Below are 57,671 nucleotides of genomic sequence, written 5' to 3'. Positions count from 1 at the left end.
CAACGGCTTTACGGACGGCAGATTCCAGCCGGATACGCTGATCACCCGTCAGCAGCTGGCGGCCATCCTGTACCGCTACGATACCTATCGCGGTCATACGCCGCAGGGCAGCGCAGCACTCGATGGCTACACAGACGCGGCTTCTGTCGAGTCGTGGGCTGCTGAAGCAATGAGCTGGGCGAACGGCAACGGTCTGGTAACCGGCGTTACCCCGACTACGCTCGTGCCGAACGGCACCGCAACCCGTGCTCAGGTAGCGGTTATCCTCAGCCGCTACACCGACCAGTAATCCCATCCAATCCATACCACCCAGCGGATATGGTATGAACAACCGCCCTGCAAGGGCAGACAATACCGACAGCGCCTGAAAACGCACACAAGCGACACCAATCGAAATATGGTGTCGCTTGTTTTTTCGCTTCTCACACGGAATACGCTCACGCGAGAACGAATCGAACAGCCGCGGCAGAAATTCCATGCTCATATGTCAGCTTCTCCGGCGTGATATACTCTGCCAACCGAATCGCAAGTATTTTCAGGCTCGCGGCTCATTATATCGTACATCATGTTCTATATTTGCATAATACTGTGCAAATTCGACTCATTTTGATTTACAACGTCGTTGCAGGGTGATATACTGAAATTACCATATAAGATGCGCCGGATTATGTTTTAAGGAGAATGCTATAATGACCATGAATGACCCGCTGCTCCGCACGGACAGCTATGCAAAAATCTTCCTGTATAACACCCATGAAACCGTCGCCTGTGTGCCGCGCCACACCATCCGCATGCGCGATAAAGTGCGCCCGGACAAGCTGCGCGAAGCCGTCGAACAGGCACTGCTGCGCTTTCCGCACATGATGCTGACCGCCGAGCCGACCGAGACCGCGTTCCGCTACCGCCGAAACGTGCAGCCCGCCGTAGTGCTGCCGTTCGATGGCGTATCCACCCGCTACACCATCGGCTCCAAGGATACGAACGGATACTTATTTCTCGTCGGCTACCACGACAAGACCATCTACATGGAGTATCAGCACTCTATCTCGGATGGACGCGGATTCGAGGAGTTTATCCGCTGTGTACTGTTCCAGTACCTGAAAAACTGCGGTTTCCCGGTTGAAAATGACGGCTCTGTGCGCGGCATGGATACCCGCTGGTCTCCTGAGGAGAGCGCAAACGGCTACGAGCAGCTGGCAGACCGTGAATTTTCGCCAGATGGCATCTGGAAAAAGCCGGAGGCTGTTCATGCCCCCGAGGTACAGTGGGGCGCTGACGGCTCCGAAGTCGTCACCGAGGTGACGTTCCCGTTTTCTCAGCTGCACGATTACGCAAAGTCCATCGGCGTCAGTCCGCTGTCTGTACTGGCTCCGCTGATGATGAAAGCGTTTGATGATAAGTTTGGCGGAACGGACAAGCCGGTTATCGCGGAGATTCCGGTCGATCTGCGTCCGCTGCTGCCGACGCTTACCACGCGGTATTTTATTTGCTTTATCGATCTGCCGTATTTTCCGGAATACCGCGATCTGCCGAATGACGAGGTGTTCCGGCGCACGAAGGCGTTTTTGAAGGATCAGATGCAGCGCGAACAGCTGCTCTATCGCGCGAAAGCCGCCGCAGACCGCTGTGAATCGCTGCATGAGGCAGACATTCCGCTCGCGGAGAAAATGCAGGCGGCGCAAAAGGTCACGACTGATTTTGTGCTCGAGGACAGCTTTCTCATTACCAATGTCGGCCGGTTCGCCCTGCCGGAAAGCTGCCGTCCGTATGTACTCGATTACGGCGCAATCCTGCCGTGCGCCGTGCAGCCGTTTGCGCTGCTGATCTCGTCGTATGGAGATAAAATGAAACTGTCCGTCGCGCAGCGCGATCACGATATGCAGGTTGTCGAGGATTTGTGCGCCGGTCTGCGGCAGCTTGGCATCCAGCCGGAGACACTCAGCTATCCGTTTGTAGTAACACGGTATAACGGACTTGAGTGCGGGATGTAAGTTCAAAACTGTAATTTCAAAAGCAAAACGCTCAGCTATCGTTTGATAGCTGAGCGTTTTGCTTTATCCAAGCCGCGCGACTGTATACCCGACATACAGACCGGCACCGGTCACAAGTGCATTCTCGTCCACATCGAAGCCGCCGTTATGGTTGGTGATCATCGTGTGCGGAAAATCCGGATTGCCGGTGCCGAGATACGCATACGCGCCCGGCTTATACAGCTCAAACTCGGCAAAATTGTCGCCGCTGAGCGACAGCTCACGGTTGGTGACAACGTGTCCTTCTCCGAGCAGCTCGTCCACGACCCGAGCAGCTTCCTCGCACACCTGCGGGTCATTGACGAGCGCAGCGGCAAAGTCCGTCCACTCGATTTCCGCCGTGCCGCCGTACAGCGCAGCGATGCTCTGCGCGGTCTCACTGACCTGTGCGCGAACGCGGTCGCGGCTCTCCTGCGAAATGGTGCGCGTTGTGCCCTCCATTTCAGCAAATGCTGCCACGGCGTTGTAGGTCGTGCCCGCGTTCAGCTTGCCGATGCCGATGATGACCGGCTCGGTCGGTGAAGTGCGGCGCGTAACCAGTCCCTGCACTGCCACAACAATCTGGCTGGCGATGTACAGCGCATCTACGCCCATATGCGGCGTGGAAACGTGCGTGGACCTGCCGTGCACGCGAATGCGGAAATGATCGACTGCGGCGTTGTTGATGCCCGGTTTGAGTCCTACCGTGCCTGCCTCCAAATCATACGCGGTATGCAGACCAAACACGCGCTCGGCACCATCCAGCACACCGGCTGCGACAAACGGCTTTGCACCTTTTCCGATTTCCTCTCCCGGCTGAAACACAAGACGAACCTTTCCGCTGAACGCGTCTCTGTTCTCCGACAGGATTTTCGCGGCACCCAGAAGGCAGGCAGCGTGCGCATCATGGCCGCAGGCGTGCATGACGCCTGCATTCTCTGAGCGATAGACGCACTCGTGCGTCTCCTCAATGGGCAGCGCGTCGATATCCGCACGCAGAACCAGCACTTTTCCGTTGTCCTTTGCACCCTTCAGCGTGCCGAGCACGCCGGTCTCGCCCACGCGCGTGTGCGGAATGCCGAACTTGTCCAGTTCCTCCTCAATGCGCTGTGCCGTGCGGAATTCCTGCAGGCTCAGCTCCGGGTGCCGGTGAAATTCCCGACGGATGGATACGATGTAGTCCTTCGTTTCCGCTGCGGCTTTCTTTACATCCATGACGGCTTTTCCTCCTGTTTATCGGTGTTTCGGTTTGATCTTATCACGCAGACCTTCCAGACGGTTGAGTGCATCGAGCAGCGTCTCGTCCTTCTTGGCAAAATGCAGGCGAATCAGGTTGTTGACCGGCTCACGGAAGAAGCTCGATCCGGGAACCGCGCCTACGCCGACATAATGCGCCAGATCCTCGCAGAACGCAAGATCGCTCTCGTAGCCGAACTCGGCAATGTCGAGCAGAACATAGTACGCGCCCTGCGGGTCGGTATGGGCGATTTTGAGATCGTCCAGACCCTTGAGGAACAGATCCTTTTTGTGCGTGTACTTGGCCTGCAAATCGTCATAGTAGTCCTGCCCCATCTTCAGGCCGGTGACAACGGCCTCCTGCAGCGGTGCTGCCGCGCCGACCGTCAGGAAGTCATGCACCTTTTTCGCACGGTCGATAATCTCCGGCGGGGCAATGATATAACCCAGTCGCCAGCCGGTAACCGAGTACGTTTTGGAGAGCGACGAGCACGACAGCGTGCGCTCCCACATGCCCGGCAGGGTGGCAAAATAGGTGTGCTTGTTCGGCGCGAAGACGATGTGCTCATACACCTCGTCCGTGATAACGTAGGTGTCGTACTTCTCCGCGAGAGACGCGATAATCTCCAGCTCCTCGCGGGTGAACACCTTGCCGCACGGATTGGACGGGTTGCACAGGATGATGGCCTTCGGGTGCTGACGGAATACATCCTCGAGCACGTTTGCGTCAAAGTGGAAATCCGGCGGCACAAGCGGCACATAGATAGGCTCTGCACCGGACAGGATGGTGTCCGCACCGTAGTTCTCGTAGAACGGGGAGAAAATGATAACCTTGTCGCCCGGATTGGTGACCGTCATCATCGCAGCCATCATCGCCTCCGTGCTGCCGCAGGTGGTGACGATTTCGGTGTTCGGATCGATCCTGCGGCCCATGAAATACGTCTGCTTGGCGGCCAGCGCTTCGCGGAAGTTCTGCGAACCCCATGTGATCGAATACTGGTGATAGTCTTCGTAGGCCACCTGCGCCAGACGGTCGAGCAGCTCTTTCGGCGGCTCGAAGTCCGGGAAGCCCTGCGACAGATTTACCGCATCATACTGCATGGAAACGCGCGTCATACGGCGGATGACCGAATCGGTAAAGCCGGCGGTGCGCTCAGATAAGCTCTGCATGGTTATTTTCCTCCCATAATGTAAGATTTCTGATCGTTAAGCGTGTGCTTCGGGTCGAGAGCGGTCTTGATCGTGTTCATCACGGCAAGATTCTCCTGCGCGGTCTCCCGCAGGAAATACGGCCGCTTGGCAATGCCGATGCCGTGCTCTCCCGAGGCTACGCCGCCGTAAAAATACGCCTTAGCGTAAGCCTGCTCCATGTTTTCGTGCAGCTCGCGCTCCCATGTCTGCTGGTCGCGGCCGTCGCGCACCACGCACAGATGCACGTTGCCGTCACCCGCATGACCGAACGCGATCATACGCATACCCGAGGATGCTTCCAGCTCGTTGATATAGCGAACGAAATCCGCCGTGTGGCTGATCGGCACCACAATGTCCACCGGCTCCTGCTCGGACACGGCCTCGACCGCCATGACGAGCGCACCGCGCACCTTCCAAATGTCGGCGGCCTGCTCCGCACTGCGCAGCACGATGCAGTCGATGGCACCGTTGTCGAGTGCAAGGCGGCGCACGCGCTCAATATTCGCATTGACCTCGCTCTCGTGGCCGTCAAACGTCAGCAGAATGTACGAACCGGCATCCGGACGCGGATATTGCACGCCGGAAAAGCTCTCACCGAGGGCTACGACCTTGCGTTCCATGAACTCGACTGCGGTCGGGTTGGCGTTCGCCTGCAGGATGGTCAGCACGCTGCGGATACCCGTGCCGAGGTCAGCAAACGGCACGAGCACGCTCACCGAGGTCTCCGGCTTGGGAAGAAGGCGCAGCAGGCACTTGGTAATAACCGCCAGCGTACCCTCCGAGCCGATGAGCAGATGCTTGAGCGACAGACCGCTCGCGTCCTTCACCTGCTTGCCGCCGACATGCAGCACCGTGCCGTCCGCAAGGACGACCTCCAGCCCGCGCACATAATCGCGCGTTACGCCGTACTTGACTGCACGCATACCGCCCGCATTGGTGCTGATGTTGCCGCCGATGCTCGAGGCCTTTTCGCCCGGATCGGGCGGATAGAACAGGCCGCGCTCCTCGACATACGCCTGCAGATCCTTGAGCAGCATACCCGGCTCGACGGTGACCGTCATGGTGTCGCGGTCAAGCTCGAGCACACGGTTCATGTGGGACACATCCAGAATGATACCACCGAACAGCGGAATTGTCGAGCCTACCAGATTGGTGCCCGCGCCGCGCGGCGTGACCGGGATACCGTTTTCGTTGGCGTACCGGAGCACGCCGCTGACCTCCTCGGTCGAGCGCGCGAACACGAGTGCATCCGCTGTGCCGGTGCGGCGGCCGAGCGCATCGCTCAGGTATTCCGCCGGAATATTTTCCTCGAAAAGCAGGCGTTCGCTGTCCGGAATGATCTCCTGCAGCGCCTGTTTGTTGATCTGCATTACTGTTTCCTCCCTGCCGAAAATACCGCCGGTTGTTTCCGGCGGCATTAGGAATAATTATGAATTACTTGTCTGCCAGCAGATCCTGATCCCAGCCTGCCTTGATGAAGTAGCCGCCGAACTGGTCGTTGAATACCTTCTCGGTCTCATCGGACTGGAACGCTGCTACGACCTTCTTGTAGGTCTCCAGCTTGTCCGCATCCTCGAGGTCAGCGGAACGTGCTGCGATCAGGTTCCAGTACTCCTCGATGTCCAGCTGATCATCCTTGTAGATGGCGTCCTCGGTCTTAAGGCCGAAATCCAGTGCGTAGTTGCCGTTTACGACAGCTGCGGTAACGTCAGCCAGCGTGGACGGGATAACGTTTGCCTTCAGCTCCTCGATGGTGATCTTGTTGTTGTAGGTCTCGATGTCGTCGATGGTCGGGTTGAACTCTGCGCTGTCCTTCAGCTTGATCAGACCGGCAGCCTCCAGCACCTTGAGCGCGCGGCCGCCGTTGGTTACATCGTCCGGAATGGCTACGGTGTCGCCGTCCTTGAGCTCATCAACCGACTTAACCTTGTCGGAGTACAGGTTCAGCGGAATGATAAAGGTGTTGCCGATGTTCTCGATCTCATAGCCGTAGTTGTCGATCTCGCTCTGCAGGTAAATGCGGTGCTGGAATGCGTTCAGGTCAATCTCGCCGTTCGCAAGTGCGTTGTTCGGGGTAACGTAGTCCGAGAACTGTACGAACTCGAGGTCGATACCCTCGTCAGCCAGCTTTTCCTTAGCCGGGGTCCACAGATCCTCATAAATGCTGCCGACTACGCCGAGCTTTACGGTTACGGCATCACCAGAATTGCTGTCGGATGCCTGTGCGTCATCGGAAGCTGCGCTGCTTGAGCCGCCGCAGGCGGTCAGGGACAGAGCGAAGGTTGCTGCGGACAGGGACAGTGCGATGATTCTTTTGAGCTTCATTGGGATTACCTCCGTTTATGATGTGAATTTTTTAATTGACTGATGTTAGAGAGTGAGCGACAGCTGATAATTCTCGCTCATGGTCTTGCAGGATGCGTTGAACTTCTCCTGCTCCTCCGGGGTGAGGTGCAGCTCAATGATCTCTGCGATGCCGTCGCGACCCACGATAGCGGGCACGCTGGCGTACACATCGTGCTGACCGTATTTGCCGTCCAACAGAACAGAAACTGAAAGAACGCGGTTCTCGTTGTAGAAAATGGCGCGAACGACTTCTGCGGCAGAAGCGCCGATGCCGAACTCGGTGCACTGCTTGCCGCGCAGGATGGTCCAGCCGCCTTCACGGCCTGCGTCAGCAAGCGCATCCATGTCGAGTTTGCCGAAGGTGTCCGGATACTCCTCGCGCCACTGGGAAAGCGGCTTGCCCGCGATGGTGACAGCCGACCATGCGACCATCTGGCTTTCGCCGTGCTCACCGAGCGCGTAAGCGGTGATGGATTTCTGGTCAATGCCGATCTCCTGCGCGATCGCGCGGCGCAGTCTTGCGGAATCCAGCGTAGTGCTGGTGGAGAAGATGCGCTCCGGCGCCCAGTTCAGCGTGTGCTGGATGTAATGCGTGATAACGTCCGCCGGATTGGAGATATTGACGATAATGCCGTCAAAACCGGATTCTTTGATGGATTTTGTTACATCTTTCAGGATGGCGATGGTCTGACCCAGTGTATCCATACGGGTCTGATTGCCGGTCGGCAGCGGGCCCGCCGAGATGATCATGATCTGCGCGTCCTTTGCATCGCTGTAATCACCGGCGATGACTTTGGTGCGGACCGGCAGATAGTTGGTCGCATCGGTCAGGTCGAGCGCCTGTGCAACTGCCTTTGCGTGGTCGGAGTCGATGTAGACGATCTCGTCTGCCAGACTCTGCGAAATCAGTGCGTAGCCGACATGGGAGCCGACATGTCCTGCACCGACGATAACAACTTTACGATTGGAAATACTCATGTCAGACACTCCTTAATGCGTGTTCTTCTTGACGACCTTGCCGCCAACGAACTCCATAATGCAAACGATGATGACGAGGACCAGCACAGTGACGTTGGTAACGTCCAGCATGTTGCGGTCGTGGCCGTAACGGATGGCGAAGTCGCCCAGACCGCCGGCACCGACGACACCGGCCATTGCGGTCAGGTTCAGCAGGCTGATGGCTGTGATGGTTGTGCCGCGTGCGATGGCGGCAACGCTTTCCTTCAGGTAAACGCGGAAGATAATCTCCAGCGGTGTGGAACCCATCGAGAGTGCCGCTTCGATCAGACCGCCGTCCAGCTCGGCAAGGGCGCTTTCCACCTGACGGGTGAAGAACGGCACCGCACCGAATACCAACGGAACGATTGCACCCCGAACATAGATTGCCGTACCCATAATTGCACGGGAAACCGGCATTACCCACGTCAGCAGGATGATGAACGGGATGGAACGGAACAGGCTGACCAGCTTGTCCAGGATCTGATAGACGATTTTGTTTTCCAGAATGCCGCCCTGCTTGGTGACCGTGATCAGCACGCCCAGTGTCAGACCGAGCACGAACGAGATCGCACCCGACCAGACCACCATGAGCAGCGTGTCGCCGATGGCTGCATAGAAGTCCGGCAGCTTTGCCATCACATTCGGAATGATGTTATTCAGAAACTCTTGCATCCTTGATGACCTCCACTCCTACGTTTTTCTCACTGAGATAGGCGATTGCCTGTGTGATTTGATCGCGGCCGCCGCTGATGATGGCTACCGTGCCGCCAATCGGTGCATTCTGCACGATGGCGATATCCGAAAAGATGATGTTGAGCACAATGTCGAATTTGCGCGATACCGTCGAGATGAGCGGCTCGGATACGTTGCGCTGAATATAGCTCAGGCGCACGATCAGTTCACCCGGATTCAGCTTGACGACCGGCGAATCCTCCGCGATGAGTTCTTCGATCTTGCGGAGATTGGAGGTCGTGTGGATGAAGTTCTTGGTGATGTTCTCTCTCGGGTTGGCAAAAATGTTGAACACCTCGCCGGACTCGACCACCTTGCCGTGCTCCATGACGGCTACGCGGTGGCAGATCTCCTTGACGACCGCCATTTCATGGGTGATGATAACGACCGTGATGCCGAGGGTTTCGTTCAGGTGCTTGAGCAACTGCAGAATCGCCTTGGTGGTCTGCGGATCGAGTGCCGAGGTAGCCTCATCGCAGAGCAGCACATTCGGGTCGTTTGCCAGTGCGCGAGCGATTGCTACACGCTGTTTCTGACCGCCGGACAGCTGCTTGGGATACGCCTCCGCCTTATCACCGATGCCGACCAGATCAAGCAACCGCTGTACTTTTTCCTCGATCTGCTGCTTGGAAAGGCCGCTGCCGCGCAGCGGATACGCTACGTTGCCGGCTACGGTGCGCGAGGGCATCAGGTTGAAGTGCTGGAAGATCATGCCGATCTTCTTGCGGGCCTGCCGCAGCTCCTTTGCCGAGAGCGACAGCATGTCCTGACCATCTACGATCACCTTGCCGGAGGTCGGTCGCTCGAGCAGATTGATGCAGCGCACCAACGTCGATTTACCCGCACCGGAAAAGCCGATCATACCGAAAATTTCGCCCTTGTCAATCGTCAGCGAAACATCCTGCACCGCATGAACGGTTCGCTTGCCGCTCACAAACTCCTTCGAGATATGTGACAATTTTATCAAGAAAATTCCTCCTTATTCCTCTTAAATGCGCAAAAAAAGCGGGAAGCTCGCAGCTCCCCGCTTCAGAAAATGCAATGAATCCGCAAGAACGCGCAGCGTCAAGCAAGACGATTCAAAGTAATTTCGTATTCTGTCGGTCAGGCAGCATCTGAGCATAATACAGCATGTTCATACACATTCGACCCGACATTCGTGCGTTTACGATGAACATTTTGCTCGCTCCTTTCCGATTCCTTACTGGATTTGTTGGTTATAGAATAGCACAGTCAATCCCCAGTGTCAACCTCGGAATTGTGGGAATTTCGTTTTCTGGCGGTTTTGCCAGTTTTGTATGAATTCATCCAGCAAAATCTATGGGATTTGACTGATATTTTCAGCAGTTTGCTGTAATTCAAGGTGGTCTTCTTGGCAGGCATATTGGGTGATGTACTTTTTATCGGACTTTAACTGTTATATACTGTATATAACAATTCAATAGAAGGTGATCGCTATGGATAAAAAATTCTATGCACACACCCGTCCGATCAATGAAAACGGCGTTGAACGTACAGAATATCAGCTTCTCTCCGATCACGAGCGCGGTGTCGGCACGCTCTGCGGGCAGTTTGCCGAAGCATTCGGTGCACAAACCGAAGGTCACGAGGCCGGTGTTCACCACGATGACGGCAAAGCAACTGCCGCATTTCAGCATCGTCTTCTGGATAATGGTCCAAAGGTCGATCATGCAACCGCCGGTGCACGAAACATCATGTTGTCAAACAATCTGCTCTTAGCCGCTTGTGTCATGGGGCATCACAGCGGTTTGCCGGATTTAGGCAGCACAAATGACCCGGAAGGCACGCCCACCTTCACCGGCAGAATAAAAAAGTGGGGCACTCCCGCTATTCCGCCGCTTGACCCGGATTATCCCATTCCGCCGGTACGCCTGCCGCAGCGTCCGGTCACCAAGCCGTCGCTTTCCGAGTCATTCCGCACGCGCATGCTGTACTCCTGTCTGGTGGATGCGGATTATCTGGACACCGAGCAGTTCATGCAGGGCGATATGCCGCGCGGCACCGGAAATTCACTCGAAACGCTGCTCACCCGCTTACAGGCCAGGCTAAATGAATGGGACAACCCGACTTCCGAGCTGAACAAGCTGCGTCAGCAGATCTTGCGGGCGGGCGTTTCCGCCGCAGCCAATCCCAAGGGCATTTACACGCTTACGGTTCCGACCGGCGGCGGCAAAACGACCAGTTCTCTCGCATTTGCGCTGCATCATGCCGTTGAGCACGGTATGAAACGTGTGATTTATGTTGTACCGTACACCTCCATCATCGAGCAGAATGCCGATGTTTTCCGCGGTATTTTAGGCGATGAAAACGTACTCGAGCATCACTCCGGTGTACAGTTCGAGAACGATGAGGAAAACGGCAATCCCGATCCCAAGGCACTGGCCGCCGAAAACTGGGACAGCCCGCTCGTTATCACAACCGCCGTTCAGTTTTTCGAGTCGATGTACGCTAACCGTTCCTCACAGTGCCGCAAGCTGCACAATCTGGCGAACAGCGTGATTATTTTCGATGAAGCGCAAATGCTTCCGCTGTGCCACCTGATGCCGTGTGTCGCGGCCATCGGCGCTCTGGTAGAGCAGTTCGGCGCAACTGCCGTGCTGTGTACGGCTACCCAGCCGGTACTCGGCGATTTGATTCAGCGATTCGCACCGTCGCATGCGGTTTCCGAGATTTGCCCGGAGATTCCGTTCTATTTCGACAAATTCCGCCGTGTAACGTTCCGGCAAGTCGGCGTCCTCGAGGATGACGCACTCGCCGAATTACTGTGCGCATATAAGCAGGTCCTCTGCATCGTCAATTCCCGCAAAGCGGCGCAGTCCATTTTCTTGAAATTGCCGGAGGAAGGCAGTTTCCATCTGTCCACACTGATGGTGCCGAAGCATCGCCGTTCGGTGCTCGAGGAAATCCGACGCCGACTGAATGACGGTTTGCCCTGCCGTGTCGTATCGACTTCTCTTGTTGAAGCCGGTGTTGACATAGATTTCCCCGCCGTTTACCGCGAACTGGCGGGTCTGGATTCCATTCTGCAGGCCGCCGGACGCTGCAACCGTGAGGGCAAGCGTGCCGCAGAGGACAGCATCGTTACCATTTTTCGCCGCACAGAGAAGGCTCCGCCGCTGTTTGGACAAGCCATCGGTGCGACAAATACTGCGCTGGATAACAATGCCGATCCCGCTTCTCCGCAGACAATGCAGAGCTATTTCAGCGAACTGCGCAAGCTGAACGGTTCCGCGATTGACAAAATCGGCGTGATCGACGCGTTTGAACGCGGACGCGGCGGCTCTCTGTATCCGTTCCGCACAATTGCCGAGAATTTTCGCATGATCGACAACGACACACGCACAGTTTATATTCCGTGGAAGGACGGTTCTGAACTCATCGAGCGGCTTTGCGATGGTGCGTGCTCTAAAAAGCTGTATCGGCAGCTTGGGCAGTACGCCGTGCAGGTGTATGATGCGCATTTTCAGGCACTGTATGACGCCGGTGCGCTTCAAACCGCCGATGAAACCAATGCTCTGGACGACCGCAGTGCTATTCTGTGCAATCTGTCGCTGTATGATGAGAAAACCGGTCTGTCGCTCAAGGCAGACAGCGGTCAGGCGTTTTTCGGGTAATTTTTCGCGTAAAAAGGAAAACGGGAGAATGTGGTAACATTCTCCCGGTCTTCCTATAATAACACTCCTCTTATTTCAATCCACACTGTTTCCAGCGACAACGTCACTATAACATATTATACGTATCGTGTAAACATAAACCGATTCCTTATCAGAAAATAGATTTATAATTACAAGTGCTCTTAAAGTTTATATTGCTTTCATATAGCATAAGTGATATACTACAAATATAGACCGGAATCATCTTCCTGTCTATCCAACAAATCACACCGAAGCCCTGTCACATATTCCACTCTCTGTTGATGCAAGGAAATATTTGGCAAGGCTTCGTAAAGGAGGGAAATATACCAATGTCAATTCAAGTTGAAGTAAGCGGTCCATACGCTCTATTCAGCAGACCCGAAATGAAGACCGAACGCGTCAGCTATGACTGCATGACACCCTCGGCGGCACGCGGGTTGCTGGAAAGTATTTACTGGCACCCCGGTCTTCGCTGGATCATCGACCGCATTCATGTCTGTGCGCCGATCCACTTCACCAACATCCGCCGAAACGAGGTAAAGGACACCATCAACGCGCGTTCGGTCAAGGCGTGGATTGCAAAACCCAAGGGTGAGCTGTACCTTGCTGCATCGGAAAGCATTCAGCAGCGTGCTGCCATGGTGCTGCGCGATGTCCACTATGTCATCGAAGCGCACTTTGAAATGACCGACAAGGCTGCGCCGACTGACAATCCCGGCAAGTTTCAGGACATTATGAAACGCCGTCTGCGCCGCGGACAGTGCTACAGCATGCCCTACTTCGGCACACGGGAATTTTCGGTAAAGTTTGAGCTTTGTGAACAACTTCCGCCTTGTCCGGAGAAGCTGCTCGGTGAGCACGATCTCGGCTGGATGCTGCTCGACATGGATTACAGCGATCCCGCCAATATCACACCGATGTTCTTCCGCGCCAAGCTGATAGACGGTGTCATGGAGGTTCCCCCGATTCACAGTGCGGAGGTGGTCAAATGATTTTGCAGGCGCTGACGCAATATTATGATGCCCTCAATGCCCGCGGTGAAATTGATGCGCCCGGTTGGGGCAGACCGAAAATCAGTTATGCACTCCAGCTGCGGGAAAACGGTGACCTTGCCCAGGTTATTCCGCTGCTGCACGAAGCAGAGGCAGGCAAAAAGAAAGTGCTCCGTCCGCGCGAGGATATTCGTCTGCCGGCGGCAGTCAAGCGTTCTTCCGGTGTCACGTCCAACTTTATGTGGGATAATTCGGCATATCTGCTTGGCGTAGACGCAAAAGGCAAACCGGAGCGCAGTCTGCAATGCTTTCACGCCGCCGCCGAGCTGCACCGCAAGCTGTTAGACAATGTGGACTCTCCTGCCGCACACGCAATTCTCTCCTTCTTTGATATATGGCAGCCTGCCGAAGCTGCACAGCACCCTGCTCTTGTCGATGATTACGACAAAATCATTGCCGGTGCCAATCTGGTATTTTATGTGAACGGACAGTATCCGGCAGATGATCCGGTCATCTGCGCTGCATGGCAGGCACATTACGACGGTGACTCCGATGCGCCCAAACAGCAATGTCTTGTCACCGGCGAACTGGATGAGATTGCCGCCGTTCATCCCGCCATCAAGGGTGTACGTGATGCGCAGTCCAGCGGCGCCGCACTTGTGTCGTTCAACGCCCCCGCCTTCTGTTCCTACGGTCACGAGCAGAACTATAATGCACCTGTTGGTAAGCACGCTGCATTTGCTTATACGACGGCGCTCAATCACCTGCTGGCTGACCGCGAGCATACGCAGTACATCGGTGACACCACCGTCGTTTGCTGGGCGGAGACTGCAGAACCGCAGTATACTGATTTTTTCAGCTGCCTTATGGGCAATAACACGCAAAGCTGGTCGGATAATGACTTATCCGCTGCGCTCCAACACCTTGCAGACAGCGAACCGTGTCAGGAATTAAATCTTGATCCTGAACGTGCGTTCTACATTCTCGGTCTGGCACCGAATGCCGCGCGTCTGAGTGTGCGATTCTTCTATAAAAACACGTTTGGTGAATTGATGAAGAACGTCAACGCGCACTATGAACGTCTGAAAATCAAGCGTCCGGCAAAGGCGCCTGCCGGCTTTTTGCCGCTGTGGCAGCTGCTTGCCGAAACCGTCAACCAGAGTGCCCGCGACAAAAAGCCGAGTCCGGTTATGGCCGGTGCGACTGCCCGCGCCGTCTGGAACAATGACCGCTATCCGGCTGCACTGCTGAACGGTGTTATGCTCCGTATCCGCGCAGATTCTGAGATAAACTGGCGGCGTGCCGCAATTATCAAGGCATATTACCTAAAAAACAAGGACAAGGATTGTCCCGAGGAGGTTTTAACTGTGAGCCTGAATGAATCCAGCACCAATATCCCTTATGCGCTCGGACGGCTGTTCTCGGTGTATGAAGCCGTACAGCAGGCGGCAAATCCGGGCATCAACGCTACTATCAAGGATAAATACTTCAACTCCGCTTCGTCTATCCCCGCGACTATCTTCCCTATTCTTGACAAGCTCTGTCAGAAACATCTGCGTAAGCTGCGAATCGATCAGCAAATTTATTTTAATAAGCAAATCGGCCAGATCATGGATATTCTGCACGAAGAGTATCCCGCTCGGCTGAACCTGCCGCAGCAAGGCTCGTTTGACCTCGGTTACTACCATCAGACACAGAAGCGTTACACTAAAAAGGAGGACAAGTAAATGGAACCCATCAAAAACCGCTATGAATTTGTAATCTTTTTCGACGTGGAAAACGGCAATCCGAACGGCGATCCGGATGCGGGCAACATGCCGCGTATCGACCCGGAAACCGGCTACGGTCTGGTGACCGATGTATGCCTCAAGCGCAAAATCCGCAACTATGTGGAAATGGCCAAGGAAGGCGAATCCGGCTACCGCATTTACGTTAAGGACGGTGTACCTCTCAACCGCAGCGATGCAGAAGCCTGCGCTTATGTCGGTATAGCGCCGGACAAGCTCAAGGATGCAAAGAAGAAGGACGACCAGCTGGACAGCAAGCTGCGCGACTTTATGTGCCAGAATTTCTACGATATTCGCACATTCGGTGCAGTTATGACCACCTTTGTCAAGGGTGCACTCAACTGCGGACAGGTGCGCGGTCCGGTGCAGCTTGGCTTTGCCCGCAGTGTGGATCCTATTGTTCCGCAGGAAGTCACGATCACCCGTGTTGCCATCACCACCGAGGCTGACGCGGAGAAAAAGGGCACCGAAATGGGCCGCAAGTACATCGTGCCTTACGGTCTGTACCGTGCGGAAGGCTATGTTTCCGCTAACCTCGCCCGCAAGACGACCGGATTCTCTGAGGATGACCTTGAACTGCTGTGGACAGCAATCATCAACATGTTCGAGAACGACCATTCGGCTGCTCGCGGCAAGATGGCTGTACGCCAGCTGATTGTGTTCAAGCATGATTCCGAGCTTGGCAACGCACCCTCGCACAAGCTGTTTGATCTGGTTCATGCCGAGCACAACGAAGGCGTGATTGCGCCGCGTGCGTACACGGACTTCACCATCACGGTTGACGAAGCCAACCTGCCGGACGGCGTGACCTGCAAGGTGCTGGGGTAATCTACGCCGAGGAGGACTTCCTCCAACTCTCCGGTCTGCAGCACTTCGCATTCTGCCGTCGGCAATGGGCGCTCATCCATGTGGAGCACCAGTGGGCAGAGAATTACCGCACGGTGGACGGCTCGATTCTGCACGAGAAAGCGCACGGCGGCGGCACGGAAAGCCGCGGCGACCTGCTGATTGTTCGTGCCATGCGTATCCATTCTGCGGTACTCGGTGTGTCCGGTGAATGCGATGTGGTAGAATTTCATCACTCGGAAAACGGCGTTGCCCTGCAGGGACGAGACGGACTGTGGTCGCCGTTTCCAATCGAATACAAGCGCGGCAAACCCAAGCCGCACGACGCGGACGAGCTGCAGCTGTGCGGTCAGGCGATGTGTCTTGAGGAAATGCTGTGCTGTCAGATTTCCGACGGTGCGCTGTTCTACGGTGAACCGCGCCGACGGACGCCTGTCGAATTTACAGACGAACTGCGGCAGCGTGTACGCGACAGCCTTGCCGAAATGCACGACTATCTGCGGCGCGGCTGCACGCCTAAGGTGAAACCGCAGAAAGGCTGCTCGGCCTGCTCGCTCAAGGAATTGTGTTTGCCCGAGCTGATGAAGGCGAAACCTGTCTCCGGCTACCTGAAAGGAGCGATGGAGGAATGAAAAAGCTGCTTAACACGCTGTTTGTCACCTCAGAGGACGCATATTTAACGCTCGATGGCGAAAATGTTGTCGTCAACCGCGAGAAGCAGGTAACGGCTCGGTTTCCGCTCCATGCCCTCGCCGGAATTATCAGCTTCAGCTATGCAGGCGCGTCTCCGGCACTCATGGGCGCATGTGCAAAGCGAGATGTAAGCTTGTCGTTCTGCACACCGCGCGGGCGGTTTCTGGCGCGAACCTGCGGCGTGAGCAACGGTAATGTATTGCTTCGACGCACACAATACCGTACGGCGGATGACCCACCACAAGCCTGCCGTATTGCCCGCATGATGGTGTTCGGCAAGATTTACAACGCGCGGTGGAGCATTGAACGCACCTGCCGCGACCACGCCATGCGCGTGGACACAGAAGCGCTCAAAGCCGCCTCCGCCAAGCTGAAAGCGCTGCTGCCGCAGGTGCAGGCAGAGACTGATTCAGGCTCTCTGCGCGGACTGGAGGGCGCAGGTGCGGCCATCTATTTCGATGTATTCGACCGATTGATTCTCAACCACAAAGACGTGTTTTCGTTCACCGGACGCTCGCGCCGTCCACCGCTCGACCCATGCAACGCGCTGCTGTCGTTCGCCTATTCCCTGTTGGCGAACGACTGCGCCGCTGCGCTGGAAGCCGTCGGACTGGACAGCTATGTCGGTTTTCTGCACACCGACCGTCCGGGCCGGCAGTCTCTTGCCGCCGATTTGATGGAAGAACTTCGGCCGTGCTTTGCAGACCGTTTTGTGCTTTCGGCTGTCAATCTCGGCAGGTTTTCCGCGAAGGATTTTGAAGTGCAGGAGAACGGTGCGGTTTATCTCTCAGAGAACGCCCGCAAAATCTTTTTACAGGGCTGGCAGGAGAAAAAGCGCGAGGAAATTCGTCACCCATACCTTGAGGAAAAGCTGTCTTGGGGTATGGTGCCCTACGCGCAGGCACTGCTGCTGACGCGCTATTTGCGCGGCGATCTGGACGATTATCCGCCGTTTTTGTGGAAATGAGGTGCCGAATATGCTGGTTGTGATTACTTATGACGTCAACACCGAAACAGCCGCCGGGCGCAAACGCCTGCGGCAAATTGCCAGGCAGTGCGTCAATTATGGACAGCGTGTGCAGAATTCCGTGTTTGAATGCCTGATTGACGCGGCTCAGTGCCGTATGCTGCAGCAGAAGCTGTGCTCCATTATGGATGATGAACTGGACAGTCTGCGATTTTACTATCTCGGCAGCAAGTATGAGAATAAGATTGAGCATTTCGGCACGAAGCGCGGCTATGAGCCGGAAGGCGTGCTCATGGTGTAAGGCGGTGCGAAGTGTAAGCGAACCGAAAAGCGTCGGCGCTTCGCACCGGAATTTCCGATAGGATATATACAATACTTTTATCGGATGTCAATTTTGCAGTTGTATTTTGCACGATTCTATGCAAAACTGTTATTGCAATTGTTTATTTTGCGAAGATCATCGGGGATAGTCTTGGTGATTTTTGCTGTCGCTCCCTTCGCGGGAGCGTGGATTGAAATCGGAAGTATCATTGTGGGGCTGGATCGTCGTCTTGAGTCGCTCCCTTCGCGGGAGCGTGGATTGAAATAAGGCTATCCAGGACGCGGACCACGCTTCGGGCGGTCGCTCCCTTCGCGGGAGCGTGGATTGAAATTTCTTGTCCGCGAAGCACTGAAACGCGCGAAGTCCGTCGCTCCCTTCGCGGGAGCGTGGATTGAAATGCCCTGTGCGATCGCTGAAATCGCGCTTTCTTCCAGTCGCTCCCTTCGCGGGAGCGTGGATTGAAATAATGTGATCGGCTATCCTGGCACGAATACCGACGTCGCTCCCTTCGCGGGAGCGTGGATTGAAATAATGGTCACCGGAAAATAAAAAAAGGCGGTCAGGGTCGCTCCCTTCGCGGGAGCGTGGATTGAAATTCGAATTCGGGTTGTTCCGCGCCCGCGATCTGCTGTCGCTCCCTTCGCGGGAGCGTGGATTGAAATCAGTCTGTCAGTGTTCGGATCAGGTCCACAGCGAGTCGCTCCCTTCGCGGGAGCGTGGATTGAAATCGTGGGATCGGTCGGAAAGATTGACAGCGACGTAAGTCGCTCCCTTCGCGGGAGCGTGGATTGAAATCGGTGGCCGAAAAACTGATCGACTACACCCTGGACGTCGCTCCCTTCGCGGGAGCGTGGATTGAAATGCGCCCTGCGGGAAGTGGAGAAGTTATTAACAGGTCGCTCCCTTCGCGGGAGCGTGGATTGAAATGCCGAGCGTGTCCGCGTCATGCAGCAGCTCCACGCGTCGCTCCCTTCGCGGGAGCGTGGATTGAAATACGCTAAAAAATTGAGAATGGAGTGCGGTGCCTGGTCGCTCCCTTCGCGGGAGCGTGGATTGAAATGTCGCGGTCTGAAATGTACTGGTTAAGTTTGGTGTCGCTCCCTTCGCGGGAGCGTGGATTGAAATCTAACGGCTTCCACGGTGTAGACAACGCAATTTGTCGCTCCCTTCGCGGGAGCGTGGATTGAAATGTCATGCCTGCGGAGGATGTAACCATCTCGTAACGTCGCTCCCTTCGCGGGAGCGTGGATTGAAATGTTAAATTTTGCGCTCCAATTACTTTAGCGTTATCGGGTCGCTCCCTTCGCGGGAGCGTGGATTGAAATGGTTGGTGTCGCCAACCTTGCGGACTACAAGCACAGTCGCTCCCTTCGCGGGAGCGTGGATTGAAATGCGGTGAAATGCAGAACAATCCAGTGCACAGGAAGTCGCTCCCTTCGCGGGAGCGTGGATTGAAATATCCTTGCGGTCGAAAAACCGCTTTTTGAGCCAGGTCGCTCCCTTCGCGGGAGCGTGGATTGAAATGACCGCGACGAACTGTTAGACCGTGGCCGTGTGGGTCGCTCCCTTCGCGGGAGCGTGGATTGAAATTGCGAGACCAACTACAATGCGGCAACCAATGCGCGTCGCTCCCTTCGCGGGAGCGTGGATTGAAATAGTTACGGAATCTTGAAGAAAAATCCGGCATGAATGTCGCTCCCTTCGCGGGAGCGTGGATTGAAATTTGCCGTGCACCTTGTCGATCTTGTGCGTACCCCGTCGCTCCCTTCGCGGGAGCGTGGATTGAAATTTGAATCTGACTAACGTCCTGCGCCATCTGAGAAACGTCGCTCCCTTCGCGGGAGCGTGGATTGAAATTTATTAACCAACCACCCCGCCCCGGAGGTAACGGTCGCTCCCTTCGCGGGAGCGTGGATTGAAATGTTATCGTCCAGCAGCTTAACCGTGATCGTCTGCGGTCGCTCCCTTCGCGGGAGCGTGGATTGAAATCCTTCCTTCCTATGGAGTGAATACTATACGCAAATGTCGCTCCCTTCGCGGGAGCGTGGATTGAAATATCATAATCGAAAGACAAATAAGCATTAGTCACTGGTCGCTCCCTTCGCGGGAGCGTGGATTGAAATGTCGGGTCATCAGCGCCGCGAAACATGATTTTCTGGTCGCTCCCTTCGCGGGAGCGTGGATTGAAATCTCTACTGCGTCGCGCTGTCCGAGGTACTGCTTGCCCGTCGCTCCCTTCGCGGGAGCGTGGATTGAAATTCGAATATTCTTTCCATCATCACGAATATAGAGGTCGCTCCCTTCGCGGGAGCGTGGATTGAAATCTGCAACCCTCGGCACCGCTGATGGCAATCGAAAGGGTCGCTCCCTTCGCGGGAGCGTGGATTGAAATATGCCCGCAACGGCATTAAACTACGGAAATTGGCGTCGCTCCCTTCGCGGGAGCGTGGATTGAAATTTTTTGTTAACGCGCCGGAAACCACTAGAGCGTAAAGGTCGCTCCCTTCGCGGGAGCGTGGATTGAAATCCCGACCAGAAGACCCAGAACATCACCGCAAAATGTCGCTCCCTTCGCGGGAGCGTGGATTGAAATGACGATATGGCACGTCTGGCTGAGGGCGTGAAGGTCGCTCCCTTCGCGGGAGCGTGGATTGAAATGATTGGTCTACCGAGGCAAAGGCGAAGACCATCCTGTCGCTCCCTTCGCGGGAGCGTGGATTGAAATATGCTGCACGATCTCGCGCAGTATGATGAGACACGTCGCTCCCTTCGCGGGAGCGTGGATTGAAATCGTTCTGAGGTGATGGGGAATGAACGGGCACATTGTCGCTCCCTTCGCGGGAGCGTGGATTGAAATATTTTTTCTACCCTGTGAGGACCGGGGCTGCCGTCGCGGTCGCTCCCTTCGCGGGAGCGTGGATTGAAATGGCATCGAGCGCATCACTGTAAACGATCAGGTTTAGTCGCTCCCTTCGCGGGAGCGTGGATTGAAATACAAGTGATGTTGTAGTCCTCAGTGCAAGACGTTGTCGCTCCCTTCGCGGGAGCGTGGATTGAAATAGTCGTGCTGATTTTGGAGATTGGATTGGTGGAAGTCGCTCCCTTCGCGGGAGCGTGGATTGAAATGTATGTAGGGGACAAGACACACGGCAGCGACAAAGTCGCTCCCTTCGCGGGAGCGTGGATTGAAATACCTCGCTCGCCAGCGGGTAGTGCAATCCCTCCAGTCGCTCCCTTCGCGGGAGCGTGGATTGAAATACCAGACCATGAACGATATGGACAGCAATAAGGCCGCGTCGCTCCCTTCGCGGGAGCGTGGATTGAAATTCATGAGCCGTACTTGCGGCATCGGTGATGGTTGTGTCGCTCCCTTCGCGGGAGCGTGGATTGAAATAGACCGCGATGAACTGTTGGATCGTGCCCGTGTGGGTCGCTCCCTTCGCGGGAGCGTGGATTGAAATGGCAAGTCGCAGGCCCCCATCAAGGCAATTATCGGTCGCTCCCTTCGCGGGAGCGTGGATTGAAATGCAGGACTCGCACCCGCTTTCAGCAACTATGCAAAGTCGCTCCCTTCGCGGGAGCGTGGATTGAAATCCTGATAGCGACCTATTCGACTTTAACCGCTGGAAGTCGCTCCCTTCGCGGGAGCGTGGATTGAAATGATAAACGCGCCGATACTCCGTGCGCGCAGCTCGTCGCTCCCTTCGCGGGAGCGTGGATTGAAATCGTATTTATAGTATAGCGAACTTTTGCACGAAAGTGTCGCTCCCTTCGCGGGAGCGTGGATTGAAATTCCAATCGAGCGCAGAACGCCGTTGTTTGCAATACGGTCGCTCCCTTCGCGGGAGCGTGGATTGAAATCTTGAAATCATGCTGGGAAATCCAAAGTATAAGGGTCGCTCCCTTCGCGGGAGCGTGGATTGAAATGCATGGTGCGTGCGGCGGTCGCTACGCTCCATTGTCGCTCCCTTCGCGGGAGCGTGGATTGAAATGGGGTCGGTCGCTCCGCCGTCGGCCTCGCTCGCTGTCGCTCCCTTCGCGGGAGCGTGGATTGAAATAGCCGCCGGGCCGTGCTCGGCTCCACCAGAACGTGTCGCTCCCTTCGCGGGAGCGTGGATTGAAATACAAGCCAAGCGCAGCAGTGAGCTGTCACACCTGGTCGCTCCCTTCGCGGGAGCGTGGATTGAAATTAACACAGATTCCGGCAAGCGTCAAGCCGCAGAGGTCGCTCCCTTCGCGGGAGCGTGGATTGAAATATGCGATCCGCCAAAGGCTCCCGCATTTCACCCGGTCGCTCCCTTCGCGGGAGCGTGGATTGAAATCTGTACCTCGTAGTCAGTTGCGATTGCTAAAAGGTCGCTCCCTTCGCGGGAGCGTGGATTGAAATGTTACTCCGGCGCTTGCGTGCAAGGTCGCGCAGGTCGCTCCCTTCGCGGGAGCGTGGATTGAAATACATCCTGTTGAGAGCCAATTACAAGGCTTGTGAGGTCGCTCCCTTCGCGGGAGCGTGGATTGAAATAAGATTGGATTAGATACAAGAAGGAGCGCAGGGGTCGCTCCCTTCGCGGGAGCGTGGATTGAAATGATCAAATACAAAACCGCCGACCGGAAATAATGCGTCGCTCCCTTCGCGGGAGCGTGGATTGAAATACCAGCCGAGCCGAGTTAATGCGATATTATCAAGTCGCTCCCTTCGCGGGAGCGTGGATTGAAATTTAACTGACATTTGCGAGTTATCCCAGTAATAGGTCGCTCCCTTCGCGGGAGCGTGGATTGAAATATCATAGAATCTGATACGGAAATCAGAAGACGGAGTCGCTCCCTTCGCGGGAGCGTGGATTGAAATCTTGCGGCGCTTGAAGGCAATGACGATCTGGAAGTCGCTCCCTTCGCGGGAGCGTGGATTGAAATGCGTATGGTGCAGCGCAGCGTAAAACGTGTCGAAGTCGCTCCCTTCGCGGGAGCGTGGATTGAAATTGCTGCCCGCCGAGGCAGTAAATGCGCTGCAGAGGTCGCTCCCTTCGCGGGAGCGTGGATTGAAATCGTTCTTACAGGCGAATTCGAGCAACTTTTACTCGTCGCTCCCTTCGCGGGAGCGTGGATTGAAATAAGGAGTATCACACGTTGGCGGGTTATGTGCTGAATGTCGCTCCCTTCGCGGGAGCGTGGATTGAAATGAGCGTCAGCGCGTCAATCGTATAGCCGCGCTTGTCGCTCCCTTCGCGGGAGCGTGGATTGAAATACGTCATACTCGATCAACGACCTGATCTGCTTAGTCGCTCCCTTCGCGGGAGCGTGGATTGAAATATCGATAAGCACAATAGTCTGTGCCTGGTCAACAGTCGCTCCCTTCGCGGGAGCGTGGATTGAAATCTACATTAAGCTTATCAAAATTAGTCATGTTATGTCGCTCCCTTCGCGGGAGCGTGGATTGAAATCTCAGTCAGATAGATTTTCATCCTCATTCATTCGTCGCTCCCTTCGCGGGAGCGTGGATTGAAATCGGGCAGTCTTTACCGGTTACGTCGTAGTGGCGTAGTCGCTCCCTTCGCGGGAGCGTGGATTGAAATGCAAATGGGTAAAGCGGATAAAATCCGCACATTTGTCGCTCCCTTCGCGGGAGCGTGGATTGAAATGCCAAGCTTGACGCGGCCGAGTGGGATAGCATGGGTCGCTCCCTTCGCGGGAGCGTGGATTGAAATAGCGGCTCGTATGGCGATTTGCTGGACACAAACAGGGTCGCTCCCTTCGCGGGAGCGTGGATTGAAATTCGGTGTATGCGTCCGCTGTCCGCTGCCAGACGTAGTCGCTCCCTTCGCGGGAGCGTGGATTGAAATAGTACCTATCGCGTTATTAGCTTTAATCCATGAGTCGCTCCCTTCGCGGGAGCGTGGATTGAAATTATTTGCGTATTGAGTGCATGGAGATATGCGGCATGGTCGCTCCCTTCGCGGGAGCGTGGATTGAAATCGGATTGGTGCGTCTGCGCCTGACGGCTGGGCGCAGCGTCGCTCCCTTCGCGGGAGCGTGGATTGAAATTCGCCGTGCTCGCGCAGGCTGGCAGGCTTGCCGACGTCGCTCCCTTCGCGGGAGCGTGGATTGAAATGAGGAAGTGCCAAAACGCGTGCTTGAATTGGTGCAGGTCGCTCCCTTCGCGGGAGCGTGGATTGAAATGCTCAGGCGGTTGAACAGCTTGGATGGCCGGTGCGGTCGCTCCCTTCGCGGGAGCGTGGATTGAAATAATATGAGTCCGGTCGAGGACGGCGACAAGCACGTCGCTCCCTTCGCGGGAGCGTGGATTGAAATAGAGGCGGAAATACGGTCCGCGAACGAAGTAAACGTCGCTCCCTTCGCGGGAGCGTGGATTGAAATTCTATAATCAGTCCGGTTACGAGTCTCAACAAAAAGTCGCTCCCTTCGCGGGAGCGTGGATTGAAATGAGGTTGCAGCGGTAGTTCCCCAGGGTCTTGTCGGTCGCTCCCTTCGCGGGAGCGTGGATTGAAATCCGCACAGACGCAAAAAGTTGCAGACCGCACAAGTCGCTCCCTTCGCGGGAGCGTGGATTGAAATTACTAAGGGGGTAGGAATTGATAACGTGTATATTGTCGCTCCCTTCGCGGGAGCGTGGATTGAAATCGGTATCTCGATAAGGACACGCCGCAAGGCAATAGAGTCGCTCCCTTCGCGGGAGCGTGGATTGAAATGTTGCGACCGCGACCGGCTATATCGGGTCGGATACCGTCGCTCCCTTCGCGGGAGCGTGGATTGAAATTATCACGAAAGAATCGGACGAACAGCGCAGCGATGTCGCTCCCTTCGCGGGAGCGTGGATTGAAATTCCACACAAGCGCAGAGATCACGCATACGCGGAAAGTCGCTCCCTTCGCGGGAGCGTGGATTGAAATATCGCAAAGTACGCAAAGAGACAGTGAGGTGAGGACGTCGCTCCCTTCGCGGGAGCGTGGATTGAAATGAAGCGTTGGGGGATGTTCCGGCGGTGTATTCTGGTCGCTCCCTTCGCGGGAGCGTGGATTGAAATACGAAACGACAAAAAAAGCGCCGTCAACCGACGGCGTCGCTCCCTTCGCGGGAGCGTGGATTGAAATTCCACACAAGCGCAGAGATCACGCATACGCGGAAAGTCGCTCCCTTCGCGGGAGCGTGGATTGAAATATCGCAAAGTACGCAAAGAGACAGTGAGGTGAGGACGTCGCTCCCTTCGCGGGAGCGTGGATTGAAATGAAGCGTTGGGGGATGTTCCGGCGGTGTATTCTGGTCGCTCCCTTCGCGGGAGCGTGGATTGAAATACGAAACGACAAAAAAAGCGCCGTCAACCGACGGCGTCGCTCCCTTCGCGGGAGCGTGGATTGAAATTCCACACAAGCGCAGAGATCACGCATACGCGGAAAGTCGCTCCCTTCGCGGGAGCGTGGATTGAAATTTTCTGCACATATTGCCAGACCGCACCAAACAGGCTGTCGCTCCCTTCGCGGGAGCGTGGATTGAAATCCCCTGTGCGCTGTCAGTGTCCGTCAGCGTGTCAAAGTCGCTCCCTTCGCGGGAGCGTGGATTGAAATCAGTCACGCGAATTAAAAATGCACTGTGCCTCAGTCGCTCCCTTCGCGGGAGCGTGGATTGAAATTGTGCCGTGACAGTAGGCTTGACGCTGCAAACCGGTCACTCCCTTCGCGGGAGCGTGGATTGAAATACTCCAGATAAGCGTTTTGCAGGGCAGGCCGCAAGTCGCTCCCTTCGCGGGAGCGTGGATTGAAATATATTTTCCACGAGTTCCGCGCCCGGAACGCTTTCGTCGCTCCCTTCGCGGGAGCGTGGATTGAAATACCTCGCGGATGAGCTGGGTCGGGTCAGCGGTCGGGTCGCTCCCTTCGCGGGGGCGTGGATTGAAATTTAACTGACATTTGCGAGTTATCCCAGTAATAGGTCGCTCCCTTCGCGGGAGCGTGGATTGAAATGCGTCCTCGCTGTTTGTAGTGGCTCTGACCGGGGTCGCTCCCTTCGCGGGAGCGTGGATTGAAATCACACGCGCACGATCTTATCTACCGCAGCAGATCGTCGCTCCCTTCGCGGGAGCGTGGATTGAAATACAAGATCCCGCGTACGTAACATCAACGTCCAAAGTCGCTCCCTTCGCGGGAGCGTGGATTGAAATCGCGGGCGGGTGCTGTGGCGGTCGAGGCCGCAACGGTCGCTCCCTTCGCGGGAGCGTGGATTGAAATACATCCTCCCAATACTCGGACGGCGCTTTTCCATATGTCGCTCCCTTCGCGGGAGCGTGGATTGAAATACCACCGCCACGAGGATTAGTAACAACCAGTGTATAGTCGCTCCCTTCGCGGGAGCGTGGATTGAAATGTCACGGTGCAGCCGCTCCAACTCGGCCGCGTCCAGTCGCTCCCTTCGCGGGAGCGTGGATTGAAATGTCCTGCTGCTTGATAGCGGCTTTGCCGAGGAGCGTCGCTCCCTTCGCGGGAGCGTGGATTGAAATACGATATTTGCATAAACAACCGGTATGCGGAATACCGTCGCTCCCTTCGCGGGAGCGTGGATTGAAATGACCTCTTCCGGGTCGAGGACATACAACAGCGTGGGTCGCTCCCTTCGCGGGAGCGTGGATTGAAATCCCCTGTGCGCTGTCAGTGTCCGTCAGCGTGTCGTCGCTCCCTTCGCGGGAGCGTGGATTGAAATAACACATCAACAGATTACTTACTTGGAAGATACGGTCGCTCCCTTCGCGGGAGCGTGGATTGAAATTGTACCTTGTTGTAACTCCCGGATACGGTTTCAGTCGCTCCCTTCGCGGGAGCGTGGATTGAAATAGCGGACGCGCATAATACGCATTTCCGCTGATTGTCGCTCCCTTCGCGGGAGCGTGGATTGAAATTGTTTAACCCCAAACACCTACTTAAAGCGGCGGGGAGTCGCTCCCTTCGCGGGAGCGTGGATTGAAATCTGCGTGTCGGCCTTGCCCTCCAGGGCGGCAACGTCGCTCCCTTCGCGGGAGCGTGGATTGAAATACCTACAAGCCCAAGATGGGAACGGAGCAGGCCGGTCGCTCCCTTCGCGGGAGCGTGGATTGAAATACGGCTGATGAGGCCAATGACATTGAGAAAATCCGTCGCTCCCTTCGCGGGAGCGTGGATTGAAATGGCAGACAGCGTAATATCGTCCGATGCTGCCGGGTCGCTCCCTTCGCGGGAGCGTGGATTGAAATAGTCCTCCAAATCCGTTACATAGAGCAGCGTTGTGTCGCTCCCTTCGCGGGAGCGTGGATTGAAATCGAAGAAATACTCTTATTCCGGCTCTTGGAATGTGTCGCTCCCTTCGCGGGAGCGTGGATTGAAATGTACCGTTGATTATGCGTCCGGCTGGATGAACCATGCGTCGCTCCCTTCGCGGGAGCGTGGATTGAAATATACAAGGGGAAAGATATGCGGTGACACCATAACGTCGCTCCCTTCGCGGGAGCGTGGATTGAAATGCCGGAGGAATGGAGAATCCGCAAGACGTACCCCGTCGCTCCCTTCGCGGGAGCGTGGATTGAAATTTGAAAAACAGGACAGCGAAGCGGATACAGGCATTGTCGCTCCCTTCGCGGGAGCGTGGATTGAAATCGTTGGGCGGCTACTCGCTCAGCATGGCGCAGCCGTCGCTCCCTTCGCGGGAGCGTGGATTGAAATACGTCCTGCATACGCCTGGTGTGGCTACCGCGCCGTCGCTCCCTTCGCGGGAGCGTGGATTGAAATGAGAGCTTGAAACTGTACAGGGCAAGCCCGTTGAGGTCGCTCCCTTCGCGGGAGCGTGGATTGAAATTGGATACTACCGAGAAGATGGGTGAGTATTCCGCGTCGCTCCCTTCGCGGGAGCGTGGATTGAAATGAGCAGCGTTTCCATCTTGTGTACGCCCTTGCGGTAGTCGCTCCCTTCGCGGGAGCGTGGATTGAAATGCGGAAAGATGCACGTACGGGCGTTGCGGGCAGTGTCGCTCCCTTCACGGGAGCGTGGATTGAAATGGCAGTAGTCCAGACAAATATCCGCCGCAAGCAGCGTCGCTCCCTTCGCGGGAGCGTGGATTGAAATTGGACGGGAATACGCAGAATTTTGCACCGGAGAACGTCGCTCCCTTCGCGGGAGCGTGGATTGAAATCCGTACTTTTCTTGGAGGCGAGGATGCGACTTGAGTCGCTCCCTTCGCGGGGCGTGAATTGAAATACCGTTTGGTGGAGACCTGTCACCAAACGGTGACGTCGCTCCCTTCGCGGAACGATGGCGATAGCCGCACCACCATCCTCCCGCCCAACCTCGCCCCAGTCCCCCACCCTTACAATCTTTCACCCACCCCGACCAAAACATTTGCACATGTCATGACACATGTGCTATAATAACTCCAATACCGCTATTGACAGCGCCGCACAGATTGCTGCGGCGTTTTGCCGGGAAGGAGAAAAATCAAATGAAAGCATACTTTGACAGCATCGAAAAGGAGGTTCCAGAGCAATTACAGCAGGTTTTCCTTAATCGCCGCGATACAGCTGTCATTACGATCGACATGCACGATGGACACCTGTCAACCGATCCGGACTGTCCATGTCCATCTCCGCGAGGACGCGAGATCATCGAACCGCTCAATCATTTCATGAACGAAGCACGCGCGCTCGGTCTGCCAATCATCCATGTCCGCTCAACGCTGCGTAAGGGCGGCGCAGACGAAAAACTGTTTCCGTCTGCGTGGCGCATGGTGTTTCCGGTTACGGTCGGTGAGATTCCCAACATCGCAGAGCACGCCATCGAAGGCACACGCTGGAACAGAATGTCTATCGATGTACACGACGAGGACTACATGGTGACGACCAAAAAGCGCCTGAGCGCGTTCTATCCGACCGATCTGGAGCTGCTGCTGCGCAACCTCGGCATCCGCCGCGTGGTGCTCACCGGCTGCATGACCGACTGCTGCGTTATCAACACCGCCTTCGATGCCGCAAACCGCGACTTCCGCGTCGTCGTGCCGCGCGACCTGACCCGTGGCTCCGAGCACCTCGAAGAGCCTGCGCTGCGCATGATCTCGCTGCATCTGGGACTTGTCGTAGATTCGGATGCGCTGCTCGATGAGTGGCGTTCGCAAAAGTAATTACTCAAGGCAATACCGCACAATTGAACAAGAGCGATTTGTGAGTAAATTTTGCGTTCTGACCAGGCGCGGTTTTGCGGTAATACTTTGTGTATTACCGTGAAATCACAACGACGTCAGGGCACAAAATTTCCACAAAGCGCCGCGGCAGTAGGACCGGAGCCTGCACAAGGAGCCGCAGCTCTAATTGTGCGGTATTGCCTTAAAACAAAAGAGAAAACAAGGTGACACAAAATGAAAATCGGCAGAACAGAGAAAATCTGGCTGGCGTCTGTGCTGTTCTTCTGGGTATTCTATAATTTCCCGGGATTCCCACCCTACGGCAGCGAGACCGCCTGCATCATACACGGTCTGATCAGCTTTGTCGGCACGGTGCTGTCCGTGTATATCGGCTGCAAGCTGACCGAAAAGGAGTATCCTCTGATTGAGGACGAGGAACAGGGCGAAACAGCAGAGAATATGACGCCTGCCGCTTCCGAAACGCAAAAAGAATCGGACAAATAAAGGATAACAGAGAAAATGACAACACAGGGTTTACTTTCAGGCAAAACGGTATGGATCGTTTTTGCGGCATATTTTCTATTTTTAATCGCCATCGCGCGCTACACCACATGGAAGGAAAAACGTGACGCAGGCAAGGTCGATCTGCAGGGCGGCCGGTTCAAGTGGCCGGTCATGGTCATGACCTATATCGCCTCCTGCATGAGCGTCTGGGTATTTTTCGCAGGCCCGGGCGCGTATTACCGCTACGGACTGGGCTACTTCTTCTCGGAGATGTGCATCTACTCCATGTTCCCGATCATCTGCTACTTTACAATGACCAAGGTATGGCTGGTCAACCAACAGAAGCACTTCACCACTCCGGCAGATTTCTTCTTCTGCCGCTACAAGTCCAAGGCGCTGACCGTTATCATCGACATGGTTTACATTATCTGCGCCGTGCCGTTTATCTCGGCGGTACTGGTAGCCGGCGGACGCGCGGCTGAGGTGGCCACCGGCGGCGCGGTATCCTCGCAGACGTTTACGCTCATTTGCGGCATTATCATGACGGTATTCGTCATGCTCGGCGGTGTAAAATCCACCGCACTGGCGGATGCTGTACAGGGCTGGTTCTTCATTCTGGCGTTATGGGCAATTATTTTCGTAACGCTCAAGATCGTATTCAACGGCTCGATCATCGAGGCGTTCCAAACCGTCCGTGTGCAGACGCCGGACTGGTTCTCCTACCCTGGTCCGATCGGTATCTGCACCTATCCGTCGCGCGTCAGCTATCCGCTTGCGTGCGCGTTCGGCTACACGCTGCTGCTGCCGCAGGTCTTTGTGCGCTCGGGCTATTACAGCGCGGGTCTGAAGGACCAGCGTCAGATGGCTTTCCTTGCACCGTTCCTGCAGATCATTGTCTGGGGCGGCACAATGCTCATCGGTCTGGTAGCGCTGGCTGCCATGCCGAATCTGACCAGCTCGGAGACCGAACTGGTTATCCCGTATATGTGCAACATCATCGCGGGCACGCACGGTCTGCTCGCGCAGATTTTGATGATCGTGTTCCTCATCGGCGTACTGGCGGTCGGTCTGTCCACCGCAAATGCGCTGCTGATGGTCATGTCCTCTATCATCTATAAGGACCTGCTGGTCGGCATCGGCCACTGCAGGTTCAAGGCCTCCGAGACCTCGGTTATCCGCGTGGTGATTCTGCTGTTCGGTACCGTAACAGTCGCCGTATCGCTCATGCACTGGGAATACGTCTACAATCTGATGATTTTCGCGGACTCCCTGGTCGAATCGCTGTTCCCGGCGCTGGTATTCGGCATTTACTGCAAGTGGGCAACCCGAAAAGCCGCTATCACCTCGATTTCGGTCGGTGCGATCATCATCTGCCTGACCTTCTTCGTCTGGGATCTCGGCTATGTGTGGTACGGCACGATCGGTCTGGCGACCGCGTTCGTGCTGATGTATGTGGTCTCCAAGCTGACAAAGGATGACCCGAAGGACAGCGAGGACTTTTACGAGGCGCTTGACTCCGGTCACAGACGCTTCATGCGCATCAAAGCAAAAATCAAGTAACGGCAGGAGGGCGAAATCCCATGCTACGATTTACGCTCAATGGCACACAAATTGAAGTACAGGACGGTGAAAACCGCACCCTGCTCGAATATCTCCGCAATGTAAAGTGCATGAAGGGCACAAAAGAAGCCTGCAGCACCGGTCACTGCGGCGCATGCAGCGTACTGGTGGACGGCAGGCTGACACGCTCGTGCGTGACGCTCGTGCACCGATTGGACGGCAAAGCCGTTGAGACCATCGAAAACGCACCGAACGACACCATGCTGCAGGTGATTCAGCACTCGTTTCTTGATGTCGGCGCCGTGCAGTGCGGCTTCTGCACACCGGGCATGGTAATGGCGACAAAGGCGCTGCTGCTGCACCATCCGGCTCCGACCGAGCCGGAAATCTACGACGGACTGAAAAACAACTACTGCCGCTGCACCGGCTATGTCAAGATTATCGAGGCGGTCAAGCTGGCAGCGGCGCGGCTGCGCGGGGAAGAGCCGGATATTGACAGCTTCCGCAGCCACGAAAGCACGGTTATTGTGGTTGGTGAAAATCAGGTCGTGCCCGAAATCACCGGTTCCGCGGTCGGTAAGTCGGTCTGGGATGTAGACGGTATGGACAAGACCGGCGGCAAACTGAAATTCTGCGACGACCTCACCGCTGAGGACATCGGCGCAGATACTCTGCTGCACGGTGCATTTGTCTGGGCGCCGGCACCGCACGCAAAGATCAACGCGGTGGACTACTCCGCCGCCGAACAGGCGGAGGGCGTGGTGCACATCGTGACGGCGGCTGACGTGCCCGGCATGAATAAGGTCGGCACATGGACGCCGGAGCAGCCGGTCTTTTGCACGGATGAGGTGCGGTTTCTCGGTGACCATCTCGCGCTGGTTGTCGCGGATACGGCGGCGCACGCGAGAGCGGCCGCCAAACTGGTTAAAATCGACTATGAGGAGCTGCCCGGTATCTACACCATGGCGGACGGCTACCGCAAAAACAGCTTCATCGTACACACCGGCCGCGTCAGCGGCGATGTGGAGCAGGCAAAGCAGCGGACGGACATCGTCAAGCTCAATGTCTCCAAGGATATTGAACCGCAGGAGCACGCCTGCATGGAGCCGGTTTCGGCTATCAGCATGGTGCAGGACGGCAAAACGATCCTCTATTCCTGCACACAGGCGCCGTTTGAAATCCGCAGTATGCTGGCAAAGATTCTGGACAAGCCTGAGGAGGATATCCGCGTTATCGTAACGCCGCTCGGCGGCGGCTTCGGTAAAAAATGCGACTCATTTCTCGAAGCACCGGCGGTTGTTGCCGCTCACGCCTGCGGCAAGCCGGTCAAGATTACACTGACGCGCAAGGAGGATTTGATCCTCACCACCAAACGCCACGGCTACCATACGGATTACGAGATCGGCTTTACGCCGGACGGCAAGTTCCAGTATCTGGACTGCCGGATGTTCTCGGACGGCGGACCGTACGAGTGCGAAAGCTACGGCACGCTGATGACCGGCGCGCTGATGAGCGGCGGCCCGTACATCATTCCCAATGTCAAGGTGGAAGGCTCGGCGATCCGAAACAATAATCTGCAGGGCGGCGCGTTTCGCGGCTACGGCATCAATCAGGCGGCGATTTCGATTGAGACCTCGATGGATATGATGGCGGAAAAGCTGGGTATTGACCCGTTTGAACTGCGCCGGCGCAATGCCGTCTATCCGGGTGCGACCTCGGTCGGCGGTGAGGTGCTCAAATACAGCATGGGTATGATGGATACCATCAATCAATGCGAAAAAAGTTTGCGAAAAGCACTCAAGGAATACGAAGGCCAGTATCCCAAGGGCAGCAAGGTGCTCGGCTGGGGCATGGCCTCGGGATTCAAGAATGTAGGCGTCGGCAAGGGTATTTTCACCGATGACGGTGCGTGCAGGCTGATTCTGCAGGGCGACGGCCGCCTGCACATGATCGTTTCCGGCACGGATATGGGACAGGGCTTCCGTACAGCTATGACGCAGATCGCGGCGGAAACGCTCGGCATGGATATCGCGGATATTTACATCACCAACGGCGACACCGAGCTGACCATCCCGACCGGCGAGTCGGTTTCCGAGCGGCAGACACTGTGCGGCGGCCGTGCGGTATATGAGGCGTGCATCAAGCTCAAGCAGGATTTGGACAGCCGTCCATGGCGGCCGGGCGAGGAACGCCGCGCAGAATACTATTATGCATCCGACCCGTGCTTCGCCATCGGTGATTTTGAGGGTGCAAAGCAGCGCGGTGCAAAATACCGCAATTTTCCGGCGTATGCGTATGCCACACAGGCCGCCATTGTCGAGGTGGACAAAGAAACCGGCGAGGTCCGGCTGCTCAAGATCATCGCGGCGCACGATGTCGGCCGCGCCATCAATCCGCATATCATCGAGGGTCAGATGCACGGCTCGTGCTCGATGGGACAGGGTTACGCACTGACCGAGGGATATCCGACGAAAAACGGCTATCCGGTCAAGACGCTGTACCGTCAGCTGGGCCTGCCGCGTGCCGAGGATACGCCGGATTATGAGATTATTTTAATCGAGGACCCGGAACCGCAGGGCCCGTTCGGTGCCAAGGGCATTTCCGAGGTTGCGACCGTGCCCGTCACACCGGCGATTCTCAATGCCGTGTCGCGTGCCATCGGCGTGCGCATCAATAAGGTTCCTGCGTCGCCCGAGGTCGTGCTCGAGGCCATCCACACCGGCAAGTGCGAGGTGCCGACCATGGAGCAGCAGCTTCAGGCGCTCGAGAAGGATTGCGAATGCCACCGTCCATCGGACGGTGTGCAGTGAAATTGTCATTGTTGACAATGACAGTCGAAACAGCATCACCACCTATAGCGCAAAGACCCGGAATCTTTTTCGGAAGATTCCGGGTCTTTACCGTTTTCACTTATTTTCCGTCTGTTTTTTTACCGCCTCTGCGATTTTGCGATACTCCGGCACATCCACGCCGTACTGCTCTGCCAGACGCACAACCTGATAAATCAGACCATCCACCTCGGACTGCTTGCCGGCTTCCATATCGCGCTGCATAGAGGTAGACGCAGTCGGTGCAAGTGCGTCCAGAATGCGCAGGTTGCGCTCGACCAGCTCCCCCGGCCTGCTCTCCAGCGGAATACCCATCTTGTCCGCCAGCGCAACGACCTCTTTCATCAGGCGTACAAAGCTGTCGCGCACCTCGCCCGGATGCTGCATTTCCGCAGCTTTCGCGTGATAATACTGTCCGCAGGCCGCATTCGGCGACACATACGCAAATTTGAGCAGCGTGTCGCGCTCGACATACGGAGAATAAACCGGGGCGATTCCGGCGTTTTTGAGGTCTGTCTCGACCTGCTGCAGTACCGGATGGTCGGTCTTGTGGCTCGGCAGTCCGTACACGATACGGCAGATTGCGCCGTGCTTCTGAATGACGCCCGGCGCAATCCGGTTGGCCGAAATGTAGATGCAGCCATCTGTGACGAGCAGCTCAGGCAGCTCCGCCTGCAGAGCACGGCCCGTGCCGTAGATGTTGAGCACCGGAATAACTACCGTGTCCCTGCCTGCTGCCTTGCGGATGAACGGCACGGTATCCGCGAGAGAGTATCCCTTGACACACACGAAAATCACATCCGGCGCGGGAGCGCCCTGCTCCCTCGCGGCAAGAAAGCCGTCCATGTCGATTGCCTTGACCGGAATGCTCTCGCGCTCATTTTCTCCGGATACAAGCGTCAAGCCGTGCTCCTGCAGGACCGCAAGATGCTTTCCGCGTGCAATAAGCGTGGTATCCGCACCGGATTTGCTCAAATACGCGCCTACCGGTCCGCCAACGCCACCGGCACCGATAATCATATAACGCAGCTTCATCCTCTGTTCCTCCGATTGCTTTTTCTGCATTATAGCACAAAATCGGCAATGTATCCACAAGTCTGTGGATATCTCTGTGAAGCGCGTGATTCTCCGCTTCTGTCATTGCATCTGTTCCCTTTTCACGATATAATGATTTTATATATTCTCACCCGTCTAATTTGTTCGACAAAATTCGACAGCCTGCAAGGAGGTCATTGCACATGGCTGGCAACCCCAAAAAGAAAAGCACCGGCATCGTCAACGCCGCCATTGGCGCGCTGGCAGTCGTGCTGGCTATATTGATTGTCTGGATGATGAACCTCGTTTCTGGTATTCAGGGCACCGCGCGTATCATCAACTACGCCGGACTCGTGCGCGGCAAGACCCAGCGTATCGTCAAGCTGGAAATCTCCGGTCAGCCGCAGGACGGCATGATCGCAGATATTGACGCGTTTATCGACGGACTGCGCTTCGGCAGCGACGAGCTCAGCCTCGTGCGGCTGAACAATGATGCCTTCCAAAGCAAAATGCAGGAGCTGGACGACTATTTTCAAGCACTCAAGCAGGAGATCGGCCGCGTGCGCGCAGTCGGCTCGAATAACACGGACATCATTCCCATCAGCGAAACCTTTTTCAGTATCTGTGACGACGCGACCGGTCTGGCAGAGGCGTACGCACAGCGCAAGGCAACCTCGCTTTCCGCTCTGGAGAAGTACATCACAGCGGATATCGTCGTGCTCATGCTGCTGATCGGCTACCAGCTGTTTCAGGCGCTGCACACGGCTGCGATGAACCGCGCTCTGCAGCATAAGGTCTATCTGGATGCCGCGACCGGCCTGCCCAACAAGAACAAGTGCGAGGAGCTGCTCGACGATCCGACGCCGCCTGCGCCAGAAACCGGCGTGTGCAGCTTTGACCTGAATAATCTGCGCCGCATCAACAACAGCATGGGCCATGAGACCGGTGACGCATACATCCGGCGGTTTGCGGTCGCGCTGCGTGCGGCCATGCCCGAGGAGCATTTTGTCGGCCGCACAGGCGGCGATGAGTTCCTCGCGGTAACGCACGGACTGGATGCCGATGCGCTGCAAAAATTGCTCTCCCATGTCCGTAAACAGCTCGCTGAGGAGTCCCGACACCACCCGGATATGCCGCTCAGCTATGCAGTCGGCTTTGCGCTTGCATCGGACAACCCGGACAGCAATATGCGCGATCTGTTTGACTTTGCGGACAAAAACATGTACATCAACAAAAACCACGTCAAGCGCGAGGAAGCCGCCGCCGAAAAGCGGCTGGATTTTCAGCTGTTGAAGCAGGTCAACCGCCTGCACCGCAGCTTTTCCGACTGCCTGTACTGCGATGCGCGTCTGGACACCTACCGCACCATACGCGCGTGCGAGAACTTTTTTCTGGCATCGGACGGCAGCTACACCAGCGCCGTCGAGCAGATTGCCGAGGAACAGGCTGCTAAAAGCGAGCGCAGCCGCGTCCGTTCTGCACTGCAGCTTGACGTTCTGCAGCGCGGCCTGCACAGCGCAGAGGATACCCTCGAACTGCAGTACAACGCGGCCGAGGAAAGCCGCTACAGCCGTTTGACCGTTCTTCCGATTGACTGGGACAAAAACGGCAGGCTGCATCACTTTATCCTCGCGTTCGAGACCATCCGGCTGAACGCCGACCAAGCCATCGACCCGAAGGAGCAGCTGACGCTGTACTACGAGCAGCTAAAGCAGTCTATCCTTGAGAACGACAGCTATGTGGACGCGCTGCTCGATATGGCGGGCACAATCTACACGGTAAACCTCACGCGCGACACCCTCGAGCGCAACATTTCACCTGCGGGCAAGAGCGATTCGGACCGGGCGCTGTTCCTCGACTACCCGCTTCCCTGCTCCTACCGCGACTACTGCGACGAGTACCGCAAGCGCGTCACACCGGCAACACTCGGCAGCTACCGCACGGCAGATACCAGTGCCCGTCTGCTCAAGCGCTTTGCCGCCGGTGAAAAACACATCACGGTGGAGTACTGCGTGCAGGAGGATGACGGCGCTATCCGCTGGGTACAGAAAACCGTGCTGATGACACAGACCACCGTGTTTGATCCGGAAATCAATGCCGAAACGCCGATGGTCACGGCGATTATCCTGCTGCAGGATACCTCGCAGATGCACGCCCGCGACGAGCAGGAGAACGCCCGTCTGCAGGCCGCCTTCGATGAAATGCGTATTGCGAACCGCACCAAAACCGAATTTCTCTCACGCATGAGTCACGATATCCGCACACCGCTCAACGGCATTATCGGTCTGCTGCAGGTGGACGAAACCCACTTTGATGACAAGGCGCTGCTGCTGGAAAATCACAAAAAAATGCAGATTTCCGCCAATCACCTGCTGTCGCTCATCAACGATGTGCTGCAGATGAGCAAGCTGGAGGAGGGCACGACAGTCCTCACGCATGAGCGCATCAGTCTGGTGGAGCTGACCCGCGATATCATTACCATTATCGTCGGCCGCGCCGAAGAAGCCGGCATTGAGTGGGAGTACGAAAAGGACAAATGCATCATTCCGTACCCGTATATTTACGGCAGTCCGCTGCATCTACGGCAGATTTTCCTCAATATTTACAGCAACTGCATCAAATACAACCGTCCCGGCGGTAAAATCACCACCCGTACGGACTCGCTCGGTGAACAGGACGGCAAATGCATCTACCGCTGGACGATTTCAGATACGGGTATCGGCATGAGTCCGGACTTTGTTGACCATATTTTTGAACCGTTCACGCAGGAAAAACAGGACGCGCGCAGCTATTATCACGGCACCGGTCTCGGCATGACCATCACCAAGGAGCTTGTCGACCGGATGGGCGGCTCGATTGCGGTCACGAGTCAGCTTGGCGTCGGCTCCACCTTCGTGATCACCCTGCCGTTTGAAATTGCACCGTCTCCCGAGCAGACACCGGACGCACATGCCGCGCCGGATATCAGCATTGCAGGCTGCAGGCTGCTGCTCGTCGAGGACAATGCCCTCAACGCCGAAATCGCACAGATCCTGCTAACCGACGAGGGAGCAACCGTAACCGTCGTCACGGACGGCAAACAGGCTGTGGAGATCGTGCAGAACAATCCGCCGGACACATTCGACGCGGTTCTCATGGATGTGATGATGCCTGTGATGAACGGCATTGACGCTGCGAAGACCATTCGCTCGCTCAACCGCCCGGACGCGAAAACGCTGCCCATCATCGCCATGACCGCAAACGCCTTTTACGAGGATGCACAGAAGTGCCTCGCCGCAGGCATGAATGCCCATCTGGCAAAGCCGCTGCAGATAAAGAAGGTCAAGCAGACGATCGCCGAATGGGTGAAAAATAACCGATCTGCAAAAAAGGACGCGTAAAGCGTCCTCAGTCTGTCGAAAAGTCATATAGTCAGCATTTTTCAGCATTTCGCGCGGCAGCGCGCATGAAATAGCATTTGCTCTGCAAATGCTCAAAAAGGGGGAGCATGTATCCCCCTTTTTGAACTTCTGGAGGTAGAAAGTTTCTGTATAGGAACTTTCGGACGACTTTGGAACGGCCCACGGTCCGTTCCTGTTTGTCGGCGAAACTGTAGTTTCGCGACAGCCTCAAAGGACGCGTAAAGCGTCCTTTTTCATTCTACTTTCATTCTACGGCCAACGCATCCTCGCTGATTACCGCCCGAATCCCCCAGGACGGCACCTTATCCGGATAGGCTTCGCCTTCGAGCATGACGAATGCCGCGTCGTACTTCGGACGCTTTTTCGGGTAGATGCCGAGTCCGTCCGTGAAGTACAGCAGGCCGCGCAAATGGCGGAACGCGCCTTCGGCGTTTAAGCGGTCAACGTGCTCGAAAACCGGACGAAAATCGGTCGCAGACTGACCGATCAGTTCAAAATGCTCCATATATTCCGCGAGTTCCCGTGCATTTGTCACCTTTTTGTCCGAGCGCAGCTGATCGTCGCACTGCAGAATACGCAGATTGAAATGCCGGAAAAAACTGGTGTTCTCCTGCAGCAGCTCGTAGGTGCGGCTGAGGAACGCGCGCACGAGTTCACCGGAGGTGGACATCGAGGTATCAATGGCAATGACGAAATCCTCGATTTTCCGCACCTCCCGCGTCTCTAACGGCTCGATGAGCGGCATATTTCCGAAATGACGCAGCCCGTAGGCGTAGTAGCCGTAGTCGAACGAATCCGCATCCACCGAGACCTCCTCCCGCAGAGCGGCAAACCGGCGCAGGAACGCGCGGAAATCAGTCGTTTTGCGGGTAGAAACGGCAAGCTGCTCCCGCACGGCCTGACCGCCTTCCGCCTTGTTCGCAAAAACGGTTTCCATCGCGGTCTGCGTGCGCTCGGCCTGCTGCTGCCAGCGGCGCTCCTGCTGATCGTCGTCCTCCTTGTACCACAGCGTGTGCTCGTCTGTCGCAAACACGCGCGTGAGCGTGGCACAGTCATACGAATTCAGCCGTGTGCGCCGAAAATGGCGATAGACCGCCTCAGCCGTCAGGACCGGCAGCTCGTCCCGCAGTTCGCGGTAGATATTCTGCCGCCGAACCGACACCTTTTCGGCCTGCAGGCAGCGGTAATCGAGCGAATCCAGCATGCTTTCAACCGCGATATCGCACGAAAGGTCCCACAGGTCGGCATCGCGTCCGCGTGTCTTTCCGGGGTGCCGCAACAGACAGTGGAACAGCGTGTGCAGGTACGCGCGGTTGACGTTCGCGCGGGAGCGCTCGTACTGCTGCGCCAGCCAGGCACCGCTGAAAAACAGCACGCGCGTGTCGGTAGCGAGCGTGGGTGTATCGTAACCGTCTGCCGCAGGCAGCGCCGCCAGCGCGGAATCGAGGAACGGCAGATTCATGTACAGTTCGGTGCGGGCGGAAAACAGGATTTCGCGCCCGATAGAAGTCCAGCGGGAGGACTGCGACATAGAAAACATCACCTCACAGGTTCATCTTGCATCGCAGGGCACCCTGCCCTGCGGATTTATTGATAACTTTATATATTTATATTATAATTCAAACGATTTTGTCCGTCCCTTGGATGCGGTTTTGCCTGCGGCTGACAGCAGAACGGACAGTGCTGCCGTCTGCTCTGCTGCGCGGGCAGACGTACACGCGGCATCCACATCGGCGGCAGAGAGCACACCGAGCGACAGCAGAAACGTCAGCGCAGCGGTCTCGCCGGCCTTGGCGCAGGACTGCGCCAGATTGCCGCCGTGTGCGCGCAAAACCGTAAGATACTCCGCTTTTGCGGCATCTGAGAGCGCAAACGGTACGGCAAGCCGCCGCACGGCAACGCGTGCCGCGACCGAAAAATCGTGCCGCTCGAGCAGTTCGCTCAGGGCAGCATCATACTGCCGAAAATTCAGCACACCGCCGTCAAAGCACTGACGGTAGCTGTAGCCTGCACCGTGAATGCGCCGCTGAAAAATATGCGCCGGACTGAGGTCCTCCAGTTCCTCGACGTACTCGGGAAACAGCAGCCGCGCGTGCTCATCAAACCGCACATCGAGTTCTCCGGCGTACTCGCCGAGCAGCCTGGGCAGGCAGGTTGGCGCGAAAGGCGCGGCGTGCAGGATGACTTCACGCAGGCTCATGCAGTTCATCAGGGCACCGCCGCCGAATTCGCTCACCGAACCGGTCAGTTCGATACGTTCGAGGCTGCGGCAGTTGTAAAACGCGTAGCTTCCGACGCTTTTCGCGTCCTTTGGGAGCGTAACCGTGCGGATAGCCGCCGCATTGTGTTTCGGCTCCGTGCCGCCGCAGGTAATACGGACAGCGAACGTGTCCCTGCCTGTCAGATCGGGGGCCCGCTCGCTGAGTACATACGGGCCGACCTCGGTGACGGGCACGCCGTCGATCTCGTCCGGCAGACGCACAATATCGTCCTGCGTTTCGCACCGCAAAAGCGCAATGCCGCCGCTCGCACTCCGCGAACAGGTCAGCCGCAGTTCGTTTTCCCCCTCGATCACGCGCATTTGCACTCGCTCCCTCGATAAATTCTCATTCTGCTACCCATTATAGCACAGTATGCAGAAAAAGACGATACTGCGGCCTTCATTCTCATAATAAGAATTTATATCAGAAATAATATATTGTTTTTCGCAAATGACACTTGACAATCCTCCGTTTTGCGAATATACTGTGACCATACCAAGTAAACCAACACAAACCAATGACGAAGACGAGTAGCAGGGAGACCGAACCTCCAAGAGAGCCGCAGACGGTGTGATTGCGGCAGGCAAGGACCGTGTGAATGGACTTCAGCAGGGCAAGGCGAACGGCTTCGGCCAAGTAACTGCGACGGGGACTCCGCCCGTTATCAGGGGAGCGCGCATTGTTTGATGTGTGAGCAGAGTGGACGCAGTTTGCGTCAATCTGGGTGGTACCGCAAGAGCGTATTCGCTCCTGTCCCAAGAGAAATCTGGGACAGGAGCTTTTTATTTTGTATAACCGAGTTGAGAGTGACGAATGAAGATATTCACCATCTCTCCACTCTATCTGAAATTTGCAAAGGAGCAATCACCATGGCTAAGATCCCCCACAGACTTTATTTGACCGAAGACCAGATGCCCAAGCAGTGGTACAACCTGCGGGCGGACATGAAGGAAAAGCCGGACCCGCTGATTCATCCGGGTACGCATCAGCCGCTGCCGGAAGAAGCGCTGTACCCCATCTTCTGCCAAAAGCTGGCGCACCAGGAGCTGGACAACGACACCCGCTACATTGATATTCCCGAGCCGGTGCTCGATATGTATAAGCTGTACCGTCCGTCTCCGCTGTGCCGCGCATATAATCTGGAGAAAGCGCTGGACACCCCGGCTAAGATCTACTACAAGTTTGAGGGCAACAACACCTCGGGCAGCCACAAGCTGAATTCCGCGATCGCACAGGCGTACTACGCCAAGGAACAGGGCCTCAAGGGCCTTACCACCGAGACCGGTGCCGGTCAGTGGGGTACTGCACTCTCTGAGGCATGCGCGTACTTCGGACTGGATTTGAAGGTATTCATGGTTAAGGTCTCCTACGAGCAGAAGCCGTTCCGCAAGGCCATCATGCAAACCTTTGACGCGAATGTAACGCCGTCTCCGTCCAATACGACCGAGGCAGGCCGCGCTATTCTGGCACACGATCCGACCACCGGCGGCTCGCTCGGCTGTGCGATTTCTGAGGCCGTTGAAGTAGCTACTACGCACGAGGGCTACCGCTATGTACTCGGCTCCGTGCTCAATCAGGTGCTGCTGCACCAGTCCATCATCGGTCTGGAGAGCAAGCAGGCTATGGAGATGCTCGACGAGTATCCGGATATCGTAATCGGCTGTGCCGGCGGCGGCTCCAACCTCGGCGGCCTGATCTCCCCGTTCATGCAGGATAAACTGCTCGGCAAGGCTGACCCGCGCATCATTGCGGTTGAGCCTGCGTCCTGCCCGTCCTTCACGCGCGGCAAGTACGTTTACGATTTCTGCGATACCGGCCACGTTACACCGCTGGCCCGCATGTACACGCTCGGCAACGGCTTCATGCCCGCGCCCAACCACGCAGGCGGTCTGCGCTACCACGGCATGAGCCCGATCCTCTCCAAGCTGTACCACGACGGTTATATGGAGGCGGTTTCGGTCAAGCAGACCGACGTATTTGACGCAGCAGTTCAGTTCGCCAAGGTGGAGACCATTCTTCCGGCGCCGGAGTCCAGCCACGCCATCCGCGCCGCAATCGACGAAGCGCTCAAGTGCAAGGAGACCGGCGAAGCTAAGACCATCCTGTTCGGTCTGACCGGTACCGGCTACTTTGATATGGCAGCATACGAGGCGTATCACACTGGCACCATGCGCAACCACGTTCCCACCGATGACGAGCTGCAGGTCGGCTTCGATACCATTCCGCCGCAGGAATAAAACGCAATATAAGGTATATGGCAGACCACCAACTTCTCTGCTGTATATAGCCGCCTGTTCCCCCACAGGCGGCTATGTTTTGCCGAAAACAGGTTTCCGAAAAAACTTTCAAAAAATCTGAAAATAATTGTTGACATCAGGGCCCACCCGTGATATTATAATAAGGCAGTCAGCGAGAGCGACAAAGCGAAACGCCGACAGCAAAAGAAAATAGATCGTGTATGCGCCAGTAGCTCAGCTGGATAGAGTGTTTGGCTACGAACCAAAAGGTCGGGGGTTCGAATCCCTTCTGGCGTACCAGATCAACCGGTTATTTCGTAAGAAATGACCGGTTTTTCTTATTTTCTGATACATTTAAGGCAACGCCGCAATACCATGACCGGTATGGCAGATGATTTTGAACACTGTAATTTATCCAAATGAATCGTTTCTTCTTTACAAACCTAAAAAAGAGATGGCAGAAGCATTTTTGCTTCCATCATCTCTTTTTCTTTATGTAACTTCTCGTATATCGTGTTGTGCTTGACACCTGCACGTTCTTTGACACCAATCACATCTTCGGCGTACTCACCGAAGATTTTGCGGTTGTCGATCTCGTAACCCTGTCGAATTTTTCTATATTCTTCAAATGTACCTTGACTACGGATCCGCATTTCAATGCCTGTACCAAATATCTCAGCAGAAACATCCCATCCTCCATCTGAAGACGGTTTGACCTCAGCCGTTCACCTTTTCGGAGCTGTCGCCGGTCTCTGGTCTGCACCAGATCAGGAAGCAAGAGAACGGCAGAAGTTCAAAAAGGAAGGAAAAATAAAAGGACGTACCATGAAAGTACGTCCTTTCCCTTATTCTGCTTCCTGCAGATAATAGCCGATGCCTCGCTCGGAGATCAGCTCGGCCTTCGAGCCGACCGCACGCAGCTTGCGGCGCACAAGTGTCAGATAAACCTCGATGTTATTGTAGGTCGCGTCCCTGCCTGCTCCCCAGACCTTCTGGTGCAGCATTTCACGCGGCAGCACCTGTCCCGGTTCCCGCAGGAACATCTCTACAAGCTGCAGCTCCTTGCCGGACAGACGGACTTCGCCGTCATTGCTCGACAGCACACAGCGGCCGCGGTCGAGCGTCAGGTCGCCGGCGGTCAGGATTTCACTCTGCATCATTCTCGGCCGACGTGCCAGTGCATTGACATGCGCCAAAATCTCATCGCTCTGGCACGGACGCATGAGTACATTGTCCGCACCCGCATTCAGAATACGGATACGCGCCCGCGCGGTCGTGTGACCTGCCATGACGAGCAACGGTGTCATATCACCGCTTTCGCGCAGAGAGTACACCGCGTCGACGGTCTTCTCATCCAGCTTAGTGGCATTGTACACGATTACATCATATATATTCTCCGAAATATCAAGCGTGTCGCTCTCCGGCTGCTGATCATACAGAATATGTTCATGCTTGAAGGTGGCGAACAGGCGCTCGTCCTGCTCTGCATTGATTAACAAAATACGCATGAGAACATCTCCTCCTATCGGTGTAACCATTGTGCCGAACTTGTGTGGATTTTTTGTGTATAGCTTATGGATAAATTGTTAAATTGATTCTTTTTCATCAAGCTGCCGTCAAGCGATACGGCAACCCATTTTCAACATTCACGGAATATAAAAGGGAGAAAACAATGTTTTCTCCCCTTTTCGCAATTTACAGAACAATAAGCTGCTTGGACGCATCGGTCAGATCAATGCAGCCGTCCTCAATGACGTACAGCATATCCTCAATACGCACGCCAAACTTGCCCGGCAGATAAATACCCGGCTCTGCGGTGACGATACTGCCTGCCGGCAGCGGCGCTTCTCCGCGCGGAGAAGCAACCGGAGCCTCGTGGATCTCCAGTCCTACACCATGGCCGAAGCCGTGGCCGAAGGCATCACCGTAGCCTGCCGCCTCGATAATCTTACGGCCTGCCGCGTCAACGTCCCGACCGGTCACACCGGCCTTGCAGGCAGCAATGCCTGCAAGCTGTGCGTTCAGCACCGTATCGTACACGGTCTGCATCTCGTCGGTGACATGACCGACCGCGACCGTGCGCGTCATATCCGAGCAGTAGCCGTCATAGATGCAGCCGAAGTCCATCGTCACGAAATCGCCCGTTTGAATGGTCTTTTCACCCGGTACACCATGCGGCTTGGAGCTGTTCGCGCCCGAAACGACGATCGGGTCAAACGACATGTTCTCCGCACCGTAGTGCAGCATGAGGTAGGTCAGCCGTGCCGCGATCTCCTTCTCGGTCACGCCGACCTTGATGTCGTTCAGCACCTCCTCAAGCGCCTGCTCGGCGATTCGCTGTGCCGCGACGATCTTCTCAACCTCGTCCTCTTCCTTGCACATGCGCAGCTGCTCCACACCGTCCTCGAGACGGACGGCTGTCGCGTGCAGCGCCGTGCCCCAGGACATGAACTCCGCATAAGTGAGCGTTTTGTCCTCGAGAGCGACCTTTTTCGCGCCGTCCTCGTCAAGCAGCTCATTGATAAGCGCAGAATAGCTCTGCCCCGCCTTGATCTCGCGCACCTCAAAATCCTTGATGGCCGCATGTGCCGCTTCGACATAGCGGAAATCTGTGAAGAATACCGCCTGTTTAGCCGACAGGTACACCGCGCCTGCCGTCGAGTGAAAGCCCGTGGCGTAGCGGCGGCTGATCTCGCTGGTCAGCACCAGCGCGTCATACGGCTGCTCGAGCAGCATGGCACGCAGTTCGTTTCTTTTCATGGTAATCGCCTCTTAAATATTAGCCGATGATGGATTTTACCGCATCCACGGCGAGCAGATAGCTGTGCTTGCCGAAGCCTGCAATGACGCCCGCGCACACCGGTCCGATGACCGACTTGTGGCGGAATTCCTCGCGCGCATGCACGTTGGACATATGTACCTCCACGCAGGGCAGGCGTACAGCCGCAATCGCATCGCGGATGGCGTAGCTGTAGTGCGTGTACGCACCGGCGTTCATGATGATCGCATCGCAGTCCTCACGAGCCGCGTGAATGCGGTCGATCAGCGCGCCCTCGGAGTTGGACTGAAACACCGCGCATTCCATCCCCAGCCGTTCGCACTTCTGTACAACCTCCGCGTTGATGGATGCCAGCGTGTTCGAACCATAAATGCCCGGCTCGCGCTGACCGGTCAGGTTCAGGTTGGGACCGTGGATCAGTAATACCTTTTTCATACGTTTATACCCCTTTGCATAGTTCTACAAAGCGTCTCCGTAGGGCAAATGTCCTACTTTTTACTTTTCTGCCTGAGCCATAAAGCACTGCTTCATGGCAAGTGCGTCCTCCGCCTGCGTTCCGGCGGATTCGCAGATAAACGTCGGTGTGTAGCCGCGCGCAGCGGTTTCCTCAGCGACCGGCGTGAAATCCGGACCATATACCGTATCCGTGAACGTCAAATGGCGCACCTCGCCCTTATCGTTATACTCGATATGAGAGAAGTGGGCGTGCAGCTTGGCGGTACGCTCGTGACCGATGGTATTTTCCATCAGGTCGAACAGCGCTCTCACTTCCTCGCGGGTGTTCATGTGCCCGCCCGTACGGCAGTTGAGATGACCGAAGTCGATGCACGGCAGCAGGCGGTCATCGGCAGCCACCAGCTCGCAAACCTCCTCGGCAGTGCCGAGCACGCTCTTTTTGCCCATGGTTTCCAGGCAGACCGCGCAGCCGGTCAGGTGAGCCTCATCCAGCGCACGCAGGATGTTTTTTACGTTTTCGTGCGAGTTGCGCATAGCGCGGTCACGGGTCAGCTTGCCCTGACCGCCGCAGTGCACGACCATGCGCGTTGCGCCAAGCGGTACGGCCAGCCGCGCGGTCTCCAGCACATAGCCGACGTTTTTCTCCATGCGCTCGCTCTCCTCGGACGAGAGATTGATGAAATACGGCGCATGAATGCTCATCTGAATGCTGTGCTGCTCGGCTGCCGCACCGATTTTGAGTGCGGTCTCCTCGCCGCAGCGCACGCCGCGTCCGCACTGATACTCAAACGCGGTCAGTCCCATCTGTTCGAGCCATGCAGGCGCATCCTCGCTTTTCTTGAAGCCTGCGGCGGCAAACGACTCCGAGTTGCCCGCAGGACCGAATTTCGGCTCAGCCATGATGTGCTCTCGCCTCCATTCTGCGCCGTCCGCGCGCGATAAAACCGCGCTCAAGCTGATAGCGCACATTGATCCAGAAGAACCGACGGTCGAGCGTTTCGACATAGCAGGTCAGCGCGCCTGCGCGGTTGCCGCCGAACACGTCGGTGAAAATCTGGTCGCCGATGACGGCAATCTCGCGCATGGACAGGCCAAGCCGGTTTGCCGCCTTGCGGAAGCCGCGGGAAAACGGCTTTCCGGCATGGCTGATATAGCCTACACCGAGCGGCTCGCAGAACTTCCCTACCCGCTCGGGATGGTTGTTGGAGAACACCAGCACAGCAATGCCGGCATCCTTCAGCCGATCGACAAAGAGGTGCAGCGTATCGGGCGGCAAAGCAGCCTTGTGGGACGCCATTGTGCCGTCCAGATCGACCAGCACGCCGCGTACGCCGTGGGCAGTCAGCACCTCCGGCGTAATATCGTAAATCGAATCAAATACATAATCGGGAATCAGTTTGCTCATTCATACACTCCTGTTAATACCCGTATTCTAATTTAGCGTAATGCTACATATAGTGTAATGGAATTTATTCAAAAAGTCCAGAAAAGAAGCTGTTGCAAAACTACAGTTTTGCCGACAGGAGGAACGGACCGCGGGCCGTTCCAACGTATTTCTATCATCAAGGAGTTGACGATTATGGTCTACACGAAAAATCTTATTCTGGTATGCACCGGACGCGACACAACGAAAGCCGCTTCGCTCGGCATGCCGGTTTTGCAGCTTTGCCTTGGTATTTCACCGTCCGGAGCGCTGCAGCGGCTCAAGGTGTCCGCGGTGCAGCGGCACTGCCTGCTCGGCGTGACCGACCCGCCGCAGGCGATCAACTTCTGCAGCGCAGAGCGCATTGCCTCCGATCTGGTTTTCGAAGCGCGGCGTACGGAAGCGCCCGGCGTGTTCGCGGATTTTGAACACGACACGCCGCTGAACCGCCGTCTGCTGGCCGCATTCGACGAAGCACTGTACGATGCGGATATTCCGCTGTATGTGCCGCTCGAGTGCGGACGCACGCTGTCGCACGCGATACTCACGGTCTCCACCGCGATTTCGGGCGGCAGTCTGACCGAATACATTTCCTCCCTGCAGGGCATTTACGGCGCGGCGCGGATTGCCGCATTTCTGCAGCCGGTTTCGCAGGATTTCACCCTGCCGTCACCCACGCCGAACGGCGTTTCGCTCAGTGCCGCAGCAAGAGCCGCGCTGCTCGCGCAGACCGGTGCACAGCCGTTCTTTTCGCGCGAGCTGTGCGCGAAATACTTCACCTACATGAATGCAGACGGACAGGCACACTTTGTCCTGTACGACGATGACTCCACGCTGGCGGCCAAGCTGGCACAGCTGGCAGGCTGCGGCGTGCAGAATGTGTTCGCGCTGTTTCCGGATGCGGCAGGGCTGCTGAAGCCGCAGGCGTAAGGCAACACTGCACAATTAAGACTGCGGCGCTTTGCGGAAATTTTGTGCCCTGACTTTATAGCGGTCCCTTGCGCAGGCTCCGGTCGCGCTGCCGCTGATTCTACGGTAATACATCAAGTATTACCGCAAAACCGCGCCTCGTCAGTGCACAAAATCCACTCGCAAATCGCTCTTGTTTAATCATGCAGTATTGCCTTAATCCGTCGTAATATGCGCGGTCGTGGCGCGTACCAGCTTGATGAGATCCGCCGGTGCACATTCGATCTGGAAACCGATCTTTCCCGCAGAGACCATCACGGTCGGGACATTGTTCACGCTCTCATCAAACACGGTCGGGAACGCCTTCTTCATGCCCACCGGCGAGCAGCCGCCGCGTACATATCCTGTAAGGCCCAACAGTTCCTTGACATGCACCATCTCGACCGACTTTTCACCTGCCGCCTTGGCTGCTTTTTTCAGGTCAAGCTCCTTTGCGACCGGAATAACGAATACATGAAAGCCGCCCGATTTGCCTCGTGCAACCAGCGTCTTGAATACCTGATCGGGGTTCTGGCCGAGCAGTTCCGCAACCGAAACACCGTCTACGGCGTCCTTGCCGTGCGGATATTCGTGCGGCTTATAGGCGATCTTGTGCTGCTCGAGCACACGCATTACATTTGTTTTATCCGAAGCCATATTGTTCGCTCCTATCTGCAATTTATACAAATATTATAGACTTCACTTGTGCGATATGCAAGGGAATATCGGAATTGAAAATTGAGAATGAAGAATGGAAAATTATCGCGGCGGTTGAATCAATACGTCGTTTGTAAATTCATTTGCACTCGTATACCCGCAGGGGCGAACAGTGTTTGCCCAAGTCATCGTTAAATGGGTGCGGGAGCACACTGTGCTCCCCTACGGGGTAGACTGTACAGACATTGGACAACTGCGGTACCCATTTTACCCGCCATTCATTCTCCATCCTCCATTATCCATTCTCAATTCAAAAAGGGAACCGAAATCGGTTCCCTTTTTGCTTACTGCTGCGGATTTTTCTTATGGAAGTTAAACTTGGGCAGCTTGATTTTCTTAAACAGGCCAGAAAGGCGGGAAGCGACGCTGTCGGTCAGCGAATAGTAAACCGGGGTGATAAACAGCGTTGCGATGGTGGAGATAACCATACCGGTCATCATAACAACACCCATCGGCTTCATCATTTCGGAGCCTTCGCCGCTCGAGCATACCATCGGCACAAGGCCGAGGATAGTGGTCATAGCGGTCATCAGCACCGGACGGACACGGCGCGGACATGCGTTCAGGATAGCCGTATTCTTATCCTCACCGCGCTGACGGCGCTGCAGGGTATAGTCGATCAGCACGATAGACGAGTTGACGACTGTACCGGCCAGAATGATAACACCGAGCAGTGCGACCATGGAAACATGATTTCCGGTCGGCCACAGCATGATCATCGAGCCAAGCAGACCGATCGGCAGGATCAGCATGATTGCAATCGGCAGCGAGAACGAGTTGAACTGCGTTGCCAGAATGAAATATACCAGCAGGATTGCCACCGCAAGGGCCAGCATCAGCGTACCGGTGGTTTCCGCGATCTGCGAAGCAGCGGTATCGCCTTCGCCGACCTCTACGCCGTCCGGCAGCTCGTACTTGGCAACAATGTCGTCAACGGCTGTCTTAATGGCATTGCTGTCACCGGATTCGCTTTCACCGGTGATGGTAACGGTCTCCTTCTGGTTCTTGCGCACGATGGACTGCGGGCTGAGCTCAGTGTAGACATCCGCCACCATGGACAGCGGTACGGTGCCGCCGGTCATGGTCGGAATCTGCATGGAGCGCAGTGCGTCCAAACTGGTTGCTACATCCTCGTCGCCGGCAACGGTAACGTCGTATTCCTCACCGTTCATGCGGAGCGTGGTCGCGGTCGAGCCGGTCAGCTCACCACGAACCAGACCGCCGATAGCAGTCGCACTCAGACCGAAGCGAGACGCATTCTCGCGGTTGATCTTAACGGCAACACGCGGGGTCTGTTCGCCTGCCGAGGATTCAACATTGATGGCATCCGGCAGGGCGCTGATCTGGTTTGCCAGATCGTCTGCCGTCTCAGCCAGCTGGTCGTAGTCATCGCCGGTCAGCTCAACGCTGATGTCCGAATCCGTGGACATCGACATGGTGCTGCTGGTCGAAACCGTCAGTTCACAACCTGCAATATCCTGCAGGTCATGGCGCAGCTGCTTGGCGATATCCGCTGACGAGCGGTCACGCTGATCGAGATCTACCAGCGAAATTGTAACGCTTGCGCCCGAGGACGAGGACATAATCGAGGTCGAAGAACCGGTCGAGTAGTAGATCTGCTCCAGCTCCGGGATGGTATCAACTGCGATGGCCGCAATGCGGTCCTCGATGGTGGCAGTGTCCTCCATAGTCGAACCGTTCGGCATGGAAACCGCAACACTCACCTGACCCTCATCCATCTCCGGGATGAGCTCCATGCCCGCCTGGCTGACGCTGAGCACGCTGACAATACAGATGACAACGGTCAGCGCGACGCCTGCCCAGCGGTGGGTGATCAGGAAATTCAGCGAACTGCGGTATACACGCGAGAGCGGCTTTTCGGTGATCGGCGTTGCGCCCGAGCCCTGCGGCTTGACACTCTTCTGCTTGGTGCTGCCGAGCAGGAAGTAGCACAGCAGCGGCACGAGCGTGATGGAAATGATCAGCGAGCTGAGCAGCAGCGCTACGATGGTGATGCAGAATTCCTTGAACATCATGCCGGCCATGCCGCCGGAAAGTGCGATCGGCAGGAATACGGCGACCGTGGTCAGCGTGGAGGCGATAACTGCACCGATGACCTCGCCGGTGCCCTTGGTGCAGGCATCCATACGGTCGTAGCCGTCCGCTCGATAGGTGAATATGTTCTCCAGAACAACGATGGAGTTATCCACGATCATACCTACGCCGAGCGTGATACCGCCGAGCGACATCATGTTCAGCGTAATGCCCAGCACGTTCATAATCAGGAACGTAAACAGGATACAGCACGGCATTGCAATCGTAACGGCCAGCGTTGCACCGAGGTCGCGCAGGAAAAGGAACAGCACGATCGCGGCGAACAGCACGCCCATCCAGATGTTCTGAATAGCGTTATCAACCGTCATATTGATATAGTCGGACTGATCCATAACGATATTCCACTGCAGGGAATCGTTGCTCTTAAGCAGGGAGTCAAACTCAGCCTTGGCCAGCTCGGCAATCTGCGCCGTATTGGAGCCGGACTGCTTGTTGACCGACAGGATGATACATTCCTCGCCGTCAACCTTGGAGATGGCGTCCTGATCCTTCGGCTGCATGGAAACATCCGCAATCTGGCTCAGACGGACCGTGCCGCCTGCCGGAAGCGAGATCAGAGCGTTCTTAACATCATCAATGGACGAATACTCACCGTCCGTGCGGACAGCCAGCGTCTGCGAACCGTTATCCAGATCGCCGCCCGGAATGGCGATGTTGTCCGCGCCGAGCTGCTGACCGATGGACGAAATGGTCAGGTTGTAGCCCTTCAGGCGGGAGGCGTCCGTGTGGACTGCGATCTCCTGCTCGTAGCCGCCCGAAATATCAACAGACGCTACGCCGTCCAGACGCTCGAGCGCCGGCTGAATCTCGTCCTCCGCAATAGACTGCAGAGAGGCCAGGTCGTTGCCGCGCAGCGCGACCTGTACGACCGGCATGGAGTCAATATCAATCGACATAACGGTCGGGTCGGATGCGTCATCCGGCAGCTGGCTCTTTACCTGTGCAACCTTGTCGCGCAGGTCGGTCATTGCCTGATCCATATCCGTATGATTCGTAAACTGGATAACCAGCATAGCCATATTCTCGGACGAGGTGGACTGAAGCGTATCCAGACCGGACAGACCTGCTACCGCACCCTCGAGCTTTTTGGTTACCTGCTGCTCGATATCCTCCGGGCCGGCACCCGGATAAGTAGCGTAAACAACCGCTGCCGGAACCTCCATGGACGGCATGAGCGCCAGCGGCAGGTTCTGGAAGCTGTAAAAACCAAACACAACGACCAGTATGTACAGCAGGATGGTCATTACATGGTGTTTGATAAAGGTTTGTGCGAATTTCATGCGCGCTTAGCCCTCCCCGCCGTCTGCGGCGTCCGAGGTGACGACATGCACGGCTGCACCGTCCGACAGATAGGACTGACCCTTGGTAACAACCCGGTCGCCTGCCTTGAGGCCGGAAACGATCTCGGTCGAATCCTTGGTAACCAGTCCGGTGGTGACGGTAACGCGGGTTGCGGCAGTGCCGTCCGCATTTACGGTGAACACATACTGCTCGTTGTTGTTGCCGGTCAGGATGGACTCGGTCGGCACGGAAATCGTGCTTGCGCGGCGGTCGGTATAGAAGGTGACGGTAGCAAACGCGCCGATCGGCGGCTTGGTGCCGGACGGCAGAGCAACCGATACGTCATACAGGTTGGTCTGCACATTGGCAGCCGCCGGCAGCGTGCTGACCGTGCCGTTCATCGGCTCCTTGGAGACAGCGGAAACCGTGACGCTTGCGGTATCGCCGACCTTGATGCCGGTGAATACGTCCTCAGCGACCGAAACCTGCACCTCAACCGCGCTGTTCTCGGCGATAACGACACCCGGCTGCGCAGACGACGCCATGCCGCCGCACACGACGTTCACCGCCGTGACCGTACCCGAGCAGGGCGCGGTTACCGTGCCAAGGCTTGCCTGCTTATTGATCTGGTCCATGGACGCCTGAATCTGCGCCAGAGACGCGGACTGCTGGGCCTCAGCCTGCGCGACACCGGCCTGCGCCTGCGTCAGTGCCTGCTTTGCCTTGGTCAGATCCTGCTCGGCAGCCGCACCCGCTTCGAGCAGCGCCTCGGTGTTGCTGACGGCAAGCTCCGCCTGCTCCACACCGATCTTCGCGGATTCGATCGCGCGGTCGGTCGCGGTCTTGGTAGCGCTGTAGGATTGCTGCAGCGAGCTCATCGTCGAAGTAACCGTCGAGGTATCCACCGTAAACAGGGTCTGACCCTTGGAAACCGTGTCGCCTTCGCTGACATTCAGCGTCTGCACCTGACCCGCCAGCAGTGGGAACACCTGCACCTCATTGACGGCGGCAATCTTGCCGTTGAGCGTGTACTCCGAGCTCATCGCACCCGAGGTAACATCGGTTACCTCAACCGCAGTGCTGTTTGAACTTTCCTCCTCGGTTTCCTCTTCCTTGCCGCAGCCTGCGCACAGTACCATCGCACCGGCCAGCAGCGCCGCAAGGATTCGTTTGCTATTGTTCATCGGGGTCCTCCAATTCATTATACATATCTGCTATATTCGCAAAAACGGTCAGCTTATCAAGTTGTTGCCGTAATTACACCGCGTTTTGCCCACTGATAGGTGTTGTAGGCGGTCAGCAGATCAATACGCGCTGCAACCTCGGTCTCCTGTGCGGTGGTGAAGGTGTCAAGCGCATCCGTGTACGCCATCTTGGAGATCATGCCGCGCGTGTACTGCACCTGGCTTACCGAAAACGTCTTTTTTGCCTGTGCGAGATCGGCGTCCGCCGCAGCAAGCGCGGTCTGCTTCTCCTGCAGGTCGGTATACAGCTTGCGGAAGGAAGCGGTCGTGCTCTCCTTCTGTGCATCGCGGTCGATCTTGGCTGCCTGATAAGCATACAGCGTGTTGGTCTTATTGTTCTCGTAATCGTCGGACGCGGTCTGCATTGCGTACTCCTTGGAGTAGATCGCGTAGCTGTTCTTGAGCGCCTCGGCAAGATCCTTGTTATAATCAATGGAGGTGACCTGCTCGGCGGTTACGACCGGAAGATCGCTCGTTTCGATCTGTGTACCGGTGGTATAGCCGCACTGGATAGCGAGCGTGTTGGTCAACGCCTCTACCTGCGTGGTCAGCGATGCCTTGCTGGCAACGGCGCTCTCACGCTGTGCCTGCAGGCTCTTGAGCGTATTTACACCGGTCATGCCCAGCTTTACCTGCTTCTGCACAGTCACAATGTTGCGGTCAAGCTGCTGAATGCTGCGGTTTGTCTGGTTGAGCGTATACTTCATGCCGCGCAGAGAAATGTACGTGTTTTCCGCACTCAGGCAGATTTCATCGGCTGCATTCTGCATCTGACGGCGGGTGTGATCAACCGTTTTCTCCTGATCCTCCTCTGCGTCGTCCTCGTCATCGTCGAGGTTCCTGTACGAAGCCTCAGCGGCTGCCAGATTGCGCTGCAGGATGGAAATCTGGCTCTCAAGCGTCTTGCGCAGACCGGCGTTCGCCTCGTCGGTTCCCAGTTCCTTCAGCGTTTTCTGCAGTTCCTTGATCTGCTTCTGGTAGGACGAAATCTGCTCGGAAAGCTGGAAATAGCTTTCGATGTACTGGTCACTTACATCGGTCTTTTCCGCGCTGAGCACGGTGTTGTTGTTCGCCTTGATGGTGACGTTGTTCTGGCGGACGATCTCCTCCAGCTTGTCAAACGTCAGCTTGACCGGCGCCGTCGGCTGGGTCTGGGTGGTGCCGGTGGTGTTCGTCGCGGTCTTGGTATCGGCGGCAAACGCCGGTACGACCATGCCGCACAGCAGAGCGGCAGAAAGGCCGGCTGCAATGGTTCGTTTCATATTGTTTTCTCCCTTCTGTTATGCGGCTGCGGTGGTGATAAGTACGCCTTCCTTGGCCCATTCGTACTGGTTATATGCGGTATACAGCGACAGATACGCGCTTTCCACATTCAGCTTTGCGGTCGTTACGGCATCCTGCGCCTGCTGATACGCCAGCTTGGAAATGATGCCCTTCCTGTACTTCACGGTCGCGGTTTTCAGGTCAAGCTCCGCCTGTGCCTGTGCGGTTCGCTTGGCTGCCAGAGTCGTCCGGCAGTCCTTGACAGTCTTGTAGGTGCTGTCGAATGCAGCCACTACCGACTCCCTGGCCGCCGCCAGTGCGTCCTCAGCGGACTTGACCGCCTCGGCGGTACCGCTGATGTTCTTGTCGTACGAGTTGTACGCGCTGCGCACAGCGTCCTGCTTCTGCCAGATGAGGAAGCTGTTCTTCTGCGCCTGCTCCAAATCCTTATTATAGGACATCTTATCCAGATTGCCCTCGTACAGCGTTTCAAAGTCGGCCGGCATCACGATGGTGTTCGCGTCCAGACCACACATGAGCGCAACGCTCGAACCGAGGTTTTCGCGGGTGGTCTCCAGCGTGTCGATGGACTGCGCCAGCTTGTCGCGCTGATTCTGCACCGTGTCAAGCTGCAGCTGACCAATCATGCCGAGTTTTCTCTGCGTTTTCAGCACGGCCAGATTGCGGTCCAGCTGTTTCAGCGTTACCTGCAGGTTTTCCTTGGTGTAGCCCAGATTTTTAATGGTAATCAGCATGGTCTGTGCACCGAGCGCCAGCTGACCGGAGACGTTCTTCGCCTGCTTGCGCAGCGTGTACGCCGCGTCATCCAACTGGGACAGCATGGCCATCGCCTGCTGCATGCCGCTGACCGCGTTCTGGTTCAGGCTGGTCTGGTAATCCTCTAATACCTTTAACTGTGCCGCATAGGTCTTATAAAGATCACTGGTCTTATCCAGTCCATCCATGGCCTTTTTCATATTCTCAATCAGCGCAGCGTAGATTTCCATCTCGCTCTCGCCGGTCGCACCGGACGCCGAACCCGACATATACGAACTGCTGTCCAGCGAAGCTGCCGTTTTGTTCAGCATTTTCACCGTGTTATTGTCGCTCTCTACGGTGCGCTTGACGCCCAGCAAACCCATTTTCTTGACAGTATAAGCCGCCGGTTTGCTCTGCGTGGTGCTCATCCCGGTCTGCGATGCCGCCGGTTGCCCGGTGCTTACCGCACCTGCAGGCCATACAAATCCGGCGCACAACACCAGAGACAGCAGTGTGCGCTTCCAGTTTGCTTTCATATAGGCTCCTTTCTCACAACAATTCCCTTGTGATAATGCTGGTGTGAATGTATTCGATGCTCTGCCGCGGCGACTCTCCGGTACGCAGTGTATGCGCCAGCACTTCGATCGCGCGCGTCGTCTGCGCCGAAAAATCCTGATCGACGATGAAATCCAGCCGTCCGTCCTCCAAATACTGGCGCGCATGCGGCGTCAGGTCATGACAGACAACATGAATGCGCCGATTGGGCTTTGCGCGCTCAAGCGCGTCCATACAGCCGCGCACGGACTCGTTTGCCATATAAATACCGCGCAGACGCGGGTTCTGCCGCACCTGCTGCAGTACGCCGTCGTAGGTCAGCTCATACTGCTCGACGCTCTCGATGACGTTGACGTTTACATTATCGTCAAAAATCTCGTGCAGACGGTCAAGGAAGCCGCGCACACGCAGTCCGTGCGCCGTGAATTCACGGTTGCCGGTAACGACGAGCACATCCTGTCCCTCAACGTACGGTGCAAGCAGTCCGGCGGCAATCCGGCCGGATTTGACCATGTTCTGTCCGATATGATACAGGCGGCGGCTCTGCCGCACATCCGAGTCGCAGGTAACGACCGGAATACCGATTGCGACCAGCCGGTCGATCTCCTCACTCATCGCTACCGTGTCCGGCGCGGTGACAATAAGACCGTCAATACCGCGCTCCTCCATGCGTCCGATGGCCTCGAAATACGCACGGTGCGAGCGGTTTTTCAGCTCCTCCACCAGCACATTTACATCATTTAATCCGCGGTTGTGTACAGCCACGCGAATGCCCTCGCGCATCCGGCGGATGAAAAACGCATCCCAGCTCGGCAGAATCACGCCGATGCGGAACGCGCCGTGTCCCGCACGGGCGGCCTGCCGCTGCGACGGCGTTTTGTAGCCGTATTCGCTGATTATTTTCTGCACGCGCTCCCGCACCTCCGGCGCTACATTCGGTCGGCCGTTTACAACTCGGTCCACTGTTCCACGCGATACGCCGCACTGCTCTGCGATCCACTGTGCAGTTACCTTCATAAGATATTCTCCTTTTCAGGCATCCATGTATCCTCTTTTATCCCTAAAAGACACATTTTTGCCACAATACGTTCATATTTTATCATAGTGCAGTAAAGCGCACAAGCGTTTCACCGCATTTTAGACACCAACGTGCAATGTGTTGCATTTTTCCTGTGCATTTTCTATTTTAGCACAATGCACGGATATTTTGCACGATTTTTTTGCGCTCTGCTTTGCTATTTTTCACCAAACATAAGCCCCAAAATTGGGCGGTGCGCTGAAAAATACGCTGCACCCTTGAAGCACACCCGCAAGTGGTTTATAATAGAATCACCTTATATAAAAGGAGAGAATTCCAATGGGCATTTTGAAAATTGGCGTTGT

37 protein-coding genes, 1 tRNA gene and 1 CRISPR repeat array (1 of these 39 running past the window's edge) are annotated in these 57,671 nt (G+C 56.1%); of the genes, 17 read left to right on the top strand and 21 right to left on the bottom strand.

All coding sequences use genetic code 11. From position 1 onward, the window contains the following. Together DW724_RS12140 and DW724_RS12135 are read left to right on the top strand one after the other, a co-directional pair. Positions 1-289, top strand: the 3' end of a protein-coding gene (locus tag DW724_RS12140; protein ID WP_118761665.1) for an InlB B-repeat-containing protein. The gene continues 7,790 nt to the left of window position 1, outside the view; only the last 289 of its 8,079 coding nucleotides appear in the window; its start codon lies off the left edge, out of view; the stop codon is at positions 287-289. 400 nt (positions 290-689) lie between these two features. Then, entirely contained in the window at positions 690-1,991 is a 1,302-nt protein-coding gene (locus DW724_RS12135) for a hypothetical protein (protein ID WP_118761664.1), read from the top strand. A 63-nt stretch (positions 1,992-2,054) separates the two neighbouring features. Here the strand turns inward: DW724_RS12135 and DW724_RS12130 are convergent, their stop codons facing one another. The 7 genes from DW724_RS12130 to DW724_RS12100 all read right to left on the bottom strand — a co-directional run bounded on the left by DW724_RS12130 (position 2,055) and on the right by DW724_RS12100 (position 9,480). Continuing rightward, on the bottom strand, positions 2,055-3,224 hold the full coding sequence (locus DW724_RS12130; RefSeq protein ID WP_118761663.1) for a M20 metallopeptidase family protein: 1,170 nt from the start codon (positions 3,222-3,224) through the stop codon (positions 2,055-2,057). Positions 3,225-3,242: 18 nt separating this feature from the next. Beyond that, positions 3,243-4,415 carry a pyridoxal phosphate-dependent aminotransferase gene (locus DW724_RS12125; RefSeq protein ID WP_118761662.1) on the bottom strand — a complete coding sequence of 391 codons (1,173 nt, stop codon included), beginning with the start codon at positions 4,413-4,415 and terminating at the stop codon, positions 3,243-3,245. Between the two features lie 2 nt (positions 4,416-4,417). Beyond that, positions 4,418-5,806, bottom strand: coding sequence for an FAD-binding oxidoreductase (locus tag DW724_RS12120; RefSeq protein WP_243105750.1), 1,389 nt, complete (start codon positions 5,804-5,806; stop codon positions 4,418-4,420). Positions 5,807-5,870: 64 nt separating this feature from the next. Continuing rightward, positions 5,871-6,761, bottom strand: a complete 891-nt coding sequence (locus tag DW724_RS12115) for a MetQ/NlpA family ABC transporter substrate-binding protein (protein WP_118761660.1) — start codon at positions 6,759-6,761, stop codon at positions 5,871-5,873. A gap of 45 nt (positions 6,762-6,806) precedes the next feature. Further along, complete coding sequence (locus DW724_RS12110; RefSeq protein ID WP_118761659.1) at positions 6,807-7,760, bottom strand: L-lactate dehydrogenase; 954 nt, start codon at positions 7,758-7,760, stop codon at positions 6,807-6,809. A gap of 12 nt (positions 7,761-7,772) precedes the next feature. After that, complete coding sequence (locus tag DW724_RS12105) at positions 7,773-8,453, bottom strand: methionine ABC transporter permease (protein ID WP_118761658.1); 681 nt, start codon at positions 8,451-8,453, stop codon at positions 7,773-7,775. After that, a complete protein-coding gene (locus DW724_RS12100) occupies positions 8,434-9,480 on the bottom strand; it encodes a methionine ABC transporter ATP-binding protein (RefSeq protein WP_118761657.1) in 1,047 nt (348 codons plus the stop codon). Before DW724_RS12100 ends, DW724_RS12105 begins: the two co-directional genes overlap by 20 nt. A 490-nt stretch (positions 9,481-9,970) precedes the next feature. Here DW724_RS12100 and cas3 point away from each other — a divergent pair, with 490 nt between their 5' ends. From cas3 to DW724_RS12045, 11 genes are all read left to right on the top strand, one after another. Then, positions 9,971-12,148, top strand: a complete 2,178-nt coding sequence (gene cas3 / locus DW724_RS12095; RefSeq protein WP_118761656.1) for a CRISPR-associated helicase Cas3' — start codon at positions 9,971-9,973, stop codon at positions 12,146-12,148. A 350-nt stretch (positions 12,149-12,498) separates the two neighbouring features. After that, the gene (gene cas5c / locus DW724_RS12090) at positions 12,499-13,161 is read left to right on the top strand and encodes a type I-C CRISPR-associated protein Cas5c (RefSeq protein WP_118761655.1); all 663 of its coding nucleotides are present in this window, start codon (positions 12,499-12,501) and stop codon (positions 13,159-13,161) included. Beyond that, positions 13,158-14,888 (top strand): type I-C CRISPR-associated protein Cas8c/Csd1, encoded by a 1,731-nt coding sequence (gene cas8c, locus DW724_RS12085; protein ID WP_118761654.1) that lies wholly within the window; start codon positions 13,158-13,160, stop codon positions 14,886-14,888. The genes cas5c and cas8c overlap by 4 nt, the downstream gene beginning before the upstream one ends. Beyond that, positions 14,889-15,776: a type I-C CRISPR-associated protein Cas7/Csd2 gene (cas7c, locus tag DW724_RS12080; RefSeq protein WP_118761653.1), complete on the top strand. Its 888-nt coding sequence runs from the start codon at positions 14,889-14,891 to the stop codon at positions 15,774-15,776. Beyond that, positions 15,776-16,426 (top strand): CRISPR-associated protein Cas4, encoded by a 651-nt coding sequence (gene cas4 / locus DW724_RS12075; RefSeq protein WP_118761652.1) that lies wholly within the window; start codon positions 15,776-15,778, stop codon positions 16,424-16,426. Before cas7c ends, cas4 begins: the two co-directional genes overlap by 1 nt. Further along, positions 16,423-17,454: a type I-C CRISPR-associated endonuclease Cas1c gene (gene cas1c, locus DW724_RS12070; protein WP_118761651.1), complete on the top strand. Its 1,032-nt coding sequence runs from the start codon at positions 16,423-16,425 to the stop codon at positions 17,452-17,454. The genes cas4 and cas1c overlap by 4 nt, the downstream gene beginning before the upstream one ends. A 10-nt stretch (positions 17,455-17,464) precedes the next feature. Next, on the top strand, positions 17,465-17,755 hold the full coding sequence (cas2, locus tag DW724_RS12065; protein WP_118730144.1) for a CRISPR-associated endonuclease Cas2: 291 nt from the start codon (positions 17,465-17,467) through the stop codon (positions 17,753-17,755). A 186-nt stretch (positions 17,756-17,941) separates the two neighbouring features. Then, positions 17,942-27,941: direct repeats of the CRISPR family, unit length 32 nt; unit sequence GTCGCTCCCTTCGCGGGAGCGTGGATTGAAAT. Positions 27,942-28,247: 306 nt separating this feature from the next. Then, a complete protein-coding gene (locus DW724_RS12060) occupies positions 28,248-28,922 on the top strand; it encodes a cysteine hydrolase family protein (RefSeq protein ID WP_118761650.1) in 675 nt (224 codons plus the stop codon). 234 nt (positions 28,923-29,156) lie between these two features. After that, positions 29,157-29,426, top strand: a complete 270-nt coding sequence (locus DW724_RS12055) for a hypothetical protein (RefSeq protein WP_118480569.1) — start codon at positions 29,157-29,159, stop codon at positions 29,424-29,426. Positions 29,427-29,441: 15 nt separating this feature from the next. Continuing rightward, entirely contained in the window at positions 29,442-30,986 is a 1,545-nt protein-coding gene (locus DW724_RS12050; protein WP_118730142.1) for a sodium:solute symporter family protein, read from the top strand. 20 nt (positions 30,987-31,006) lie between these two features. Continuing rightward, the gene (locus DW724_RS12045; RefSeq protein ID WP_118761649.1) at positions 31,007-33,796 is read left to right on the top strand and encodes a molybdopterin-dependent oxidoreductase; all 2,790 of its coding nucleotides are present in this window, start codon (positions 31,007-31,009) and stop codon (positions 33,794-33,796) included. Positions 33,797-33,892: 96 nt separating this feature from the next. Here the strand turns inward: DW724_RS12045 and DW724_RS12040 are convergent, their stop codons facing one another. Then, the gene (locus DW724_RS12040; RefSeq protein ID WP_118761648.1) at positions 33,893-34,849 is read right to left on the bottom strand and encodes a ketopantoate reductase family protein; all 957 of its coding nucleotides are present in this window, start codon (positions 34,847-34,849) and stop codon (positions 33,893-33,895) included. A gap of 203 nt (positions 34,850-35,052) precedes the next feature. Here DW724_RS12040 and DW724_RS12035 point away from each other — a divergent pair, with 203 nt between their 5' ends. Beyond that, entirely contained in the window at positions 35,053-38,229 is a 3,177-nt protein-coding gene (locus tag DW724_RS12035) for an ATP-binding protein (protein ID WP_118761647.1), read from the top strand. Positions 38,230-38,494: 265 nt separating this feature from the next. Here the strand turns inward: DW724_RS12035 and DW724_RS12030 are convergent, their stop codons facing one another. Further along, positions 38,495-39,781, bottom strand: coding sequence for a vWA domain-containing protein (locus DW724_RS12030; RefSeq protein ID WP_118761646.1), 1,287 nt, complete (start codon positions 39,779-39,781; stop codon positions 38,495-38,497). Positions 39,782-39,862: 81 nt separating this feature from the next. Beyond that, positions 39,863-40,831 carry a leucine-rich repeat protein gene (locus tag DW724_RS12025; protein WP_118761645.1) on the bottom strand — a complete coding sequence of 323 codons (969 nt, stop codon included), beginning with the start codon at positions 40,829-40,831 and terminating at the stop codon, positions 39,863-39,865. Between the two features lie 549 nt (positions 40,832-41,380). On the opposite strand from DW724_RS12025, the gene DW724_RS12020 reads away from it, so the two are divergent. Continuing rightward, entirely contained in the window at positions 41,381-42,748 is a 1,368-nt protein-coding gene (locus DW724_RS12020; protein ID WP_118761644.1) for a TrpB-like pyridoxal phosphate-dependent enzyme, read from the top strand. 223 nt (positions 42,749-42,971) lie between these two features. Continuing rightward, positions 42,972-43,048 (top strand) — tRNA-Arg (locus DW724_RS12015). Positions 43,049-43,593: 545 nt separating this feature from the next. Here DW724_RS12015 and DW724_RS12005 read toward each other — a convergent pair. From DW724_RS12005 to DW724_RS11985, 5 genes are all read right to left on the bottom strand, one after another. Further along, entirely contained in the window at positions 43,594-44,256 is a 663-nt protein-coding gene (locus DW724_RS12005; RefSeq protein ID WP_158580321.1) for a response regulator transcription factor, read from the bottom strand. 187 nt (positions 44,257-44,443) lie between these two features. Continuing rightward, on the bottom strand, positions 44,444-45,508 hold the full coding sequence (locus tag DW724_RS12000) for an aminopeptidase P family protein (protein ID WP_118761641.1): 1,065 nt from the start codon (positions 45,506-45,508) through the stop codon (positions 44,444-44,446). Between the two features lie 19 nt (positions 45,509-45,527). Next, positions 45,528-45,962, bottom strand: coding sequence for a type II 3-dehydroquinate dehydratase (gene aroQ / locus DW724_RS11995; RefSeq protein ID WP_110435870.1), 435 nt, complete (start codon positions 45,960-45,962; stop codon positions 45,528-45,530). 60 nt (positions 45,963-46,022) lie between these two features. After that, positions 46,023-46,883: a TIM barrel protein gene (locus DW724_RS11990; protein ID WP_118761640.1), complete on the bottom strand. Its 861-nt coding sequence runs from the start codon at positions 46,881-46,883 to the stop codon at positions 46,023-46,025. Then, a complete protein-coding gene (locus tag DW724_RS11985; protein ID WP_118286169.1) occupies positions 46,876-47,388 on the bottom strand; it encodes a YqeG family HAD IIIA-type phosphatase in 513 nt (170 codons plus the stop codon). Before DW724_RS11985 ends, DW724_RS11990 begins: the two co-directional genes overlap by 8 nt. A 174-nt stretch (positions 47,389-47,562) precedes the next feature. Here DW724_RS11985 and DW724_RS11980 point away from each other — a divergent pair, with 174 nt between their 5' ends. Beyond that, positions 47,563-48,336, top strand: coding sequence for a hypothetical protein (locus DW724_RS11980; protein ID WP_118761639.1), 774 nt, complete (start codon positions 47,563-47,565; stop codon positions 48,334-48,336). Positions 48,337-48,531: 195 nt separating this feature from the next. Here the strand turns inward: DW724_RS11980 and ybaK are convergent, their stop codons facing one another. The 6 genes from ybaK to DW724_RS11950 form a co-directional block, all read right to left on the bottom strand. After that, the gene (ybaK, locus tag DW724_RS11975) at positions 48,532-49,011 is read right to left on the bottom strand and encodes a Cys-tRNA(Pro) deacylase (protein WP_118361371.1); all 480 of its coding nucleotides are present in this window, start codon (positions 49,009-49,011) and stop codon (positions 48,532-48,534) included. Positions 49,012-49,355: 344 nt separating this feature from the next. Beyond that, positions 49,356-52,466: an efflux RND transporter permease subunit gene (locus DW724_RS11970; protein ID WP_118761638.1), complete on the bottom strand. Its 3,111-nt coding sequence runs from the start codon at positions 52,464-52,466 to the stop codon at positions 49,356-49,358. A 6-nt stretch (positions 52,467-52,472) separates the two neighbouring features. Continuing rightward, positions 52,473-53,651 carry an efflux RND transporter periplasmic adaptor subunit gene (locus DW724_RS11965; protein ID WP_158580319.1) on the bottom strand — a complete coding sequence of 393 codons (1,179 nt, stop codon included), beginning with the start codon at positions 53,649-53,651 and terminating at the stop codon, positions 52,473-52,475. 56 nt (positions 53,652-53,707) lie between these two features. After that, the gene (locus DW724_RS11960; RefSeq protein ID WP_118761636.1) at positions 53,708-54,973 is read right to left on the bottom strand and encodes a TolC family protein; all 1,266 of its coding nucleotides are present in this window, start codon (positions 54,971-54,973) and stop codon (positions 53,708-53,710) included. Positions 54,974-54,991: 18 nt separating this feature from the next. Next, positions 54,992-56,269 carry a TolC family protein gene (locus DW724_RS11955; protein WP_158580317.1) on the bottom strand — a complete coding sequence of 426 codons (1,278 nt, stop codon included), beginning with the start codon at positions 56,267-56,269 and terminating at the stop codon, positions 54,992-54,994. 13 nt (positions 56,270-56,282) lie between these two features. Next, positions 56,283-57,305, bottom strand: a complete 1,023-nt coding sequence (locus DW724_RS11950; protein WP_110435861.1) for a LacI family DNA-binding transcriptional regulator — start codon at positions 57,303-57,305, stop codon at positions 56,283-56,285. Positions 57,306-57,671: the final 366 nt, after the last annotated feature.

The organism is Butyricicoccus sp. AM27-36 (genome assembly GCF_003480945.1).
In the GTDB taxonomy this organism is placed as follows: domain Bacteria; phylum Bacillota; class Clostridia; order Oscillospirales; family Butyricicoccaceae; genus Agathobaculum; species Agathobaculum butyriciproducens.
Note: the sequence above shows the minus strand (reverse complement) of the source record. Positions and strands in the feature narration are given on the sequence as shown.

Coding starts and splice junctions, on each gene's coding strand:
- DW724_RS12135 (WP_118761664.1), top strand. CDS start 690: ATGACCATGAATGACCCGCTGCTCCGCACGGACAGCTATGCAAAAATC.
- DW724_RS12130 (WP_118761663.1), bottom strand. CDS start 3,224: ATGGATGTAAAGAAAGCCGCAGCGGAAACGAAGGACTACATCGTATCC.
- DW724_RS12125 (WP_118761662.1), bottom strand. CDS start 4,415: ATGCAGAGCTTATCTGAGCGCACCGCCGGCTTTACCGATTCGGTCATC.
- DW724_RS12120 (WP_243105750.1), bottom strand. CDS start 5,806: ATGCAGATCAACAAACAGGCGCTGCAGGAGATCATTCCGGACAGCGAA.
- DW724_RS12115 (WP_118761660.1), bottom strand. CDS start 6,761: ATGAAGCTCAAAAGAATCATCGCACTGTCCCTGTCCGCAGCAACCTTC.
- DW724_RS12110 (WP_118761659.1), bottom strand. CDS start 7,760: ATGAGTATTTCCAATCGTAAAGTTGTTATCGTCGGTGCAGGACATGTC.
- DW724_RS12105 (WP_118761658.1), bottom strand. CDS start 8,453: ATGCAAGAGTTTCTGAATAACATCATTCCGAATGTGATGGCAAAGCTG.
- cas3 (WP_118761656.1), top strand. CDS start 9,971: ATGGATAAAAAATTCTATGCACACACCCGTCCGATCAATGAAAACGGC.
- cas5c (WP_118761655.1), top strand. CDS start 12,499: ATGTCAATTCAAGTTGAAGTAAGCGGTCCATACGCTCTATTCAGCAGA.
- cas8c (WP_118761654.1), top strand. CDS start 13,158: ATGATTTTGCAGGCGCTGACGCAATATTATGATGCCCTCAATGCCCGC.
- cas7c (WP_118761653.1), top strand. CDS start 14,889: ATGGAACCCATCAAAAACCGCTATGAATTTGTAATCTTTTTCGACGTG.
- cas1c (WP_118761651.1), top strand. CDS start 16,423: ATGAAAAAGCTGCTTAACACGCTGTTTGTCACCTCAGAGGACGCATAT.
- cas2 (WP_118730144.1), top strand. CDS start 17,465: ATGCTGGTTGTGATTACTTATGACGTCAACACCGAAACAGCCGCCGGG.
- DW724_RS12060 (WP_118761650.1), top strand. CDS start 28,248: ATGAAAGCATACTTTGACAGCATCGAAAAGGAGGTTCCAGAGCAATTA.
- DW724_RS12055 (WP_118480569.1), top strand. CDS start 29,157: ATGAAAATCGGCAGAACAGAGAAAATCTGGCTGGCGTCTGTGCTGTTC.
- DW724_RS12050 (WP_118730142.1), top strand. CDS start 29,442: ATGACAACACAGGGTTTACTTTCAGGCAAAACGGTATGGATCGTTTTT.
- DW724_RS12045 (WP_118761649.1), top strand. CDS start 31,007: ATGCTACGATTTACGCTCAATGGCACACAAATTGAAGTACAGGACGGT.
- DW724_RS12040 (WP_118761648.1), bottom strand. CDS start 34,849: ATGAAGCTGCGTTATATGATTATCGGTGCCGGTGGCGTTGGCGGACCG.
- DW724_RS12035 (WP_118761647.1), top strand. CDS start 35,053: ATGGCTGGCAACCCCAAAAAGAAAAGCACCGGCATCGTCAACGCCGCC.
- DW724_RS12030 (WP_118761646.1), bottom strand. CDS start 39,781: ATGTCGCAGTCCTCCCGCTGGACTTCTATCGGGCGCGAAATCCTGTTT.
- DW724_RS12025 (WP_118761645.1), bottom strand. CDS start 40,831: ATGCGCGTGATCGAGGGGGAAAACGAACTGCGGCTGACCTGTTCGCGG.
- DW724_RS12020 (WP_118761644.1), top strand. CDS start 41,381: ATGGCTAAGATCCCCCACAGACTTTATTTGACCGAAGACCAGATGCCC.
- DW724_RS12005 (WP_158580321.1), bottom strand. CDS start 44,256: ATGCGTATTTTGTTAATCAATGCAGAGCAGGACGAGCGCCTGTTCGCC.
- DW724_RS12000 (WP_118761641.1), bottom strand. CDS start 45,508: ATGAAAAGAAACGAACTGCGTGCCATGCTGCTCGAGCAGCCGTATGAC.
- aroQ (WP_110435870.1), bottom strand. CDS start 45,962: ATGAAAAAGGTATTACTGATCCACGGTCCCAACCTGAACCTGACCGGT.
- DW724_RS11990 (WP_118761640.1), bottom strand. CDS start 46,883: ATGGCTGAGCCGAAATTCGGTCCTGCGGGCAACTCGGAGTCGTTTGCC.
- DW724_RS11985 (WP_118286169.1), bottom strand. CDS start 47,388: ATGAGCAAACTGATTCCCGATTATGTATTTGATTCGATTTACGATATT.
- DW724_RS11980 (WP_118761639.1), top strand. CDS start 47,563: ATGGTCTACACGAAAAATCTTATTCTGGTATGCACCGGACGCGACACA.
- ybaK (WP_118361371.1), bottom strand. CDS start 49,011: ATGGCTTCGGATAAAACAAATGTAATGCGTGTGCTCGAGCAGCACAAG.
- DW724_RS11970 (WP_118761638.1), bottom strand. CDS start 52,466: ATGAAATTCGCACAAACCTTTATCAAACACCATGTAATGACCATCCTG.
- DW724_RS11965 (WP_158580319.1), bottom strand. CDS start 53,651: ATGAACAATAGCAAACGAATCCTTGCGGCGCTGCTGGCCGGTGCGATG.
- DW724_RS11960 (WP_118761636.1), bottom strand. CDS start 54,973: ATGAAACGAACCATTGCAGCCGGCCTTTCTGCCGCTCTGCTGTGCGGC.
- DW724_RS11955 (WP_158580317.1), bottom strand. CDS start 56,269: ATGAAAGCAAACTGGAAGCGCACACTGCTGTCTCTGGTGTTGTGCGCC.
- DW724_RS11950 (WP_110435861.1), bottom strand. CDS start 57,305: ATGAAGGTAACTGCACAGTGGATCGCAGAGCAGTGCGGCGTATCGCGT.